Origin of the sequence: Paenibacillus sp. F4, assembly GCF_002894905.1 — a bacterium.
GTDB lineage: Bacteria > Bacillota > Bacilli > Paenibacillales > Paenibacillaceae > Paenibacillus > Paenibacillus polymyxa_B.
Map to the genome: position 1 here is coordinate 173,015 of NZ_POVS01000014.1, position 57,671 is coordinate 230,685.

Here is a 57,671-nt window from a genome sequence, read left to right on the forward strand (position 1 = left end):
AACTACGCCCGGCATAACCTCTCCTGTTGGGTCGAAGTCGTTTTCGTCCCGACGCTCAATATACTGCAATCCGTCTCCTGTGCTAGAAATGGTGTAGGTGGTGTTTGGCAAAACAGGAACTACCACCTTCAAAGGAGATACAGGGAAAGACCCTGAATAGCCACTTGTTGAAACACTCGCTTTGTTAGGACCTTGTAAAGTGACTATCCCCGAATTGCCAATGCTCCATTCGTAAAAGCTTGGCAGAAGATTTTCGCCGTACCGAATAGCGTACGAATTACGTACAGGCATTACACTATCAACATAAGGATACTTAGCTGCGGCCTGTGCTGGCGTAAGGCTTGCGGCTGCTGCATAATCTGCATCACTGATCTCGTATACGCGCACACTATCCATATTAAACGTATTACCCGTCACACCCGTGCCTGCGATAGTAACAATGTGGAAATATTCCTTCGCCGTGAATCGTACAACCAACGGCGCAAAAACAGAGCCAGAAGTTACCTCGTTACCCACAGCACTGGCAATACCATTTATTGATATAGCCACCTTGCTGGTATTACCACTTTTCACGTCTGCTATTGCGATATATTTTCGTCCAGGTGTGGTCAAAAAACTTGCAGACGCAGTTGCAGACGCACTGCCCAGCGTAATTTTAAACGAGCTACTACCATTGGTCTTGTTATTATTATCAATTGCAATAGCTACGTTCGAGGACCATTCGGACACGGTCTCGCAGCCTCCCATGCGCCCCAACAGATTCACCAACATACGCCCGCTCAGCCCCGTCAGCGAAAACGGCGATGCCTTTTCCGCATGAACAATCTGTACTCCGGGTTCCAAAGTCACCGCCTTACGCTCTGTTGTATCCAGACGCTTCTTGATCTCATTTACACCATCATTCACGTCACCAGCAAATTCATCAACAGCGCGCCAGTTTTGGTCCAAATACTTCTCCAGATCAAAATACGTTGTTTTGGGCGATGTGCGGTCAATTTGATTTAAACCAAGATTCGGTGTTTTTTCGCTTGCCATATTACGCGCCACCTCCTAAATATCTATCCTGTGTTGTATGTTCATTTTCATAGAGAGTCATAGACTCAACTTCAGCAATGGTCAGGTAGCGTAATTTGTACTCTACTGCCATGTGAGCGGGCTTGATCTCCTCAATGGCTGCTTTAAGATCCTCCACGTTAGGCGGAATCCCGATCGTATCGATAAATTTGACGGTGAATCCCCATTCGGCGGGGTGAAAGGTAACATCAACTGTACCACCGTCATACGCCTCTGCTACATTTTTTACAAGCCGGCCGGAAAAAGTTCCTGCCCCTCGCAGCTTCGATTCCACCACCGCACGCCGTTGGTCCAATGGCTTCGCCAGGTCGGTTTCGATCCCCAGCTCCATTTCCCAGCGTTCTAGTCCCCATGTGGCGGTACGTACAAAAAACTGTCCCACCGTCGCATCCATTGCCAGATACAAGGCGTCCAATTCGCTTCCTTTAGCATCCATATCGGAACGCATCACACGTGAGGTTTCATAATAGGCAGGCAAATAGGAAAGCAGCTCGCGTCCCCGCTCGCTGCTCATTTGGCCCACTGTATCTCCCGCTATAGTTACCCGATTAACAAAAGTGTCACTACGGTTTGCACGTTTTCCCTGGTCTGGGTTATTCAATAAATCTTCAAAGCTGTTCGTTCCATTGTTACTCACTGACGCTCACCGTCCCCAGCACTGCCACCTGACCTGATCCAATCTCAATATTCTGATTGCTCTGTCCATTGATTTTTAGCTCAGAGAAATCAATAATGATCGGAATGTCCAGCAAAACAGCAGAAATCCGGGTATACCGAACCAACGGGTCTTCCTTGTAAAAAGCAAGCTGCTTCAAATACGTCCGCACACCGCTTTCGATCAGCTTTTTGATTTCATCCAGTGTGGACGGCTTCTCTTTGGTACGCTGTACCTTGACTGAGATGTTAATCTCCACTTCTGCCGCTGGCATGATCGTCACCACAGGGCCCGCTGGTGCTAGCCCTTCTCCTTGCCCATCCTGGGTCGGATCAATATATTTTTGCACCGCAGCGACGATATCCGGGCTGGCCGCGCGTTTATCCGTGTCCAGCACATATAACCCCACTGTTCCCGGCCCTTTCCAGAGCGGAACAACTTCTACGCCTCCAACTCCAGCGATCTCATTCGCCCACTGGGTATACTGCGCCTTGTTGCCGCTTGTGCCTTGGTTCCGTACCTTGGCATAAAAACGCTCCAGCAACAGCTGGTCGCTCTCAACGTCTGTACCGCTTTTTGTTTCCTCCGTATTGATCACAGAGGCAACCCCGCTAACCGGGGTTGCCATCACCTGGATGACACCCGCAGGCACGTTACCGCTGCGCCCGGGGTTGACCGCCCGAATAGCCGCTTCCCCGGCACCTTGTTCATCCAGCGTGACCGAAGCCGTGGTCGCATACTCAATAGAAGCTTCCCCGGATACATCATCTGCCGGAGTCGCCACCAACGTTCCAGCTGGGACGGTCGTTCCCGCCGTGCCCGTGAACGTAACCATACCTGAGGCCGCAACCGCTTCTCGCCGTGTCACCCCATGCTCTGCTGTCCGCAAATCCAGCTCAGGTGAGCGAAAATCTGGATTATCGCTGGCTGCGGTGCTGGCAAAGCCCCGACGTAGCAGCTCCTGCGCCCAGATTGCCGCTTCGGATAGCATAAATGCTACTGGCGCCTGCGCATCCCAAATAAAAGAGCCCTCGGACTTATCCATGTCCGAAGGCACTTTTTCCAGCATCCGATTTAAAATTTCCTCTTCCGTCTGGTCTACCAAATATTCCGGCAAGTCTGCCATTAGATCACCACACTTTCCACAATTTCCGTTTCATCCCGCACGTTCGTAATCTGGCAGCTAAAATGGCATGCCTCACCTTCCCAGCTAAATGTAAACTGATCCACACTAGCCGTACGTGCATCTGCCAGTAACGCCTCCGTGACCATGCGTTTAATTTCACTTTCCTGCACACCGTGCCCATAGCTGCTGCCAATCAGCTCCTCCAGCTCGCTACCATAGTCAGGTGAATAGATCACATGCCGGTAGCGAGGAGTGCGAATCGCTTTTTCACACCACTGTACCCAGGCTTCTTTCTCGCCTGTAGTCACGATTTTACGGCTAGGGCTCATAACAAACTCACCGGCTTCAAAATCAAACCGCCAGCTTCGCCCAAATACTGCACGGTTATCCTCCAGTACATCCGGGTCGGTCATATCAGTATCTGTCCAGATCATATCATCTGTTTCGGGAAATAAATTAGCCACGTCCACTCACCACCTTGCACACGACCACCACATCATTGCCGCTATTCACCCGCACCGCAAGTACACGATCTCCGGGCTTGAGTCCTTCGTTCAAGCTAAGATTCACATCCTCCAGCTCGTCCTCCCCAATATAAAAGGAAGTTTTCAGCTCCTTGCCTTCCCAATTTTCCGATTCCACTGCGGTTGAGGTGCCTTTATACATATGACGTGGTACAGACAGCAGCCCCGGCAGCTCGGCGACCAGATAATCCTGAAGCTCATGTTTAAAATCGTCCAGCTTGAGTCCCGTGGAGGTGATCGTGCCTAGTACGGCGCCCACTCCACTCAGCGCTTGCTTAGTGTGCTTATGAAATGAAGATTGCAGCGCAGTAGCCAAATGCCCATAGGGGTCCTTATTCAAGGTAAAACCTCCTTTTTACATCGTCATACGTTCCGAGCTCCAGCGACATACTGCCAGGGTTGCCTAATTCCCTGCTCACTGAAATGACCAACAACTTTATGGAGCCTAACATTACCGCGTCTCCTGCTCGGATCGTGTTCATATCCGGTGCATTTACTGATATCGTTTGCTGTATGCCTCTCAACTTACTTTTGGCCAACTCACGTGCTGCTGCACCAGACTTGACCTCGTCATCCTGTACGATCACCTGAAGTGTCCCATATTTGGCAATGTCCTTCTCCTCAAGCGCCATCACCTTCGACGGTACCTCATTGCCTGATTCACTGGCAGCCGTAGCCAGTACCTTCACTCTTGTGGCCGCACCTTCCAGCGTACGGGACTGTGTCGTATCAGTCACTCTCTCCAAAACATACACATCTTTGTTCGTTCCCAGCTCGTACAGCTCCAACCCGGAAGAAATCATCCGTGGATGATACAGTTTCCCCCCCGCCTTTGCCGTTTCGCGCAGATCTCCCAGCATCATAGAATAGATAGACTGTGTGCGGTATACGGCGCGTCCCAGCGTTTTTTTCGTATCTGGCAATGAAGCAATTTTCAGCTTCCAGTCCCTAGCATACTTCTGAAAACGCTGAGTAGCCGTCTGCTTGGCAGGAAGTAAATATTCATCCTCGGACTTGTCCAAATACACTGTACGGTCATACAACGTCAGCGTCATACGTTTGAGCCCGTTGTTAGAGGTTTCTACTTCCCAGATCACTGCAGGGGACAACAAGGGAACATAATCTTTTTTACCATAAGGAATTCCGCTAACCCGAATAGACATCCCAGGGGAAATGGCGGGCATATCCGGCGTAACGACCAGATTGACCGTGCCCTGATAGGCGATTTGCTCCAGCGAATCCCTCAAATTAATGTTCTCCACAAGCGGAGACAAATCATATTTATCCTGTAAAATGACTTTATAGCTCATGACAGCACCAGCTTTTGCCCCGGTTTAATCGCATTCGGATTTTGTCCAATGACCTTTTTATTAAGCTGATAAATGCGACTCCATTGCGAACTGTCCCCCAACTCCAGCTTGGCAATTTTGGACAAGGAATCCCCGGACTTAACCGTATATGTTTTTTTCTTTTCTTTCATATCTGTGCGAGGCTTTTTGTTGACTGCAGCCGCCTTACTTCCCGTGACGCCAGCTTTTTTGGCAACTTTCATATCACTCCAGGTCCGTAGTGACAGATCAAAATTCACATCCCCATACTCGCCGCCGCGAAAGATCGAATTATGAGATGCCACAATTACTGGCACATTCACGGCTGTCTCCGTAATAATAAAACGTAGTGGGTTCTTGGATAACAAAAAGCCATTCAACGTGTTCATGGCCTCCTGAGGGTCAGGGATATCTTTGTATGTGCAATACGCTGGATTGTATTCTTTCGGAAAAAAAGAAGAGAAGGAGATTTCCTTCACCTTCTCCCCTTGTGGGAAGTCAAACTCCCCATAGGATAAAATTGTCGTTGTATCAAATCCCTTTTGCCGTGAGATCGTCACTTCCTCAGGGTTTACTGGAAACTGAAACTTTTTCCCCTTACCATCCGTCAAACTAAATTCCATATCTTTCCTCCTTCCCCATTGCTACCATCTACTCCATTACATAGCTCCAGCGCCTGCTGGCTTGGTATTCTGCGTTGCACGCAAAATTTCAGCTTTGAGACGGTAGCCAATTTGCGTAATAAGCCCATCCACATCCAGCTTGTTCTCATGTACAGTGACTTGTACAGCCCCCGCAGGAAGATTGAATTGGTTGGTGGTTTCCGTTTTAAAATCCTTCAAAAAGCCAGACAGTGTTCCCATTTGTTCAGGACTGATCTGTACTACTTGAGGTGTCGGATTACCATTACCTTTGCCTTTAGCTTTGGCTCCATTGTTCGCATGAGCTGCAGTATTCAGTAGTGGGTTTGGATTGACTCCCTGGTTAGCTATAGCCATCGGTCCATAAGGATTAGGGACGCCTTTTCCACCTGGTTGCTGAGGTACGTTTGCAACTGCACTAGCACTATAATTTATAGCCATAGGCGTTAAGGGCTCAAATGACTTACCTAAATTCGAATGAGGTGGGATTGCTGGTTTAGAGGTTGCTGGTTTAGGTACTTCAGGCGGCTTAGCTGGGGCTTTCTTAGGTTCATCTTTTTTACCAAAAGAGAAGAAATCAGAAAAGCCTTTACCGAAATCTCCAGCCTTATCCGAAAGCCAACCTGTGACCTGGGAAGCTTTTTCTCCAAGAAATTTACCAGCGGACTTCGCTTTGTCCATCATGGCTGGACCATAATCTGAGACTAATCCACCAATTTTCCCACCGACAAAGTCTCCCGCCATACCCCCAAGTGTAGAACCAACTACAGTACCAATACCCGGAAGCAAAAATGAACCTATAGCTCCGCCTAATGCAGAACCAGCAGTCCCACCAACTGTGGAGCCGATAGCTTCTGCACGTTCTTTACCAGAGGTAGCCTTTGCGATGTTCACAATATCCATTCCATAGCTTAAAGGTCCCAACAGTTTTTTCGCTCCACCTTTTAAAAAGTTCTTAAATAAGCCTGATCCAGCTTCCTCAGCTGCGCCAGCAGCACTACTTGGGTTTATAATGCTAGAAGCTGCGCTAGAAACTGTATCTACGACTGAACTGCCCCCACTGATAATGTTACCTATCACTCCTTTACCGCCTTTAAAAAAATCCATTCCGCCTTCCAACATATCTCCAGTACCGCCGAAACTTTCAAAAAGTTCACCAGTAGCCTTGCCTAATTCTGCTCTGTTCTCCCATATTTTTTTCGCACCATTAGCTATTTTTTGTCTCCTTGTAGTTCCTCCTGCTGATTTGACCTTACCCCATTCCGTTTTAAATGCTGCTCCTTTAGTTTTTAATTCAGAAAATCCCTTCATACCTTCGCCAAACTTTTTGACACCTCCGAGGGTATCTTTAAGATTTTCCAAAAAACCCTTAGGCTCTTCTTCTTTTGTCTCACCACCGAGTTTCAGAGAGCCTAACTTAGTGCTCAAATCTACAATAGCGGCCGTATTGGCCTCTATTGCAGTAGTATTTGCTTTTAAAACCGTACCCAGATTATTGTCAGACTTAACCGGGCCTGCTTTAGCAGTGCCGCTATTTACCTTCACATTTACATTACCCGAGGCGTTAATAATCTGGGATTTGACCCGATTAATCTTGTTCAACAGATTATCCAAGCCTTTGGAAGCCATATCGTTCAGTACAATTTCCGGGGCCATGCGAGTGCGGCCGATTTTCAAAACACGGCCTTGAATCCGCTCAAAATAGCGTTCCATTGCGCGCAATTCTCTGTTCGCCTTAATGACGTTTTTAGGATCAATCACAAGGTTCATGCGGTAATTTAATGCTTCTGCCATCTATCATATTCACCTCCTTGTTTATGCTTTTGAAGCTGCTATGCTATCCATTTCCTGCTCGGCAAACGCCAGCAGCAGCATACGCTCGCCGCGGGCAAGCCGCCAAAAGTCTCCGGGGCGGAGGTGGTGCCGAACCCACAAGTGGTACAGCATCGTCGTCATTCCCCCGGAGCCGATTAGTTTTTTAGGTCAGCAATCTCAACGCCAAAACCGGACAGTTCCAGCACCTTATCCCCTACTGCATCCAGCTCACCCGCCAGCAGCATACGGCGGACGGACTGTTCGCCACCGGACAGCTTCAAACGGCTTGTAATCCGAGGATCGCCCCAACCGTTAAGGGACAAGCCCTTCACTTCCAGCTTGCCGGTAGCTTCCGAAATCAACAAGGCGTTGAACGTTTCAGTATCTACTTTTTCATCTACAGCACCCTTCACGGTTCGGCGAATCGTGCAGCGTTCACGAATGCTGTCCACCTTACTGGAGGTCAGGCCGTGCAGCACAATTTTCATATCGAGGCGCTTGATACGAACCGTTTCCTCCGGCAGTTTTTCAGCAGCTTCAAACAGACTGTCCAAAATTTGTTCTTCTGTCATATTCTCATTCAAGCTCATAAGTCATTCTCCCTTATTGTTCATTTGTATTTGGGGAATGGAACGCCTGGCAGCATCCCATCCCCCGTTTTTCAATTTAGTTTGCTACAATCGGATCAAGAAGCTCATAGCCTTCAAAGGTGAAGGTCGTTTCTTCCTGTACTTCTTCACCTGCTGTCCAGTTGGCCAGTTGGATTTTGTCAGCAGTACAACGAATGAGACGAATACTTTCATGTCCGAAGGCTTCTGGATCATCCAATTTTGTAATAATCTCAAAACGGTTAAAACCGCGACGAATCATATCGGATGTGACCTTGTAGCCACTCATTGTTCCCGTCCCTTTTTTGATACCGCGCTTGTGCACCTTCCACTCGTTACCCACGAGATTCAGCTCGCGTTTTTCCATTTCTACGCTAGCTTCCAGCTTATTGATATTCGTCTGCCACACCCCGTCCACATGCGCCTGACCATACGTACCTAAAATGACTCTTGAAGCATCCAACATTTCTTTTTCCTCCTCAAAATAATCCATAATATAGTTCGGGATTTCATAAAATCCTCGTTGTTAACAAGCTACTTCATTTCTGCCGATTGCCTGCGAAATGCTTATGCACGTAAAATACCTATTTATTGCACGTAAAATGTGCCGAACAGCTGCTCCATCACGTCGGTGAGCTTCACGTTCCATTGCAGGAACACTTGATCCGGCTCCGGTTTGATGACTGGTGCATCGCCGTAGTAAGCCGGGTCGAGAATGACATCGTAGCCATCTGCTTCGATGACGTTGCTCAGCGACAGCTGTGCCAGGTATTCTTTGATTGCACCGATCAGCGCCAGACGACCTTCCACCGTGTTGTTGATTTTGCCGATGTAAGTCTCTTCGGCTGCACGCTGCAAGTCAGCGTTAATAGCGTCCATAACGCGGATGGAACGGATTTTCTTCCATGCGTTGTTTTGTCCGGCAGACGGGTTCACCAAGCTGTTGATGCCGCGCAGCGCTTTGACCTGACGGCCGTCGAAGAACAGCAGGAAGACACCGTTACGGACAGCCTGCTCCTGCTCGGAACGTGTCCAGCGGCGGGTTACATCCTCAAAAGGCGTAACGGCATACGTCGCCGATTGATTCAGACGTTGGCCTGCGATCAGCCCGGCTACATAAGCAGCCGTTTGGGCGGAACTGTAGTCCGTACCTGCCAGACGAACGCCTGTACCGACGTTCACGATACCTTCATGGTTCAGGGCCAGGGAACGTGCAGAGGCCAAGCTGACGGCTGTTTTGGACACATCATCTGCCGCAGAACCGCCGAATACAGCGATTACGCCTTTACCTTCGTCGCGGACACGCTTGATCCAGGCAGCAAAGCTTTGCAGCAATGCCAGATCAGCTGCATAATCCAGAGCCAAGACATTAAATTCCTGTCCTTCAAGTGCCTCCTGCATCGCGATGTAATCGGCATTAACCAGCTTGCTATTGCCGCTGTTGCCGCCAGTGAGGTGTACGCCGCTGACATCCACCGGAATGCCGCCGTCGCCGACAACCTCGGCCTTCACCCATACGTTTTCGCTGTTCTCATTCATGGCCTTGGCAATGGAGGCAGCCGTACCGTCACTGCCTTTGTACGTGCCGAGCAGCTTGCTTCCTTCATAGAGACGCACCTCACGAGCTTGCTCATCACCCAAAGAAGGCTGTACAGTTACAGCAAAACCATTACCGCGGCTACCTGTGTACAGAGCCTTCAGGCGCAGCACATCCGCCGGGGTCGCACCGCCGCTTTTCAGCGTCAAAGATGCTTCAGCAGCTGTATCATCTGCCAAACGGTAGGCTAACAGCTTTTTCGGACCACCCAGCAAAGCCAGATACAGCGTCGAATACGCGGTCGCACCGTCCAGACTGTCACCCGAAAAGATTTGGCTGATTGCCGTTTCACTGCCGATCTCTACAAACTCACGTACAGGGCCCCAATTCGCCTTAACGGGTACAACGACCGTACCACGCGACCCACCTTGAATCGCTGAAGCTGCTGCTGCCTGAAAATTCATATACAAACCCGGCAATACCGGTTTATTCGTGTTTTCCCATGTTCCGCCTGCCATAATTAGTCCACCTTCGCTTTCATAAATTGTTCGATTTTAGTGTGTGCTTCTGCTACTGTAAACAGCTTGTCCTGTGTGCCAAAAAAGGCGCCTGCCAGCACTTCTTCTTTCACGGAAAACAATTGTTCTGCGTGCTCCTTTAGCTCCTCCAGCGTATAGCGAGGGCCACTTGCTTCCTGCCCGGAATGTACCGGGGCCTTCTCATGGTTTTCCAAGGTCACTCGGACCACCTCATTTCAAAATAGGATGAATTTCCACTCTGCGAATCAACGCCGCTTCCTCAGCTGGGCGCATACGCCGCTGTACCAGCATCAGCCGAAGCTGACCATCTAAAATGGCATCCGCCTGCAAATCGGCTGAAGCTTCAGCTGTAGACATATAACGGCCTTTGTCCTGATCCAGAGGAAGCTGGATTTGAGCGGCAAAGCCCTCGATCAGTACGGAAGCTGCGCGGTTTTCCTCGGTGGTGTCCGGGGCGGTAATATGCCCGATGAACCGTTTGCGCAGCTCATACATGGAGGCTCCCGCCATCCTAGTTTCGCAGCCGCTCATCCGCCATAGTACCGCTTGCCGCCCCGGCTGTGCGGGCCATGCGTCGGCGTATACCGACCACGTTTCGCCCAGTTGCTTCTGCGTCCAGCGGACCAGCGCGGCCAGCCACTCTTCCGGCTGTGCAGCACCGCTTGCTGTAGTGGCCGAACCACCTTCCGTTTCAGGCACATACACGCCAAAACGCAGCGTTCTATAGGCCTTCCCCGTAACAGTGTCCAGCTTTTCTGCATCCCGCACGCCCAAATAGTGCGCGGTAAAAGCCGATGTGTCCTCACCTGCACCTGTCACTGGTTCCCGGTGCAGCCCGGCAATCAGGGCATTCGCCCATACATCAGCCTGCGCCAGTCCGGCTTGTCCTGCGTACAGCTTAATGCGAATAACCTGCCGATAGCCGGCCCAGGAAGACTTCCAGATCTCCTCGCCCAGCGCCATAACAGCATACGGCTCCTCTGCCGTCTGCGACGGTGGCTGAACATCGTATACACGCCCTTGCAGCGCTGGAATAATTTCAATGAGCTTTTGCTTAAAGGCTTGTCTCATCCTGCGGCATGCCACCTTTGCGTACCCTGCGTTCGCATGTTGTGGCTGTTCAGCCAGGCTTTTTTCCACTTCCGTGTTCTCAGCCGGCGTAACCTCGTACTCATGCATTGCAGCATCCCTTGCTTAGGCAACACGACTCCTCCTTTCTATTCAACGAATTCATCGGGAACCGACAGAGACAATCACCGCATGAAAAACCGGCCCTAATGGCCGGCTAACGTTTGACTGTGTGTGTCTTCGGTATGTCCTCTTGTCTTGATTCCCGATGATATAATCTTACACCCTAATAACGAATGCGTTGCCGGGGAAATGGACGATAAAAGCAGAGACTAGGGATGATGTTGGGAGGTTTTTAGAGAACACGTGTTCCCGTCATGAAAAAAGGCCTTGATCCCTGTTATTACAGGAAATCAAAGCCTTTTAGGAAACGATTTTAAAATAGAAACGAGAACAAGTGGATAATTATTACATTAACCTAACTTTCGATCCGTGCCCTTCTGCAAGCCTGCCAAATTTAAAACGCCTTGGTCCGCCAGCGCAAGCGCCATTTTGTAAAAAGCACGCGTGCGAAGCTTCGTATACGTATCCTTGCTGACTGGCGGATCTAACACGTAATTGTAAACCTTGTAATCAAACACATCGTCATCCTTTAAATAACGTTCACGGATGAGCAGCTGTTCGCGTTCATTCAAGCGACTCACTACGGCATCCACCATTTCGCAGTAGGCCAAGCGGGCGGCAGGAGCATCTACGTTATATACGGCTGTCCGGGCCGTTGGATCGCTTGTTACATTCGTTGGGCCGTTCGGGCGATCCGTATAGCCAGCAGTAATAAAGCTCTCCCGATCCATAAAAGTAATCGTTTTATAAATCCGGTATTTCTCAAACACACCCTCCAATGCATTCTGCGTTTTGCGACGGTCCAATTCGGGTAAGTTATTTCTCATGTAAAGCAACACTCCTTATCTTATGCCTTTTGACAATGATGTATTTTAAATGAGGATTTTGCACTTCGAAGCGACTGGAATCGAATTTTGCAAAATCCTGAAATAGAAAAACGCTTGTGTTTACAATTTGTTCCCCTTTTTGTTCGTATCTTGAGTATAACATAACATTATTTAGGATAGGTATCCATCGTCAAAAAAAGCAGTATACCTCCAAAAACAGGATATTCGCTTCATTTTCCTATGCCTTTTGGCATATTACGTGCTTTTACTATTTACCTAATGGTATAATAAAACTAATATCTATGATTCTCTTGCAGAAAGGAGCCCCCATTGTGGAACAGCCAGCATTCGGAACTTACTTAAAACAGCAGCGTGAGCACAAACAATGGAGCATCAACCAATTGGCAGATGCTGCAGGTATTAGCAACTCACAAATTTCCCGCATTGAAAATGGACTGCGCGGAATTCCCAAACCCTCTACTCTCCGCAAAATAGCGGACGCGCTTAGCGTATCCTATACCGAAATGATGAAGGCCGCCGGATATTGGGGAGACGATGATTCAATGGAGCAAAGTCCACATGAACTTTATCGTTCTACTGTGCCAGAATGGGCAACCCCTAAAGACCGCCGGGATTTTAAAAAAATGCTGGAGGAAGACGACGAATTAATGTTCGATGGCATTCCGCTGGATGAAAAAGACCGTCAACGGATCAAGGATGTGCTGACAGGTCTGTTCTGGGAAGCCAAGCAGATGAACAAACATAAAAAAACCAAAGAGCCCCGAACGGGCAAAGATCAGGGATAGCAGGTGAGCGTATGAACGAACTCATTCACAAACTTGTCCGAAAATACCGTACCAACTGCCCCTTCGACATTGCGAAAGCCCTGGGTATCCATATCCGATTCTGCGATCTAGGCCCCACAACCAAAGGGCTGTATTACCACAAGCTGCGTAGAAGATTTATCGTTATCCACAATGGCCTCACACCCGAATGGGAACGGTTCGTCTGTGCGCATGAATTGGGACATGACCGACTGCATAAAGGCATCAGCCGCTTTTTTATGGAGGAGCATTCCTACTTTTCCCCAGGAAAATTTGAACAGCAGGCCAATCGGTTTGCCGTACTTCTGCTGAGTGAAGGAAAACCGCCACTAGCTGACGAAACGTTGGATCACTATTTACCCCGGATCGGGCTGCCCAAAGAGACTGCCCTTTTTTTTGACTACAAAACGGAACATTAGTTCCCATCATATAAGCTACTGTTGATTACTTCCTCTATAATATAGGTAACTAGACGATGGATTTAACAACCGATATATCAAAAAATTTTAGTGCTTTGATATAAAATAGAAGTTATTTTTACAATCATCTGATAAAATGTGGTCGTAAGCGGTTTCTCTAATTCATTCATTTTATGGGAGGTTGAAGGAACAACATGAACTCATGGAAAAAACTCTCGTCGATCCTGACGACCGCCGCGCTTCTACTTGGTTGTCTCGGCACAGCAGCAGCAGACCCAGCAACCAATGCGGGAACAGCGGGAACGGCAACGGCTCCAGTCAGCGGTAAACACATCACCATCCTACATACGAACGATACCCATGCCCACGTGGTCGCGAACGACAAGGAAATGGGATTCGCCAAGCTGGCGGGTATCATTGATCAGTACCGGGCTTCTAATCCCAATACACTGCTGCTAGATGACGGGGATACCGTTCATGGAACGACCTTCGCTACTTTGGTTAACGGTGAGAGCATTGTGAAAGTGATTAACAAGCTGCGCTATGATGCTATGGTTCCGGGTAACCACGAGTTTAATTATGGTTGGAAGCATCTTGTGGAGCTAAGTAAGGAGATTCAGTTCCCTGTGCTCAGCGCCAATATTAAACAAACAGACGGAACACGTTTGTTCAAACCCTATGTTATTAAAGAAGTGGACGGCGTTAAAATCGGTATTATCGGCCTGACTACGCCAGAAACGGCATATAAGACTAATCCCAAAAATGTTGACGGTATTCAATTCACCGACCCTGCGGCTGAGGCCAAAGCGGCTGTTGATGAAATCCGCAGCAAAGTAGATGTCGTTGTTGTTCTTGGTCACCTGGGGCAGGATGCGTCTAGTAAGGACACCAGCCTCAAGGTTGTTAAGGAAGTGCCTGGCATTGATATTTTCATCGATGGACACAGCCACACCGTACTGGAAAAAGGCTTGGTTAGTGACAATGGTACATTGATCGCTAGCGCAGGTGAATATACCAAGTATCTGGGTGTTGTGGACTTATGGGTCGACGGCGGTAAGGTTACGCAAAAGCAAGCCAAGCTAATTGATTCGACTCAAGCAGTCGACGTTCAGCCCAACGCTGAGATTGCTGCATTGATCGCCTCCATTCAAAAGGACCAGGAACCTATTCTTAAAGAGGTTGTAACGCAAACAAGTGTGGATCTGGAAGGAGCACGCGAAAAGGTACGTGCAAGTGAAACCAATCTCGGCGACCTGCTCACCGATGCTATGCGTGATGTTTCAGGAGCAGACGTGGCTTTAACGAACGGTGGCGGCATCCGGGCCTCCATCAAGACGGGGACGGTAACCAAGGGAGACATCATCACTGTGCTGCCCTTCGGCAACCAGATCGTTACCCTGAAAGTGAAAGGCTCTGACATTCAGGCCGCACTGGAAAATGGTACAGCCTCCTATCCAGAGCCAAGCGGAGGTTTCCCACAGGTATCAGGTATCACGTTCAAAATAGACACATCAGCAGCCAAAGGCAGCCGTGTTCATTCCATTCTGATCGGCGGAAAGCCACTTGATCCTGAGGCAACATACACACTGGCCACTAATGATTTTACTGCTGTAGGTGGTGACCAATATACGATGTTCGCTAAATATCCACAGGCAGGTATGTTCGGCTCGCTTGATGAGGCGTTAATCCGCTACATGCAAAAGGTGGGCTCCGCCAGCCTGCAAGTGCAAGCGGACGGTCGTATTCAAGAAGCCAAGGCTGATGGTAAAACTTCTGTCCCTGCCACACAAGCTGCGCCATCTGCTTCAACCGCAACACCCGCACCTGTGCAGGAAAAACCGCAATCCGACCCTACACCGGCTGCGAAACCAGCACCCGCAAAACCGGCGCCGGCAAAGTCTCAAACAGCCAAGCCACAGCAGACATCGAATTCTGCACAAGTTACAAATAGCCATGTATATGTTGTAAAATCCGGGGATACGCTGTATGACATTTCCCGCAAACATGGTACCACCTGGCAACAGCTTCAGCAGTTGAATAAGTTGAAGAATCCTCACCGCATTTATCCGGGACAAAAGTTAGACCTCCCGGCCTAATTCAATAGCTAGCAAAAGCAGCGTCCGGAATCCTAGTGGTTTCGGATGCTGCTGTATGTCAGGCGTTTTTAGATATGCGATAGTCCAAGCTCATTTGGACATCGCATATTTTTTTAAAAAGCAAACCTTTTAACCGCTGACAAGTTGTGAACCGAGAGGTATGATGGAGAAGAGTCATTCGGGCAGAGAACATTCGTCCCGATACCCATCGGGATCAGTTATATGTGTGGAAGGAGTCCAGAAATGCAATACATTATTTACGATCTTGAATTTACTGTTAGCCGCAACGCCAGATATTCCTCCGAAATCATTGATATTGGTGCCGTCAAAGTTGTTCAGGGAGACGATGGCCTATACGTTGCGGATACGTTTCATAGTTTTGTAAGACCCTCGAATCGGCCTGTACTCTCTACAGATACCGTTCAGTTCACGGGTATTACTCAACGAGACATTGATGCCGCCCCACTATTCCCTGAAGCTGTGAAGCAATTCATAGCCTGGCTCGGTACGGATTCCCCTTATTATTTATGCGCATGGGGCCCGGATGACCGTCAGAAGCTGGTATCCCATTGTCGTACCCATCATGTAGATCTCGGATGGATTCATAATACAAATGATATACAGAAGCAGATTTCCCGTCTGTTTAGTTCCAATGGAAAGTACCGTCAGTTGAGCCTGTCTCAAGCGCTGGAATTGTGCAACATTGACTTTGATGGTCAACAACACCGGGCACTGGATGATGCCGTGAACACCGCTCAGGTTTTCATGTACCATTTTGATCGTATTACATTAGTTCATAATGCTGCTGACGATGAGGAAAGCCGTGGATCGAAGCTCGTCTACTCCTCACCAGAAGAAGAACAGGAGCAGTACAGTCCTTTTGGCAATCTCGCCAACCTGTTTAAGGACCGTTAAGCGGATAGCTCCCCGGCCCGTTCCGGGGGATCTCCCCCTGTTATTCTTGATTTCCTGCCTTTTTATCGAAATAGAATGTCCCCCAGGTCCGCAGCATTTCTTGCATTCGTTTGCGGTACCGTAAAGGCTCCAGGATCTCGGCCTCAGCTCCATAGGAAGTGAGCCAATCCAAAAATTCACGGTCATGATTGACCGTCACCTCAAACAACAAACTTCCATCCGGCAAATCCCTAAGAAAAGGCTTGATGAACAGCTCCTCTTCTTTGACCCGATATACAGACTCGGCAGAAAAACGTACCACAAACCGGATATTCTGATTTCCTTTGGTCACCGACCAGGTCCCTTTAAAAAACATTTCCATTTCAGTTGTATTTTTTTGAAACGTATACGGCAAAATTCTCATGTTCCGAAATCGACTGATCCGAAAGGTTCTCATCGCGGATTGCTTGTGACAAAAACCAAGCATATAGAATCGCCGATCCTGCGGAACCAAACAATAAGGATCCACCTGAACTAGTGATACATCTTCATTTTGAGGCGAGCTGTATTCCGCTTCAATCGTCTGCTGCGTAAGACTCGCTAAAACAATCAGCCTGAGCAGATAGGGCTGGTTTTCCCGATCAAGTGTCGAGCCGAGCCGGACAATATTTTTCATTTCCTGCGCGAAGCTCGTCTGGTCCATCTTTTTTTTCTGACTAGAGGCCATCACTTTCTCATAAGCACTTTCAAAAGCTGGCGGTAAAAGAGGCTTTACCGTGTCCATAATCTCTCCCAGCTTAGTAAAAGCCTCTGCCTCTTCTTCCGTCCAATTCAGAGGATACAAAGCAAAATTGCTAATAAAAATGTACCCCTTGCCATGCCCCATATTCGCAATCGGTATATGCATAGCGCTTAGCGCCTCCATATCTCGGTATATGGTACGTTCTGATGTTTCACAACGTTCGGCAAGCTCTCTTGCCAATATCCCTGGATTTGCCTGAACAATAGTAATAATCCGCATTAAACGTATCAACCGATCAGTCAAGGAAGTCTCTCCTTTACAAAAAGATAGTAAATTAGACTCACTATATTACACAAATAAACTAGCATAATTGCCTATCTCAAAGTATCATTTTCAGTAAAACGAACATCTTCTAGCGATATCGCCTTATTGAAAAAGACTTTAGAACTATACGCTGTAAATGATACAAAAGTACCACTCCATTTATTACGTATAGCCAGAAGCAACTCGGCTTCCTGCAGATAGTCCATATCATCGCTTCTTGCTGCACGTATAAGTAATTCATCTGCTTGTCTGGTAAGGATGAACGCCCCTTGCTCATATTCCCCTTTCTCGTACATACGCAATGCCTTTTTTACAATAGGGGACGTCTCATTCAGCTTTATGTATTTTTCCACCTTCGGGTTGGATGGAATGCTCAGCAGACCAAGATGATGCGTAAAATGGATGTAGAGCTGGTCTGTCCGGATCAGCGTTCGCTTTTCCTGCGATGGCTTGCGCCAGCTCCACTCCATCATTCCAATCGTATGTCTTCCGGACGAGTGAGCCGGTATAGAAAACGTCAAAATAGCCTGTCTATATTTTCCCCGCCGTACATCACCACAGTGAACAAACATGCTATCTCCGTTTTCCGAGCGTTTAAAACCGAGCCTTACCCCTTCAGCTTTTAATAGACTTACCCCGTTTTCTGGAATGAACTGGAGTTGAAGGTCACATCCCGCTGCTTTCGTTATTAGATTTCCTTTTCTTTTACGTATAGCTCCATAGCCCCATTCTATCAGTAGATTTACTTGTTTGGACCCATTCGCAGATATAGACTCTTTGTCCCATGTGTACGTTACATTGAGCATTGACTTCACCACTGGTAAATTCCCCCTAAAAGAACATGTAACTCTAAATTAACAGTGTTATCTGACACTATATTGTCAGGGAACGTATGTTTGATTGTGAAAATTATACATGGGAATCTTTATGAAGGGGGGCCTAGTTTGGTAAATAACATTTTAAACCATTTGAATTACATGAATGCGCAAAAAAAGCCCGGCGTATGCCGGGCCATATTATAGTCTACTTCTATATTTAAACTTATGAGATTGTAGTTTCTGTTAAAGAAGCATTCGTTTTTGTGCAAATATCAGATATTGGGGCAAAAGTAGTACTATCTACGACGAGATCCTTTGATAACGGCTTTCCATTTACAGTGATTTTTAAAGTTTTATAGTTTTGTTCTCTCTCATTCATCTTGCAAAATCTCCTTTTATATCAATTTTTAATATATTTCAGTTCATATATTCATATTTAAGACCTGATCAGGTGCGGATCGTTCTTTACTCGTATGCTGGAAAAAATGCCGGAATGTTGCCGCTTCCTTGATATACCCGTTTTAAGGTACACTTAAACTCATATATCGACTTTTTTTGAGAACATTTTCTTCATATTTGTCGTCCGTTTATTCTAAAATCTGCATCCGAATCGTTATATTATACGTAACCATGTCATATGGGTAATGATCTATATCATCTAACATCTTGGTTTATCAAAAGGGGGAACATCTCTTGGCACGAACAACGTATCGTTTTGCTTTGTACCGCCGCATTGTCTGCGCTGCTATAGCACTTTTGTTTATTTTTGGGATAACTCGTGTACCCGAAGTACATGCTGCTTACTGGGATGATGTGTACCAAGGCTTCGAGCAATTTTCGCGGTTGCCCGGTGATGTATATCAGCTCAAGGAAAGCTACCGACAAACACAGGAGGATCTGAAAAAGGCCCGTAACAGCTTAGAAGCCTATCAAGAGCAAAACGCCCAATTACTAGAGCAAAACCGCAAGCTGACTGACACTGTCACAGAATTAAAAAATCTTCAAACCCAGCGCGATCAGGCTTCACACCGAAATAAAATGCTCATCATCACAGCTATAATTCTGCTGGCCGGTTATTTTATCGGTATCCGACTGTTGCGTTACGGGATGCGTCGACGTTCGGGAAGATACTAACTGCCTGAAAGGATGAAAGGTCTGAATGGACATACAAGCAGGACAACACCATGATGAAAGCGTCGGTTCGGTCGTAACGCTCGATCTGGCAGAAGGAGAAAAGCTGCACGTTCTGCATCCGCAGCAAATCATCGCATACCGCGGACCCAGCTCAGGCCGCAGTGATAAACTGATGAATATTAAGGGCATGTATCGCAAACACAAACTGATTCAGGCCGATTTCACAGGAGCTTGTCGCCTAATTGCCGCACTTCCACCTGGCTTTAGTCTAAAAATGATTAAGCTTGAAGGAAGCGATGATCTGTTATACGATTTTCGCAACCTGTTCTGGTACAGCTCCGGTATTCAAATGCGGACTAAGCTGCTAAGCATGAAAAACATGTTGTTTAGCCGCGATGTTATAAAAATGAAATTTGATGGTGTGGGTCAAATCGGCCTTTTGACGCAGGGATTGGTATGTCAAGAACAGCTTCATCCAACAGAGCCGATCTATGTGGATGCGAGCAGCGTCATTGCCTATCCCGAAAACGCCAAACTGGAGTTGACCGTGTACGGCAACCATCTGGCCAGCCAACATATGAATTATCATTTTAAAATGACCGGACAGGGTACCGTACTATTTCATGCCGGGGAACATCATCGGCGGCTCCAACAGGATATGAACGACGATGGCGTGATCAAGCGATTTTTACGGGAAGTCATTCCATTTGGTGGAGTGTTTATCAAATAGCCCTGCCATGCTATAATGACAATGCTAACGTCGTCTGTCCTCGTGGCAGATACTAATGAAGAAAATCCATGTGTCATGCATGGGAGAGGTTCGCGAACTCCCTCTATAAAAAACTAACGATGCTTTGTCCTCCGCAAGAAAAATGAATTCGCGGGGCAAGGCCTGTTTTTTGTTGAAGTCGGTTCAAGAACTCTCCTTCTTCCAAGTGACAAGACTCCGTGTCTTGCACCATTCCAAGAAGATCGAGAGGTTTTTTTATGTTTGCAAACGAAAAAGCAGTCGTCGTATTCAGCGGCGGCCAAGACAGCACAACCTGTTTATTTTGGGCAAAAAAACATTTTGCTGAAGTAGAAACCGTGACGTTCGATTACGGTCAACGCCACAAGCAGGAAATCGAAGTAGCCGCTGGAATCGCCCGTGAACTAGGTGTTCCGCAAACGGTACTGGATATGAGCCTGCTTAATCAACTAGCCCCTAATGCCCTCACACGCACCGACATTGACATTACACAACAGGAAGGCGAACTGCCTAGCACCTTTGTAGACGGTCGCAACCTTCTGTTCCTGAGCTTCGCGGGAGTTCTCGCCAAGCAAAAAGGAGCGCGCCACATCATTACAGGCGTATGTGAGACGGATTTCAGCGGCTATCCCGATTGCCGGGATTCCTTTATCAAATCGCTGAACGTCACACTGAACCTTTCGATGGACTATCCCTTTGTGATTCATACCCCGCTCATGTGGTTGAACAAGGCCGAAACCTGGCATATGGCCGATGAGCTGAAAGCTTTTGAATTTGTAAGAACACGTACACTAACGTGCTATAACGGCGTCATTGGCGACGGCTGTGGCGAATGCCCTGCTTGCAAACTTCGCCGTGCCGGACTCGAGCAGTATCTCGCAGTGCGCGGAGCTTCATCCCAAGGAGTTGAAGGTCATGCGTGAGCCAGGTACCTTTCGTATTGTCGACAAGCTCCAGCAGTTCGGGACAGACATTGAGCACTCTCAGCTGCGTTATCACCGCAAACGTGTACTGGTCAGCAAACAATTTACGTTCGATGCCGCACATCATTTGCACTGCTACGAAGGCAAATGCAAAAATCTGCACGGTCATACCTATATCGTCGTGTTTGGCATAAGCGGTATACCGGGCGAAACGGGTCTAACGCTGGATTTTGGTGACATCAAAACGATCTGGAAAGAGCGGATTGAGCCTTTTCTGGATCACCGTTACTTGAATGAGACGCTTCCTCCAATGAATACAACGGCGGAAAATATGGTCGTCTGGATCTTTGAACAAATGGAGTCAGCCTTAACCTCGGATGCATACTGCAACCGTGTCGAAGGTGGACGTACCGAGTTTGTACGGTTGTTCGAGACACCTACCAGCTACGCCGAGTTCCGACGGGAGTGGATGCTCGATGAGTAATACTGTGACTTCTCACCAACCCATGACAGCCTCCCACGGGACCCAAATAGCCCCTATTCCCGTACTGGAGGTGTTTGGTCCCACCGTTCAGGGCGAAGGTATGGTCATTGGTCGTAAAACGATGTTTGTTCGTACCGCAGGCTGCGATTACCGTTGCTCGTGGTGTGACTCCGCCTTTACCTGGGACGGCAGCGCCAAGGATCAGATCCGTCGTCTGAGTGCCTCAGACATTTGGCAGGAGCTGAAGGCCATCGGTGGCGAACGGTTTTCGCATGTGACTCTTTCTGGAGGCAATCCTGCCCTGCTACCGCAGCTTGGGGAGCTAATCACCCTGCTGCGCAGTCAAGGCATTGCCACCGCTGTCGAAACACAAGGCTCCCGCTGGCAGGAATGGCTGTACGATATCGACGAGGTGACCCTATCTCCGAAGCCGCCCAGCTCGGGTATGACGACCAACTGGGGCGTGCTGGATGATATCGTCGCCCGTCTATCGAACCGGAAGATGGCTCGTGAACCCCGAGCTACGTCCAACGTCCCAACCGCAACAGGCTTGAAGGAACCCGCTAATGAATCTGCGCGGCTCTATACCGGAGCTTGCAGCTTGAAGGTCGTCATCTTCGATGACACCGATCTTGCCTACGCCCGCACCGTTCACGAGCGCTATCCACACGTACCGCTGTTCCTCCAGACGGGTAATCCAGATGTGAACACGGAGAACAACGGACAGATTGCGGAGTCCCTACTCCATCGTTATGAATGGCTTATCGACCGTGTCATGGACGATTCCCAACTAAACGACGTAAGAGTACTCCCACAGCTCCACACCCTCGTATGGGGCAACAAACGCGGCGTATAACACTTATATGTAATATATGCCGTATGAGCTGTATGTGATACACAAGATAGTCGAAGTACACCTTCGACATCCAAGTTACAAAACAAGAGAAACCCTCGTCCGAGGACGGGGTTTCTCACAACGCTCCTTTTATATAGGAGCGAGTATTATTCACTTCTATCCCAACCTATATGTAAAAGAATAGGGACTTTAAGGTGGTGACGGCGGTCGGCAGCGGAGCGGAGGATTTGAAGCTGGAGAAGCGTTAGCGTTCGCCTTTGAAATGGGATTCTAACCTATACATCTTTCAACTATCAGAAAGAATCCCATTTCAACAGCGATCGGAAGCTCAAATCCTTCGCGGAGCGACCTCCCCACCACCATAACTCTCTATCTCTTTTACCAAACCAAACTAAACTTAAGGAGCCCCATCCAATGACCGGAAGAACACCCGAAGAAATGACCGACGTTACCCTACTTGGCAATCAAGGCACACAATACACGTTTGCCTATGATCCCGCCATTCTCGAAAGCTTTGATAATAAACATCCGTATCGGGATTATTTTGTAAAGTTCAATTGCCCGGAGTTCACCAGCCTGTGCCCGATTACAGGACAGCCTGATTTTGCAACCATCTACATCAGCTACATTCCTGATATTAAAATGGTAGAAAGCAAATCCCTTAAGCTGTACCTGTTCAGCTTCCGTAACCACGGCGATTTCCATGAAGACTGCGTCAATATCATCATGAATGACTTGATTAAGCTGATGGACCCTCGCTACATTGAAGTATGGGGCAAATTCACGCCACGCGGCGGCATCTCTATCGATCCGTATACCAACTACGGCAAGCCAGGAACGAAGTATGAACAGATAGCGGAGCACCGTATGATGAACCATGATATGTACCCAGAAAAGATCGATAACCGTTAAGCTAATAACTCTCCTAACATAGCGTAAATACCAAGGGGTTGTCCTAAAGTCATCAAATGACTCAGGGACAGCCCCTTGGTTGTACTGAAAGGATGCTGTGCATACTCGTGGCGTTACACATCCAGATCAAATCTTGATTTTTTATATTCATAAGGTGTTTTACCCATAACTTCTCTAAAAGCTTTTCTGAATGACTTCTCGTTTGGAAACCCGACCTCGTAAGAAATTTCTGTAAGTGACTTATTGGTTGAATCCAGTAAATCAATCGCCTTCTCCAAACAAAGAATTTGCTTATATTCAGTAAACGTCTGGCCTGTATATTCATGAAACATTCGCGACAAATAAGCCTCCGAATAACCACAGATACGGGCCGTTTTGGCTAGGCTAATATTTTCAGTATAATGCTCTTTAATAAAGTCCATGATTGTCTTTATCTTTCGTTGCTTTTCACTAAATACTTCCGGTGGAATGTCTGTTGCCTGGCTAAAATGATTGACAAGCAAATATTTCAGTTCAATAATTCGGCTTTGCTCTAAAATGTAGTCGTATTTGCCTTTGGAAATATGTAGATCATATATATCCATAAACAATCCTCTTAATTTAGAGATTATAGTATCTTCAACTTGTTTCTCTTGCGTGTTTAACTGTATGATTACTTGTTCATTGGCAAAGAAAGTGTCTGGAAATTGCAGCACAATGACTTGGTTCTCCGTAATGCTCTGCGTGGAATGCGGAACATTGCTGTTAATGAATAGCGCATCCTTTTCCATCAAAATAGTTATTTTTCCTTCATGCCACACCTTTAGACTTCCACTTGTACAGTAGATCAACTCCATATTGCTGTGAAAATGCATAGGAATGACTCTTTCTGTATCTCTGGATTGGAACATAAAAAGGTTAATCATTTTTTTTCTGTCTATTTCGATATGTTCATATATTTTTTTCATCACCACACCTCATCAGCCAGCCATGAGTGATCCATCTGTATTCTATATTAAGCGATAAAATCTTATACTAATACTCATACTATACCGATAGTAAAATGCGCGGACAAGCAGAATCTATTCAACGGACAAAATAAAAAAGAAGGCAGTTCTTCCCGCAAACGGGATAATGAACAGCCTTCCTTTACCTGCTTGCAACTCTGCAAGCAAAAAATGTTACCCTACGCATTCCTGCAACTGATACATTCTAACTTCACCTACATTGTCTCCTGCCTCAAGCAATACGTTGCGTTGCTCTGCATCTTCTATGAAATAACGCAGGGAAAACACTTCTTCACCCTCGTTCACAAAGATCTCCAGGCTTGAGCTTTCAATGAATATTTGCATTTCTGCAAGCTTATTACTTAACGTTGCTTTTCTGTACTCTCTCTCGCCAGTCAACCAGTTTGTTCTCCAAACTGTCAGACTGTTTTGTTCCTGATCATAGTCAATTTGCACAGCATCCCTTATGATCATTTTAAAGTTTTCTGTGAGTAAGGAAAAATGAACAATTAACTCCGCTTGTGCAGAAGGCAGTAGCCACTCACCACTTTTTTGAATTTTCCCTTTGTAATGCATGCCATCCAGTCTTAACAATTGTAATTCCGGCAATGGTTTCTGGTACAACACACCGTTCATTAATACCACTTCTCTAGGAAGTGTCAATGCATGAATCCAGCCCTCCTGAATGGTCGGGACAGCCCTCTCCGCTTCTTCATTCATGGCGCTCATCCATCCGAACATAATGGTTCTGTCATTAACTTTGAATGATTGTGGCGCGTAAAAATCAAATCCTCGATCAAGCTCTTTAAAATCGGAAAGGTCCCCGTTGAATTTGCCTGTATTCGATAATTTTCCAACAATATACCCAGATTGATTAGGATTTTTATAATATTCGCCTCTCTCCGGTAAACCCTGAGGAGAGAAAACAAAAACATCATTTTCCGCAAAATGAAGTACATCTGGACATTCCCACATATATCCAAATTGATGATCGTGATCAACAAATGATCCTTGGCATTCCCAATCGGACAAATTTTTAGATTTATAGATAAGTGTATCTCCAGTCAAATCTTCTCTCTGTGCACCAACAATCAACCACCAGTTTCCGTGTTGGTCTCTCCATACTTTCGGATCTCGAACATGCCTGGTATAACCTTGGGGATGCTCAAACAAAGGACCGATTTTTTGGAAATACTCGCCATCCTCCGAAATCGCGGCGCATTGATAGCTTTCTTTTACTCCATCATCTCGGATTACATTTCCTGTATAAAACAGATACAGCTTTTCATTATGAACAATGCCCCCGCCCGAATAGATGCCATCCTTGTCATACCATTCCGAAGGCTCCAGCGCGACACTTTTCCTTTGCCAGTGCACCAGATCGCTGGAAACAACATGGCCCCAGCATTTATTTTTATGCTCAGTTCCTTTTGGATTCCACTGATAGAACACATGATATTGATGATTGAAATAGGCAAGTCCATTAGGGTCATTGAGCAAACCGTAAGGAGGAGTAATATGATATTTCAGGTTATACGCGTCGCTTTTATTCATGCTCATCCTCCGGTAAAAAAACAAAACTAAAACTCAGCAAAATTTCCTGCGAGCTTGACCCGATATAAATATCAAATTCGCCGGGTTCACTTTTGTATTGCATTTCACGATCATAAAATTTAAGCATCTCTTCATGAATTGAGAATTCGACATTTTGGGTCTCGCCACTTTGAAAAAAAACTTTTTTAAAGTCTTTTAATTCTTTCACTGGTCTTGCAACACTTGCAAATTTATCGCGAATGTATAATTGGATCGTTTCCTTTCCATCATAAATTCCAGTGTTGGTGACAGAAATACAGATATCAACTGACTCATTTTTTTTCATTTCTTTTTGGCTAATTGTTAATAGGCTGTATTCAAATGAGGTATAGGATTTACCATAGCCAAACGGATACAAGGGTTCATTCACTTCATCAATATATCGAGACGCAAACCGATAAGAACCATTTTCCTTTAAATTCGGTCTTCCTGTATTCAACTCATTGTAGGATATCGGAATTTGTCCAACGCTTCGTGGAAAGGTCATGGCTAATTTCCCCGATGGATTGACTTCCCCATACAGTATATTGGCCAGTGCTTCTCCGCCCATCGTTCCTGGATACCAGGCTTGAACAATAGCGTCAACTTTTCCGGCTACTTCGGTAAGAATCAAAGGTCTTCCGCTATAAACGATCAGAACCATCTTTTTGCCCAGTAAACTTAATTCATGGAGCAGTTTCAATTGCGGCTTAGGAAGCGTCGGGTTCGTTCGCGATCCCCCTTCTCCGCTCTGATAAATACTTTCTCCCAAGGCGAGGACAATGACATCCGCTTCGTTAGCATTCCGAATCGCTTCGCGCAGCAGGGCCTCCTCATCGACTGTTTCAGCAGACAGCTTGTCCGCATATTTGCCAAGGGCTTCTCTCGCATTGGCGGGGAGCATGTGCGCCCCTTTGCAAACCGAGAGATTGTCGGGATCAACATGCATTAATAATCCCATTTTCAAATTGACGGTATCCGCCTCATCCCCCTTAATGGCCCACATGCCCAGAGTGGAGTTTTCATCTGCGTAAGGACCGATTAAAGCTACTTTGGTATGTTTAGACAATGGCAGCAGTTGATTTTCATTTTTCAGTAAGACTACGGATTCTTCAGCCAAGGACAGCGCGGCTTTTTTATGTTCATCTGACAGAACGCTGTTTCTCGACCGCTGAACGGTTTCCTGTAATCCACGGAACGGGTCCTCAAACAGCCCCAAATCATTTTTCAGCTTTAAAATACGGTATACCGCTTCATTCAACAGCTCCAGCATATGCTCGTTATCAGATACTACTTTCTCCAATTGATTGGCGTATACTGCTGTCTTCATATCCACATCAACACCAGCCAACAATGCCAGCCTTGCGGCGGAAGCCTCATCTTCGGCGTAACCGTGCATGATCAGTTCTTCTATAGCGGCGTAATCCGAGATCAACACACCATTAAAATTCATTTCTCGTCTTAGCACGTCGCGGTTAAGCCACTCGTTTCCTGTCGCAGGGACGCCATTCAGGGTATTAAAGGCCGTCATAACAAGCTTTGCCCCCGCTTCGATTGCAGCTTGATAACCTGGCAAATAATATTCTCGCAGCGTGTGCTCCGACATATCCACGGCGTTATACTCACGTCCAGCGACAGGTGCCCCATAAGCGGCAAAATGCTTGACGCAAGCGGCAATTTTATTCGCTGGTATGATTCCTTCCAAGTTTCTCCCCTGGATCCCCTGAACCATGCTTTCAGCATATTTCTTCGCTAGCAAAGTATCCTCTCCAGGTGATTCCATCACCCGCCCCCAACGGGGATCTCTAACGATATCTACCATGGGGGAAAAGGTCACGTGAACACCTTCGTCGTAACATTCCTGGGCAGCAATCGAACCTGCATGTTCTATACCCTCATAATTCCAACTACATGCTTGTGCAATCGGAATCGGGAAGATGGTTCGATACCCATAGATAATATCTGCCATGAACAACAGCGGAATTTTATGAATCGATTTTTCCAAATAATCCGTTTGCAGTTGGATAATTTTTTCTGGATTAGTGATGTTCAATATGGAGCCTGTGTTATATATATTGTAGCCGGCGTTTAACCCTAATTTTTTTAAAGGCCCTGTCACAACAGTGTCTATATCCCCTTCAAAGAAATCACCGGTCAGTTGGATGAGCTGGCCTATTTTCTCTTCTATTGAAAGGCTGTCCAATTTCTTAAGCAGTGTGTTGTTGTCCATGATTCTCCCCACATCATTTTATTTGTGATCTGTTTTTTCTTTAAACCCAAAGATCCACGTTAGTGCAAATGCCACAGCAAAGCCGATTACACAAACTAAGATATATATGAATATCTGATTGTTCAGATACAATAACATTCCCGGTAGGGCTGTGATTGACATGCCCGTTGCTTGAACATTAAATATACGTGCGAAGAAACCGCCAACCGCTCCGCCAATCAAGCCCATCAAGAACGGTTTGCCATATCGAATGTTCACCCCAAAGATAGCGGGTTCTGTAATACCCAATAACGCAGACAAGGTAGAAGGATAAGCAATGGATTTGGTTTTTACATTTTTGGATTTTAGACCGACAGCCAGCGCAGCACCCGCTTGTGCGCAAATCGATGCTGAACTGATCGGGTTTACCATATTCCAACCACTGCCCACTAGCATCTGTATTTCAATCAGGTTTAAGGCATGGTGCAGTCCGGTAACTACAATAATCTGATTGATGCCACCGTAAATAAATCCGCCGATGCCGTATGGTAATTTCAAAATGGCGGTAACAGCCATTAATATTAAAGCTTCCACCTCGTGAAAAATAGGACCGATCACGAACAATCCCAGTACCAGTGTGATTAATAATGTCAAAAACGGTGTTAGAATTAAGTCCAATGCATCGGGGACTGACTTCCTGATTTTCTTCTCCAGCATCGCCCCCACGACACCTATTATAAAGGCAGGCAGAACCGAGCCCTGATAGCCTGCAATTTTAATGAATCCGAAAAACACTAGTGGTTCCTGAACTTTTTGGGCGACATCCCAGGATGTAGGCAACGAAGGACTCACTAACATTAGTCCAATCAAAATCCCCAATAGTGGCGATCCACCAAACACCCGGAATGCCGACCAACATACCAACACGGGTAAAAATGCAAAAGCCGTATCGGTCAATATTTGCGTAAACAATATGAAATTCGCAGAAATATGATCAGGTGTAAGTCCAAATAACTGGAGCAGTGCAGGCTGAGTTACCAAGCCTCTAACTCCCATAAATAATCCTGTAGCTACCAATGCGGGCATAATCGGAACGAATACGTCCCCGAAAACTCGGATCATTCTTTTGAACCGATTATCATCTTGGGTGGAGGCCATTTCTTTCAAGTCGGCCTTTGATGTAGCAGATATGCTTTGGCCAACCATGGCATCGTATACTTTATTTACAGTACCGGTTCCAAAAATGATTTGATATTGCCCAGAGGTAAAGAAAACGCCCTTGGCCTTATCAATATTCTCAATAAATTCATCATCAATAATTTCTCTATCTTTTACAATCAGCCTCAGCCGTGTGGCACAATGTGCCATGGAAATAATATTGTCTTCTCCGCCAAGCCCTTTAATGACATCTTGGGCTATTTTAACGTATTCTTTTTCAAGACTCATCAGTCTCTTCCTTTCCTCTGTTCCTCTTAGTTAGTCTGAATCCTTTAAAACTTTGATCAAATATGCTTCTTAAGAATATCATGACTGCGCTTTCAAACAGCGGGATTATTTTACTACATTAAGGTCAAATTTTGACCTTTTTATATCCTTGATTAATTATGATGAAACAATAAAGTGCACCCCTAGAATACACACTGGAATAACCTTCTGGTTTATCCCCATGTATTTTAAAGGTGCACTTCAATTGTTGTATAGCGAGCTAATTATGTTTTACTTAGTGACTTTCAACTGAGCACTGTCAGCTGTATAGATAACCTTCACTTTATAATTGATTGGTAAACCTACTGTTTCAATCGAAGAAAATGCTCCATTCCGTTTACCATAAGTTAAGATCGTAGCACCATTAGCCGGTACATATTTGTTAGAAAAATTCAGACGTAATTTTCCGTTAAGTATGGCTGTTCCCTTCATTTTGAGCACATCATTTTTACTGCGCAGGTTAAGCTCAAGTGTTCCCTTGGCAGATTGTCTGTAATTTCCGCCAATAATCAGCTTTCCAGAAGTATTTTTAAGAAGAGTTCCCCCGTTATTCGTAATTCCACCACTTCCGAAAGCCGTTTCCGAAGTTCCCTCCAAAGTACCTTTTTCGATCTGTGTACCGCCGGAATACGTATTGTTGCCCATTAGCTTCAACGTACCTGTTCCCTTTTTAGTCAGCTTTCCAACACCAGAGATATTGTTGCGCCAGCGATCCAATGCATTGAAACCGCCTTTGGAAGCGTCCATATTCACCGTCACATTATTGGCGAAAGCACCGTAGCCATCCGCGGCGGAAAACAGGTTCAATCGTCCCCATCCCTCAGCATCATCAAGTACGGGATAGCCGGAAGGAATCCCTGTAGTAGCCAAAACCCAACGACGTTGTGTGCTATCCAGGTAAGGCAAGCGTGTCTCCAATAGTACCTCAGCTCCCTTAGGCACTGTCATTGGCATCGTAGTTGGATTAACCTGACTGAATCCGTATGTTAATCGTTGATTATAATTTTTTTTGTTTGTGGCATAATTGCTGAACCGATCTGGAGTTGAACCTTTTTGGGACAGCAGTTGTTTGCGAGCATCCTGATAAGCTGCTTTCTTCAAACTGCTATTGGCTGGATCAGACAGGATAGCAGCAGCCATGGCCGTTGCCATGACACGTCCTCCCATAACATCAAGCGGTGAGTGCATACCGGCAACAACACGGTTATTGCCCAGCTCCGAAGCTCGTGTCAGCAGTTCCTGATAACGCTCCGGCACGGCATAGGCCATAGCAATAGAACTGAGATACGCAGCATTGGTATGACCGCTAGGAAAGCCGCCATCGCTAGTAGCATCAGCTTTGAGAGCGGGAATAAGGCTCGGAACAACCACTGAGTTATCGCTCCAGCGAAACGGGCGAGGATAGCTAAAGTAAGACTTAGCCGGGTTCGTCGTAGAGTATTCCCCGCGCAAGGTATTTACCAGATTTACGATGTTGCCGAGATTGGAGCTTGTACTCCCAGCATTCGTTCCCTCATCTTCGTATTTCTTAGTCAGGGCATCTGCCGGAATGTCGTTGATCGTTGTCGTGGCACCTGCATTCTTTCGATATACATCAGTGAGCGAACCCAGACCGTCGATCACACTGTAGCTCTGGTTTCTGCGATCATCCAAATAAGCCGCATCGGCCTCACTGGAAGTGCGCCGGGCAGCTATATCAATCACTTTTTGAATATTAGCGTCCAGCACGCTGCTGTTTAGCTTGGTACCTGTATCCCAGGTAGCGCCGGGAGTCCAAAGCTTATTAAATTCGGAGAGCAACCCGAGGGTCGGATTAGAGCTTTCCGTCTTATTTACAGAACTATTATTTTTATAATGATCTACGAAATATCCCCACGACGATTCTGTTGGAGTTACCGTTGTTGGTAGGGTTGCCGCACTCGCATAACTTCCACCTAGGGAACCTAGAAGTAATGGTATAGATAGTAATGCAACTGATAGTGGTTTCCTTAGCGATTTCATTCTCAAATCAGATCCTCTCTTCTCTTGTGCTCTTCGTACTTTCACTACGAAGCTATTATCTATATAACAAGATGTATGACATAAAGAATCATATCTTAAGTTTGTTAAATCAAGAGCTTAGTTTTGTTAAATTCTTCTTGCTTATTTATATGTAAAAGAATATCAACAACACTTAATATAGAAAAAGTTTTATTGTGTTTGTAATACTTTTGCCATGTTGATATGTGCTTATGATCAATATAGTTGGAGTAGTGGACCATAAAATTTAATTAAGGTAGGTCGTCTTATGAGCGAGGAAACTATTGCTTTCAAGTGTGGATCGTGTAAACAGGTACCAGATAAACCCCTATTAAAAGACAAAAATTTTGAGATTGTGGCCATCGAAGATGCTATGGACTGGGCAGATTTCAAGCATGATACTCCAGATCTAAATACTGAAATATGGGAAAGAGCATTGAAACCCCCGGCAAAAGGTGACTCAAAAAAAGTACAAGTATATTTTCCTTTTCATATGTCTGTTGGAGAAACCTTTTGGACTTTATTCAGACCTGCTTATTCAAATTTTAATGGTTGGGATGAGCATCCTGATGAGATCAACTTCTCTGCGTTTATTAAATGTAGATTTGAAGACATCATATCCAAAAATGAGAAAGAGCTTGGATCAATGTTAGAGTGGAGGAAGTTCTATTATTAAAAGATGTATGTAATGAAATTCCACCGCGTGATGGAGCAGGCTATTTGGATTCATTTCATATGTTTGGAGAGCCTCAACTATTTCAATACAAGGATTGGATTTTCCTGGATGCAAACGCACAAAGTAATCTTGGTATTTGGGCATTAATTAAAAGAGTTAAGGATTATAACCATTTGGTGGCATATGGATCGTGGGAATTTCACTCCAACATGGTCTACTGTGGAAATCTAATAATTCCTGAAGATGAGTTGAACTCATTCATGCATATTAGCGAGTAAAATGAGAAGTAAAGGATACCTTATAATAGATATAATGCACTCAGAGCAAGATAATCTATCGTGAATTAAAGTATCGTGCAATAAAGAGTATCCAGCAGAATGGGCAAGCAGCAATGAGTAAAGTGGGGCTTTATCCCACTTTCAGCCATTTGCTGCAAACGGATCGCTTCCTATATCTTAAAATATACATACATATTCGGAGGTTGCCATGACTAGTAAATCTGCTACAAAAAATGAAACGGGCCAATCGCTCCCCCTCCCGGGGCCGCAAGTGAAAGGCACCGTTTTTGCGATTCTGATTGCGATCAGTTTCGTCCATCTGTTCAATGACTCGATTCAATCGGTCATTCCAGCGATCTTTCCAATCTTAAAGGAATCTATGAGCCTGAGCTACACGCAGATCGGCTGGATTTCATTCGCAATCAATTTTACAGCTTCAATCATGCAGCCCGTGATTGGCTTGTTTTCGGACAAACGACCTACGCCAGCTATCCTTCCCATTGGAATGGGCTTTACGCTAACTGGCATGCTGCTGCTCGCCTATGCTGCCGATTATAAAGCGGTGCTGATCGCAGTCATCTTTGTGGGTCTGGGCTCAGCTGCCTTTCACCCTGAAGGCTCGCGCGTATCCCATATGGCGGCAGGATCACGTCGGGGCTTAGCACAATCCATTTTTCAAGTTGGCGGCAATGCGGGCCAATCGCTGGCACCGATGCTCACGAGCTGGATTTTTATCCCGTTGGGACAATTCGGTGCGATCTGGTTCACAGGTATTGCGGCAGCGGGAATTGTGGTGCAATCGTTCATCGCCCGCTGGTACGGTAACGTCCTGCGTACAGAAGGCATTGCACGCAAAAAAGCGGTGGCACGCCGCATGAAGCCCGAAGTGCGTAACCGCGTTATGTTTGCCATGATTGTCCTCATTCTACTGGTATTCGTCCGTTCGTGGTACTCGACCTCGGTCGGAAGCTACTATTCGTTTTACCTGATGGAAGTATTTAAAATGCCATTGGCTGATGCACAGCTTTACATCTTCCTGTTCCTCGGGGCTGGAGCGCTGGGCACCTTCTTTGGTGGTCCGCTCGCGGACCGTTTTGGTAAACGCAACATGATTTTTCTGTCCATGGTATTAGCTGCACCACTCGCGCTGGCACTACCTTATGCCAACCAATTCTGGACGGCGATCCTGCTGGCAATTATCGGATTTATTATGCTGTCTAGCTTTTCGGTTACAGTCGTATATGCACAGATGCTCGTGCCCGGCAAAATCGGGACCGTGTCCGGTCTCATTACGGGCCTCGCTTTCGGACTTGGTGGTGTGGGCGCACTCGTGCTCGGCAACTGGATCGACAAAGTAGGCATCACTCACATCATGTTCCTGTGCGGCTTTTTGCCACTGCTCGGCATCTTAACCTTCCTGCTTCCTCCAGATAAAACCCTGAACCGCTGGGCGGAAGAAAATGGAGCCGAAGTGTAATAGGCAAACGTGTGGCGGCCATCTTGGCCGCTGCACACCTTTATAGCCAACTAACGTGATTCCTCACTCTCTACTTCTGCCAAACGCATTAAAATCCGACGCTTCCGATACAGCATTTTCCCTGCTTCAGCTACGTCACTAATAGCGCTTCGATTCGCAATGGAGCCAAACAAAATACCCGCAATCGGGACCATTTGAAGCAGCTTTTTCCATCCAAACTGATCACGATAGGTGTTAATGACCTCTCTCCATCCCTGCATCTGGGAAAAAACCTGTGCCTGACGTGAAGGATCATCAAACAAAGCCAGCTCCTCTAAAACAGCCTTTTTACCCACAATATCAGATGAAGCGAATTGCATACATTTAATAATAAAAATGCGTTCTTGCTTATCATGGGGATTAAAGCCATAGCACAAGGCTATTTCCTGAAGCACTTTGAGTGACAAGCCGAGCAAAAGAGGAATATCCGCCGCAATCGTAAACACACCGCCAATCCCCGTTGTTGCTCCCTGAGCAGTAGCAAAGGTAATGCGACCCGACGTCATATCGTCAGCAGTCCGATCCATGACTGTTAGCGGGAGCTCAGCCGCCTGCTTCAACTCCCACGTAGGTGCGGCACTATGTTCCGAATCAGCGCTTTCCCCGGCACGAGGCAGGTCCTGCGTATCCGAAGCGAAATCTGCACCATTTTGCTGAATGACATGTTCATGGGCCGTCTTTTTCAGCCTGTTCAGAACCGTTTCTTCCTTCACCAAATATTTGCCGCCGTTCTGAATGAAGCTACCCATCTCGTTAAGCAGCTGCTCCAGCTTGTCTTTAATGACTTTGGGCGTCAGCCGATCCAGCAACATAAAAGGCCATCTGCCGATTTTTTCCCAGAAAAAAATGTCCTTCTGTTCCTTTTCCCATTTTTCAATATTCTTCAGCTCATGACGCAATACGTCCTGGCTTTCCCGATATTCTGTAAGCTGCTTCATAACCGTAGACGTCTCCTTTTGACTATGCTAGTTTATGTATGGGTAATACGTAAGCAAGGCGAGTTCAGGTTTCTTTTTTTAGCAAACTAGATGATATAGTAAGTTAACAATTCGTACAGATCGGAGTGTAATGATGAATAATGTAGAGCTTGTCCCTTACCATTGTGGGCATGATGCCATTTTACATACCTTCTACTTGCCTGAGGAGCAGAAGCAGTTTACTGGAATGCCGGATGAATTGCTGACACTGGCCAAGGAAGATCCGCACCGCCATCCTGTCGTGATTACGGCTACTAGAAGACCCGTTGGATTTTTCATTTTATACGATGGGGATGAATTAGCGGACTATACGAATACTTCTGAGGCACTGCTGCTGCGCGCGTTCTCTATTCATTACGCAGATCAGGGACAAGGATTCGCTAAGAAAGGGCTGCTTCTACTACCACAGTTCATCGCCAGACACTTCCCACATATTCGCGAGATTGTACTGGGCGTCAATGCCCGTAATCTGCCTGCCCAAAGTCTGTATCGCAAATGCGGCTTTATCGATGAAGGCAACACTAAAATGGGACAACACGGATTGCAGCATATTTTTAAAATGAGCCTATAACGTTGACCTCATAGCCCTCGCCCAAATAAAAAAGCTTTCGGCACAAACGCCGAAAGCTTTTATCGTTAAATCTCACCAATGGAAAAACTCAATTTGTAATTACCAAACTTCGTAAGCTCATCCAGCATGGTATTTAACTCTGCCTGTGATGACATGCGCAAGCGCATCCAATAACAGCCTTCCCCACTCACTCGATGGATTTCGACAATATAGGGATGCTCCCGTGCAAAAGCCTGGAAAGCACTGTGAGTTGTTCCTGAATTCAAAAAAACCGTAATAAAGGCATGAATCGTCTGTCCAATTTTCTCAGGGTTCCAGCGCAGCGTATAGCCCTCGATAATGCCCGCATCCTGCATTTTTCGAACACGCGCTCCTACTGCTTGGCCCGTCAAGTGAACAAGCTGACCGATCTCCTTGTGCGATAAAGAGCTGTCTTCAATTAAATGATGAAGAATGCGCAGATCGGTGTCATCAGGTACGAATAGTTCCATAGTTATTTTTCCTTTCATGATGAAACGATAATGCTGGTTTTCCTTTCAGCAGGCCGTAGCCTGTAGCTCCTTGCGTCAGATATGATTGTAACAGAAACAAAGAACCACCGAAAATACACTCGGTCCAAAAACATTCACTACCAAAGGAGCTTCCATAGATGAAAATCACACTAATCCGCAACGCAACCTTATGGATCAAATACGCTGGAGTAAAATTTCTGATTGATCCGATGTTGAGTGATGCTGGCGCAAATCCGCCGGTTCCCAATACGGAAAATGCCCGCCGTAATCCGCTGGTTCCCTTGCCGCCGCAATGGCAGGCACTCGGACAGCCTGATGTTGTGATCGTCACACATTTGCATCCCGATCATTGGGACCCGGCAGCAGTACGCTGGTTGGACAAACAAATTCCCGTCTTCTGTCAGCCCGGAAATGAAGAACAAATCACTGCTGATGGTTTTACACAGGTTACTCCGATTTCGGTGGCTGGCTCCGTGGGAGAAATTGAGATCATCCGTACTACCGGACATCACGGAACCGGAGAAATCGGGGAACAGATGGGACCCGTATCCGGCTTTGTGTTTCAGGCACCAGGTGAACCTGTCGTCTATTTGGCCGGGGATACGATCTGGTGCAGTGAAGTCGCGGAAGCACTGGATAAATACCGTCCTGACTGGACGATCGTGAACGCTGGAGGAGCGCGGTTTACAGTAGGTGATCCCATTATTATGACTGCCCAGGATGTAACGACGGTAGCACTACACGCCCCTTATACACAAATCGTGGCTGTCCGGCAGATGGAGCGAGGGTTTCGGGATAAGGCTATAATCCTGAGTCACCGCTTGCGCCCATTTTGAATATATTGGATTTCAAAACGCCTAAAGAAGGGATTATCAATGAATTGGCAATATCCTTATTATGGTACAGAAACCCAATGTAAAGAAGTTCCGATTACCTTTCCTCCCCAGCATCAATATAGACAACCGGGGTTGGAATACCTGATGGTTCCACGCCCTATTTATGATAATCCAAAGTATATCGGCACTGGAAAGCTTCAGGATCGGGTGGCTATTATTAGCGGCGGGGACAGTGGCATCGGTCGTGCAGTTGCAGTGGCTTTTGCCAAGGAAGGGGCCGATGTGGTCATTGCCTATCTCGATGAGCATCGAGATGCTATGGAAACCCGTGATGTCATTCATAAGCTCGGCAGACGTTGTTTGTTAATTCCGGGCGATCTAAGGCTAAAAAGCAACTGCTGTCTGGTTGTTCAAAAAACGATGGAAACCTTCGGTCGGATTGACATTCTGATTAACAACCTGGGTGTTCAGTTTGTGCGCGAATCGTATCTGGATATCAGCGAACAGCAGCTTCGTGATACGTTTGATACGAATATTATTTCCTTCTTCCATATGACTACAGAAGCCTTGCCGTATATGCGGGCTGGGGCCAGCATCGTCAATACGGCATCGGTTACAGCCTATGTTGGTCAAAAAAATCTGATCGACTATTCAGCTACCAAAGGAGCCATTGTCAGCTTCACCCGCGCTCTGGCTAATAATCTGGTCGATCAGTGCATCCGCGTGAACGCCATTGCTCCCGGCCCGATCTGGACTCCGCTGAATGCCGCGACACAGTCGCCCGAAGCGATCCGCACCTTTGGCACCAATACGCCGATGAAGCGTGCCGGGCAGCCTTATGAATTGGCCCCCGCCTATGTGCTGCTGGCTTCGGATGATGGTTCCTACATTACAGGGCAAACGCTGCATGTCAATGGCGGACAAATGGTGACGGATTAGTTGCGTTGGCTGACAAGACCTAATAAATAAGACACCTCCGGCACCCACATTTTAAGTGGGACTGGAGGTGTCTTGTTTTACGATATCAAATCTGAGCTTAAGCTGATCTTTTGTTTTTGTTGTAAATATCGAAGGCAACTGCCAGCAGAAGTACTAAGCCCTTGATGCCTTGCTGCCAGTCAATACCCAGACCAATCAGAGACATGCCGTTATTCAGTACGCCCATGACCAAACCACCGATAATGGCTCCAAAAACGGTTCCGATCCCGCCGGATGCCGAAGCACCGCCGATAAAGCAAGCTGCGATGGCATCCAGCTCAAAGTTCGTACCTGCTCTCGGCGTAGCCGCGTTCAGACGTGCAGCAAATATCAGACCGGAAATGGCGGCCAGCACGCCCATATTGACGAATACCCAGAACGTTACTTTTTTCGTTTTGACACCGGACAGACCCGCTGCCTTTTCATTTCCACCCAACGCATACACATGACGGCCCATAATCGTGCGGTTCATGACGAAGGAGTATACAACGATCAGTATGAACAGCAGCACGAGAATGTTAGGTATCCCCGCGTAGCTCGCGAGCATGAAGGTGAACAAATTGATGACAGCAGCTACCACAATCAACTTGAGTACAAATAAAGTCTGTGACGGAACCTCGAATCCATATTTAAGCTGAGAACGGCGTTCACGAATTTCGTTCACGATAAACCATACCGTGAGTGCAATGCCGACAATGATGGATACCAGGTTATACCCGGTAGATGAAAAATCCGGCAGGAAGCCTGAACTGATTTTCTGGAATCCCCCTGGAAATGGAGAGATAGATTGGCCTTCCAGCACGATCATTGTCAATCCGCGAAAGAGCAGCATTCCCGCCAATGTAACGATAAATGCCGGAATTCGTACATAAGCGACCCAGAACCCTTGCCATGCACCGATTAACGCCCCGACCAGCAAAGATGCAATCACAGCGATCCATGCTGGAAGCTGCCAATCGACCATCATTATGGCGGCAACCGCACCGACAAAAGCGGCTATGGAGCCGACGGACAAATCAATATGTCCAGTGATGATAACCAGCACCATCCCGATGGCCAGCACGAGAATATAGCTGTTTTGCAGAATCAGATTGGTAATATTAATCGGCTTCAACAGCAGGCCGCCCGTCAGCACCTCGAACAAAATCATAATGACGACCAGCGCAATCATCATGCCATATTGGCGAATGTTATTTTTAAATAGTTTAGTTATGGTTTCCATGCTTCACGCCTCCTGACTTGGTCATATATCTCATCAACGTTTCCTGCGACGCGTCTTCACGGCTAACCTCTCCAGTGATCCGCCCAGCATTCATGACATAAATCCGGTCACACAAGCCTAGTACCTCTGGCAGCTCGGACGAAATGACCAGCACTCCCTTGCCTTCAGCGGCAAGTCGATGAATAATCGTATAAATTTCATATTTGGCGCCCACATCAATGCCGCGTGTCGGCTCATCCAGAATCAGAATATCCGGCCCGGCGAAAATCCATTTGCTCAGCACCACCTTCTGCTGATTGCCGCCACTCAGATTACCTGTTTTCTGTAAAATACTCGGCGCTTTGATGTTCATGCTTTTTTTCATTTCCTCTGCAATGACGACTTCCTCCTGCTCATTGACGACAGCGCCCTTCGTCAGCTTGTTCAGGCCAGTCAGCGAAATATTACGCTTGATATCATCCATTAGGATGAGGCCATACTCCTTGCGATCCTCTGTTACATAGGCAAAGCCGTTGTTGATCGCGTCCGTAACCGTGTTGTTCTGGATCGGCTTGCCGTCTTTAATCAGCTGACCGGAAATGTTGCGTCCATACGACTTGCCAAAAATGCTCATCGCCAGCTCGGTCCGTCCCGCCCCCATCAGCCCGGCAATACCGACAATTTCACCACGCCGGATGTTCAAATTCACCTGATCCAGTACCTTGCGGTCTGCATGGTGCTCGTGATACACCGTCCAATCCTTCACTTCCAAAACGACTTTGCCAATCTCGGCATGACGCTCTGGATAACGGCTGGTCAGATCACGTCCAACCATCCCGCTAATGATCCGATCCTCCGTGACCTCATCCTTTTTCATATCCAGTGTCTCAATCGTCTTCCCGTCCCGCAAAATCGTGATCGAATCTGACACCTTTGCGACCTCATTCAGCTTATGGGAGATGAGAATGCAGGAAATGCCCTGTCTTTTAAATTCCAGCATCAAATTAAGCAGATTTTCACTATCATCCTCATTTAACGCCGCTGTCGGTTCATCGAGAATAAGCAGCTTTACCTTTTTAGAGAGCGCTTTCGCAATTTCGACTAGTTGTTGCTTTCCGACCCCGATGTTCGTAACTAATGTATTGGGATTTTCACTCAAACCGACTTTGGACAGTAGCTCGCGTGTCCCTACAAAAGTCTCTTTCCAATCAATCACGCCGCCACTGGCGCGTTCGTTGCCTAGATAAATATTTTCCGCAATCGAGAGATACGGGATCAGCGCCAGCTCCTGATGGATAATGACAATGCCCAATTCCTCGCTCTGCTTGATATCCTTGAACTCACACGTTTTGCCCTGGAAAACAATATCCCCTTCATAGGTTCCATGCGGATATACACCACTTAGTACCTTCATCAGCGTCGATTTGCCTGCACCGTTCTCACCGCACAGGGAATGGATTTCGCCTTCCTTGACCTTGAGATTTACATTTTCCAATGCCTTCACGCCGGGAAAGGTTTTGGTAATTCCCTTCATTTCTAGAATGATTCCAGTCATGGGATACGCTCCTTTCGGTTGGATTCTTACTCTTATTTCAATCCGATTTGCTCTTTGGTGTAATAGTGACTGCCGACAATATCCTTTTCCACATTCGTCCGATCCACCGAGATTGGATCAAGTAAGTAAGCAGGAATGACCTTTTTACCGTTGTTATAGGATTCGGTGTCATTCACTTCCGCTTGCTTGCCCTGTAAAATGCTGTTGGCCATCACGACCGTTTGCTCAGCCAGCTTGCGGGTATCCTTAAATATAGTTTGCGTCTGCTCCCCGGCCACAATGGACTTGATCGAAGCCAGCTCCGCATCCTGCCCTGTAATGATCGGCAGCGGCTTGTTCGCTGATCCATATCCGACCCCTTTCAGGGATGAAATGATACCGATGCTAATGCCGTCATACGGGGATAGTACCGCGTCCAGATTGGCCCCCGAATAGTACGCACTCAGCAGGTTATCCATTCGCGACTGGGCCAATGCTCCATCCCACCGCAGTGTAGCGATCTGCGCCATCGTCATCTGCTTGCTGCGCACGACCAGTTTGCCGGAATCCACGTACGGTTTAAGTATAGACATCGCACCATTAAAGAAGAAATAAGCGTTATTATCATCCGGTGAACCACCGAACAGCTCGATATTGAATGGGCCTTTGCCTTCCTTGAGTCCCAACTTTTTCTCAATATATGCCGCCTGTAGCACGCCCACCTTAAAGTTATCGAAGGTCGCATAATACGTCAGATACGGTGTGTTGCGAATCAGACGGTCGTAAGAAATGACCTGAATGCCTCGGTCGTGTGCCTTCTGAATCACATCCGTCAGCGTGTTTCCATCGATCGAAGCGATCACCATAACATTGACACCCTTGGTGATCATATTTTCGATTTGGGAGATTTGGTTTTCCACCACGTCCTCGGCGTACTGTAAATCCGTTTTATAGCCTTGCTCCTGAAACAACCGGACCATATTCTCCCCGTCCCCTACCCAACGCTCAGACGATTTGGTCGGCATGGAAATGCCCACATAGCCTTTTTCCTTGCTGCCCGTTCCACTCTCCGCCAAATTACAGGCCGAAAGCATCAGGGCCAAAACCAGAAGCCATACGACAACAGCTCCTTTTTTCATATGAAGTTCCCCTTTCCTCATGTGATGCGGGTCAATTTGAAGGTAAGTGCTGATTAGAGTTGAAACGAGATAGCGCTTACATAAGTGAGGCAACGAGCGCCTCTCCTTTTTTTATGTGCAAACACATGGTATCATTCCAGGCCGGGAAAGGTCTTTGCTGGTTTTGAACTTTTTTTATAAAATTTTAACCTTTGTGTGGGGAGGTAGAAGTTGGAGGAGATAACATGAAACTCGTAACTAAATAGTCATATGGCTTGTAAATAAATTAAAATAACTTCCACTTTATAATTTTTCGCTATACTGGGTGCTTAAAAAGAGACAAAAAAAGGTAGCTCCAGTTATCAAGCTCCCCTTTTGAATGTGCTTATCTTTGAAATATTTTAGTTAACTCTTACCTTCATCTACATCAATTAAAAACACCCGCTCCTGAAAGCCACCTCGTGCCTCGGCTTTGTCCGCCCGCAGCTTGTCCAGCTCTGCTGCATTCGCTCCATGTACTTCTGCCAGCGCCCGGATGACTTCCAGCATATCCGCCAGCTCTTCCAGCGCATCCTGATCTTTTTGCGCTTCAAAATATTCCTCGACTTCTTCACGAAGCTTGGTTCGCAGTTCCTGCTTGTATTCCTCTGGGTCCAAAATGCGTGTCCGACACTCCTTGCCTTGAGACATAATGATATGCGGAATCCGATCTCGTACCAGCTTGTTGTATGTAGGCATATGGAATACACCCTTTCTGTTATAGAACTTTAAGTCGTAATCCAACATCTTCCTTTTCGTCATTATTTCGTTGGCTCAAAAAGAACCGGGTATTATTGATAAAAGATCTAACGATTCATTAAATGGATTTTCTTTATAAATCGATGGATATCGCTTAGACGGGTCAGCTACGATCCGTTGTGACAGAGACTCTAGAATAGAATCCGTTTTATAAAGCAACTTGTCTACTTCCCCCAGCTTCATTGGCTCTTTAGTTACATCATCTTCTCCCGAAACCAGATAATGTACCGTACCGATAAACAGCACCATATCTAAATTGGGCTCAGCCTCTGTGTGAATTAAAGGAAACAGGTCAGTCACGGATAAACGAATATTCAATGGAATGATTTGGTTTCGATGAACATAAATGGCCTTAGCCATCGAAAACATCGCTTGATCACAAAGAATGAGGCAGTTGTGAAACTGATTATGGTCGCGCATCATCTGTGCGAGCTTGATCTGGTATTCGGCAAGCTTTTGAAAATCCATCATGCAATTGAATATGTAGGTGTCGCTGTACTTAGGCAATTTGAAATCAGAATCACTATGTAGTTGGGGACTTAAGGAGTAATGTTTCAAGGGGAATCAACTCCTGAATTAAAATTTCATAAACGAGAATTTTGCAAAATCCTGAAACAATGTGAGCAACATAGCACAAATATGTAACCATCAAGATGTATAATTTTCTAGCTACCGGACAAGCTTCCTAATAAATATTACTATATAGTAGTTTTTAATTCAATTTACTTACTAACACTTATTAATTAGATGTAACTCTTTCTCTACACTTCTAACTAGAGGATTTTGCAAAATCCAACAAGCGACTTCCAATAATAATATATAGGTCGAGATGATCTAGTTCCTCTATATATTGCACTTTGGAGCGATTGGAATCGATTTTGTAGAACCCTTACTATAGAGAGGTGTATTCATGTCAGAACTTTTGGAATTAGTTGGTACACGTATTCGAGATATTCGAAAGTCTAAAGGGCTTTCCCAAGAAGCTTTAGCCGAAAAAGCAGGATTCAATTCGAGTTATATTGGTTTCATTGAGCGTGCGGAGAGAAATATATCTTTGAAAAATCTGGAGAAAATAGCGAAGGCATTGAACGTGGGCGTCTATCAGTTGCTTACATATGTGAAGGACAATGATGAGCTTACCGAAGAAGATTCGAGTATAAAAACCATTTTGACTCTCCTAAGAACTCGTGAATCCAAAGATACTGAGCTGGCATTAAAGATTCTTACGGACATCTTTATAAGAATCGATGAACGATGAAACAAAAAAAGGAACTGCGCTTTGCAGTTCCCCACCAACCTCTTACGACAACGCCAACATCGCTTTCATATCTTCCTCTGCGGTAGTAATTAGCTTCAAGCCAAACATCTCCACCAGTACATCCAGTACGCCAGAAGAAATGAACTCAGGCGGCTTCGGTCCAATGCGAATATCCTGGATGCCAAGGCTGAACAAGCCTAGCAGGATGGCGACCGCTTTTTGCTCAAACCAGGACAGTACAATGCTGACAGGTAGCTCGTTCACCGTACAACCGAAAGCATCCGCTAATGCCAGAGCGATTTTCACAGTAGAACCCGAATTGTTGCATTGCCCCAAATCAATATAACGCGGAATGCCGGTATCTCCAACGGTGCCATAATCCACGTCATTAAAGCGGAATTTACCACAGGACGTGGTCAGAATGACCGTATCATTCGGTAAGGATGTAGCTAGCTCGCGGTAATAGTTGCCACCTTTGCCCGGTGCGTCGCAGCCTGCAATGACGAAGAAACGGCGGATATGCCCGTCTTTAACCGCCTGAATAATCTCAGGAGCCAGCCCGATAACCGTTTCGTGATGATATCCTGTCGTAAGCACCTGCTCCGAATCTACATCTGCGGCTGGCAGGGCTAATGCACGCTCGATCAATGGTGAAAAGTCGTCGTCCATGATCTTGGCTACTCCCTCTAGCCCAGCTACTTCATAAGAGAAGAAACGGTCTGCATACGTGCCTTTAATCGGCATAACACAGTTCGTCGTTGCAAGAATTGCGCCTGGGAACTCCTCGAACAGTCTACGCTGATCGTACCAGGCTTTACCGATATTCCCTTTGAGATGTGCATATTTCTTCAATGCCGGATAGCCGTGGGCAGGCAGCATTTCTGAGTGGGTATAGATGTTGATGCCTTTACCCTCCGTCTGCCGCAGCAATTCCTCCAGCGCATACAAATTATGTCCGGTCACGACGATGCATTGGCCTTCGATTTTATTTTGGCTGACAGTAATCGGCTGCGGAATGCCAAAACGATCCGTATGCGCACGATCCAGCACATCCATGATCCGTACAGCCGCATTTCCGACCTTCATTGCCATTTCCAAATGCTCTTGTACATTAAAGTTAGAATTGGTTAAGGTCATATATAACGCTTCATGCGTGATGCGATCTACCTCAGGATCGGTATAGCCCAACTGGCGAGCATGTGTCGCATAGGCAGCGATCCCTTTTAATGCAAAAATCATCGTATCCTGCAAGCTCGCTATCGTCTCATCCTTCCCGCACACCCCAACTACTTTACACCCGCCACTCGGCGTCTGTTCACACTGATAACAAAACATATCGTTTTCCTCCAAATATTGATAGATATTTGTTCGTTATCCCCAGCGTAACAAACCCCTGAATGCGTAGGTGTGATTACACACACATTTTTTCTTACAGTTTATTATTAGACAGTGTGGGACTCATCCCTCATTTCAATTCTTCCTACTCCACCGTGTTTTCTTGAATTCCCCCGCCTTTACGGTACTGCACAGGGGACACGCCCATAGTCTTTTTAAAAGCAGTGCTAAAATAGTGCTGACTGTCGTATCCCGTACGTTCTGCTATTTCAAGCACAGACAACGTCGTGGAATCCAACAGCTGCACTGCTTTACGGATACGGGCACGCGTGACGAGGGTCACGAAGCTGTCGTTGAGCTCCTTTTTGAGCACGCGGCTGAGATATACAGCGGATACTTGTAGCCGCGAAGCAAGGGCTTCCAACGTCAGTTCCCGATCGGCGTAACCTTCCTGAATGAGCTGCCGTGCCCGACGTACAATGGGAGACAGCTGCGATTCGCCATACACTCGATCCCGACTCACCCGGTACGCGTCAATTGCACCTTCTAGTCCACCCGCGTTGGACTGCACATGCGTATGAACCGCTATATTCAGGTAGCGTCCAATCGCCTGTTCCATGGAAGCGCCTATCGTCTCGGGTGCCTCCTGCCACAGGCATATGCCGATCAGCCCGTTCGCATCGCGGAACAACACATGCGGTCGGTCCTCCAGCAGTTCGCCAATAATATTTTCAGCGGCAAAAAGAAACAACTGGCGGTCATTCTCACGCATAATCGTCTGCCGGGCCTCTGCCGCAGGCCACCGTACCACACCGATCTGAGCAGGCGGCCGCGATGGAAGCCGTAAAAACGCCAACTGCTCCATGATGTCTTTTCCTGTGTGTTGCCCTTCCAGCCATTCCAGGCAAAACCGCTGGCGCAGCAGCGGAATATTCCGTTCAATCTGTCCGGCGGCTTGTTCTACATAGGCGGCACGCTTGTGCTCTTCGTCCATTCGCTGACGAAGCCGCAACAACGCAGCATGTAGGTGATCCGCATCTACCGGCTTCAAGATATAATCCTCTACGCCAAGTCGGACAGCCTCCTGCGCATAAGCAAATTCATCATGCCCGGAAATGATCAGGCAACGGCATTCCGGATGTTCTTCCCGCAGCCGCCGAATCAGTTCAATCCCGTTCATGAACGGCATATTCATATCGACCAGCACGATATCGATATGAAGCTGACCCACCAGCTCCAGCGCTTCTTCTCCGTCCTCCGCTTCTGCTGCCACCTCCATGCCCAGTGCCGTCCAATCTATGCAATCTCGTATCCCCTCACGGATGATCGGCTCATCATCTGCGATCAATACTTGGTAACGTTTTGCCGTTCCTATGGTCACTTCTGTTATGGCCTGGTCAATCAGACTCGCCGTTGTCGAGTTGTGTGTGGCCTTTGATTTCGTCATCCTGACCCTCTCCTTTTTCATAAGGCTTCTTCAGTTGCGCCATATCCAGCAGCAACGGATGAGTGATCGTCACGCAGGTACCTGTCCCTTCTTTGCTCTCCAGTACAATTCCATATTCCTCGCCAAAAGACAACCGGATACGTGCTTGTACATTCAGCATTCCATAGCTTCTGCCATGGGTACTAACTCCCTTTTGCTTCTGTTTTACTTCCATCGCCTCCAGGGGTATTTCCAGCCATTCACACAATTCACGCAGACGGTCCGCCGTCATCCCTGCGCCATCGTCACGTACCGTCAGCAGCAGCTTGTCGCCCTCGGCTTTAGCTTCTATCCAAATCGTGCCTGGGCCTCGTCTGGCCTTGATGCCGTGATAAATCGCATTTTCCACTACAGGCTGAAGCATTAACTTCAACACGAACAGATCCTTTAGCTCGTCGGGTACATTCAATTCCCAGCGAAGTCGGTCACGATAGCGGGTTTGCTGGATTTGCATATAGCTCGATATATGCTCAATCTCGGAGCGCAGCGGAATAAAGTCATCCCCCTTGCTCAGCCCGAGACGGAACAATCTCGATAGGGCCCCCACCATGTCGGACACGTCGTCTGCTCCATTTTTTCGAGCCATCCAATGAATCGTATCTAGCGTATTGTATAAAAAATGCGGCTTAATATGCTCCTGAAGGCTGCGCAGCTCAGCATCCCGTTTTTGCCGTTCCCTCAGTTCGCTAAGTGACATGAGACGGCGAATTTGCTCCAGCATCCGGTTAAAACTCCGCCCCAGCATTCCAACTTCATCCCCACGGTCACTCCATTGGCGAACTTTAAGATCCCCTGTCTCTGCCGTCCGCATATAGGACATCAGCCGGAAAATTGGCTGCGCAATGGAACTCGACAATCGCAAGGATGCCGTTAAGCCAAATAGACATACAATGAAAACAAAACAGACGACATAGAACTTAATTTGCCGCACTTCCAGTGTAGATTCGCGTGCCGGGAATACCCCCACTGTTCTCCAGCCCGTGAATTCGGAAGCCCTGAACATGAACAGCAATTCTCTGCCCCCAGCTTCACGGGTAAACTTCCCGCTGTCACTTGCCCCGAACCATTGCGGCGGAATACGCTCAATCAAAGGCATATCTGGTCTGTACACGCTACGTCCCTCAGCATCTGTCACCATTAAATACCCGCTTTTGCCCAAGGTTACGTCCCTGGCGGCCTGCGACACAGCCCGCAGCTTGAGGTCAATCATAATCGCGCCTAGCACGCGTCCGGTTTCCGGATCTGTAACCGAACGAACGACGGAGACAATTTCACTGTCCTTGTACCGGACATGAGTGGTCACATTACGGTGGCTCGGCTGTCCTAGCACAGTGAATATGCCTGCATGCTGCGCCGCCTGTTGGTACCAGCCTTCTTCCGTCAGGCTACGTGTGCTTCTAGCGTACATTTCGTTGCTGATATAGTCGCCTTTTTCGTTTACGATCAGAATCCCTGCAATTTCAGGATATAACGTGGTATAGCCCTGCAAAAATTGCTTCATTTTATACAGCGTATCCTGCTCCTGTACAGAACTTAATGACTGCTTGGAAGTGAGAGTCTGGTTTTCCGGCGTTACGATACTTGCATGACCCGCGTGGCCGTCAGCCAGCGTCTTCCCTTTCCAGAACTCCCCGATATCGGGGTTAAAAGCAATCAGATACGTCATGTTTTGCAAATTTTCCATTTTGGTATCCAGCGCTTCGTTCACCTTGCCAATCAACTGCATCGTATGATCTTCCACCTGCCGCTCAATAATCCGTTCCACCGTCCAATTGACCAGCAGACCTAATCCCAGCGAAGGCACAATGCCAAACAACAGGAACAGCAGCATGAGCTGATAACGTAAAGGCATATTGCGCAAGCGTAACCGTGGTATCGTTTGGCGCACCCCTAATTGGATACGCTCCCAAAATTTATTTCGCATAATAATCATCTACATTCGCCCGGGTGACCACGGAAATCCCAGTATCTACTCGCACGGGCAGCGGAGTGTTGTCTCCAGAGGAAGAAGGTGCAGGAATCGTCAAATGATGATGCAGATGGAACAAATATTGAAGCGACCAATAACCCATATTCCATGTTCCCTGGGCAATCGTTGCCGAGATCGTCCCACCACGAATCATATCCAATGTCGCTTTATTCGTATCAAAAGAAATGATTTTCAGCGCATGGCTGTTTTTTTGGCTCAGTACCGCTTCACCCACACCTGCCCCTCCCGTTGCATCGGTCACAAAAATGCCCGCCAGTTTCGGATAAGCTTTCATCAGCCTTTGCGACTCATCCCGGGAGACCATCGCGTCTGCGCGGCCATCTGCGACTTCCACCACCTTCATCGCAGGATACTGTCGTTGAATGGTATCGCGAAAGCCACGCGAGCGTTCCTCATGATTTTGCTGTCCAGGCAGCGTCAGAACAGCGACCTGACCTTCTCGTCCCAACAGCTCTGCCATTTTATCCGCAGCGGTCACGCCCGCCTTATAATTATCCGTGCCCAAAAAGGAATACGCCCGGCTCCCCGGCGCTTCGGCATCAAACAGCACCACAGGAATGCCCGCATCCAGCGCCTTATTAATCACCGGAATCAAAGAGTGAGGATCAATCGCGGAAATCGCAATCCCTGCGGGTTTACGAGCAATTGCTTGCTCAATAACAGTTGTCTGCTCCTGCGCATCATAACGGGTAGCTCCCCGATACTCCACAGTCACCCCCAAAGCATCCCCGGCATCCTCGAAGCCCTTAAGCCCGCTTTTCCAATACTCCAAACCAGACTGGAAGGTAATCATCATATAAGTTTCTCCGATGCTGCCTCGCAGCCCCTTATCCTCCCAAGTGCCATTCAACGGGCCCGTTTGTTCATACCTGAACACATAGAGAGCAAAGGCCGCAATCAACAGCATATATACCAGCAGCGTTTTTTTCATCCTCCCTCTCCTCTTCCTGTGTGTATCCTTAAGTTATAAATTCACTTTAATTTATTCTGGTTTTACTTAGATTGTAAACGCAATCATATTAAATTGGAACTACTTCACTCTTCTTACTTTCAGGTGGCGTTAATCCTGCACTAATGTTTCTACGTTACAATACCTACAATTGTGCTAGGAAAAACATGTGCGTATCTTGCGGAAAAGGAGTGATATGGATGAGTAAGCCGCGTATCGCGGAGTGGACAGAACTACGGGGCCTTGCCTACCTCGCTGTCGTGCTTCAGCATTGCATTGGCGAATATATTTATCGCAGCGACATCCAACAGCCAGATTCTGTTATGCTCGCGATGCTGTATCATTTGACACGTTTTGGCACACCGACGTTCGTTTTCCTGTCTGCGGCGCTGCTTTTTTATAACGGCAACAAACCGATTGGCTATCCTCGCTATATTGGCAGGCGGTTTCGAGATATTTATGTTCCTTTCCTTTGCTGGACTGTTATTTATTGGGTATGTACTCAAAACTGGTCAACGGCGCAGTGGGGAAATATTTACTTTTACAAAGGTATGTTCGAGGAAATGATCATCCCCGTTAGCGGATATCATCTATGGTTTGTAGTGATGATCTTTCAGTTTTATATTTTGTTTCCTTTATTTGCAAAAGCAGCCGGGCAGGTTCAAGCGTTTCTACGTCGTTACAGCACGAAAAGACGCAAACAGCTTGTTTTAGCTATTATGCTGATTGCCGCTACGGCTTATGCTTTGCTGTTACAATGGTCCTACTATGACATGTCTGCATGGAGCACTGGGTTGCCGTCCTTTTGGCAGACTCTGCTGGATTATCGCACCTATAACTTTGTCATGTACTTTTTCTATTTTATGCTGGGCGCAGTATGTGCTTACATGACAAACACGTGGCGTGGACTGGCCAAACAGACGTTGCCGTGGAATGTATTTGTGTTTATTGGTTTGTTCATGCTTATGGGTCACACAATGCTGATCCAGTCGGGTGATACGATCAATCTCAATATTTCTACTTATCTGAAACCAAGCACCTTCGTGCTGATTGTCTCGCAGTTGCTTTTATTGTACGGACTGCTACTCCATTTGCAAAAAGATACGCGATCTGAGCCGTTTCGCCGTATGCTGAACTGGATCGGACGTTATTCTTTTGGAGGATATCTGGCCCATGCGCTCGTGCTGTCCTTCATATCCTACTACACCCGCCCACTTGCACTGGGCGATCATCATTTTACAGCTACGCTCATTACGTTTGTCGTCGTGGCAAGTGTTTCTCTGGGCATCAGCTGGCTCTTGGCCCATCTGCCCGGCGGCAACTGGATTGTTGGCTCTAAAGGCAGACAGCGATTGAACTGGCACTCGTTTCGTTTCCAGTTCTTTTCTTCCAAACGTGCTTCCAAAAGCACGCAGGAACTTGGCTAATCTTGTGTGTCTGTGTTTCAGCATGGGGTTATAATTCCAATGGACTTTGGCAGGGCTCACTTATTGAGCTCTGCTTTTTTTGTTGCCTTAGTATGCCGTTCCCTCAAAAAAGTGATTAACATTTTATGACATGAATATGTATTTTATTTTAAAATAAGTCATTATATAGAATAATAATAAACATTACGCGGGAGAAGTCATAGTTTTGCATAAAAAGAAGGGGGAATGAACCGAACATAACATCGTCGTTGTTAATGATCTAGCTCTAAACATAGTGAGGCAGCTTCTTGGTCTGAAACATACGGTTGTACTGATTAATCAGTTCATCCAAAAGCATAGACTGCTCAAGTACACAAGCATGTCCGAAACCATACTCTTCGTAAAGATCATGCAATTGTTGTCTGGCGTTTTCCACCTGTTGAATTAACGTAACTGTTTCATACCTGTTCATCCTGCATACCTCCTAATGAATCTCATTTTAAGGAGGGATGTACAAATACGTCATATCTTTTTTGAGCCGAAAAATTACAAAATAATACAAAAAAAGACCAGCAATAAGCTGGTCCATGGTAATGAATTAGTGTTTGGTCAAGATCCACCAACGTGTCCTTGTGTTTGGATCGTGCCATGGCTTAGATTTCCAGCTTGGACTGGTACTGTGAATACCAGTAAAAAGCTAGTTACCGCCAAGAAGAAAGCCATCCTTTTGATCATTTTTCTCCCACACCTCCTCATAAATAGATTGGAACTGTGTCTGTGTTTCGGGAGCCGCATGTGTTTTGAAGTGAAAAAATAATCCAAAACAATTGGCAATAAGTAGTACATGATTAATTGTAACAGCTTTTTCAAACGCGTTTATTAAACATTTGAAACCATATAGGTATCTGCCTTTATTTAGGCTGTACTTAGCCATTTTGTACCAGAAGCGTACGTACTCTTCCGGTAAAACCTGCTGTGTATACATGTCTGAAGATGACGGTTCTTGATAAGCCTCAATTTGGGATTCAAAACGCTGAAGGATATGGTCTACATCTACATTGTACCGATTAGCAACTTCAAGAACGTTTAGTAGCTCGGCAAAAATCTCATTTTCGGCAGCCATATGTTCTACGTAATCGGGGAGAACACTAATATCCCCGGACATAAGCCTATTGACGTAAGTATTAATTTTCGCCCATTGCTGATATTGTTTCTTCCAATAAAGTGAATCAGGGTCCTTCTCCTTTACCCAACTTAGATCGGCATAACCTCGGATATGTTCTAATGCCTGTTCATGATCTCCTTTTGCATCGCAAGCATTAGCACACAGCAATTCGGAGTAAACTATGTATACAAACAGTGGCCTGCTTAGCTTTTTTCGTGGCTCTGTTCCTTTTCGCTTAGAGTTATGAACCAAATTATATTGGATCTTTCCCATTTGACCCATTTGATGTGCAAATTCATACACCTTGTCCCACATACTTAAGGATCTGTACACGTTCGCCAAATCTTTTAATGCATCTAATTGCTCTATCTCGTCTAAACGATCAACAAAAGGGGCAAATTCAATGGCAGCTTGAAGATTTATAGCTCTATCTTGTCCAATATTGATTTGGAACAAACGATACTGGCAGATCGCCAATCGCTCTGAATGCTGCTGCTTCTCACTTTCAGCCACCTTTTTGTAAAGGTATGCCGCTGCTTCATTGTAACCGTCTTTGTATACATTTTCGGCAACTTCAAAGAGCGATGGCGGATAATTAGGGTTATCCAATAGCAAAATTACAACTCGCTGCAAGCAGTCCAGTCGTCCTAGCTCAATACATCGGTATAAGAAAGGGCTGATTTTTTTCCAGTTGAGCGGAGATTCTTCAATGCATTCTTCAATATAACGTTCGTAAAAATAATCCGGTGGTAAATTCATTCCCGCAGTAATGCTATCCAGTTGGTGAACAGAAATAGATCGGTTACCAGTCACAATGCTACTAACTGTACCTACATTCAAATCAATCGTGTGACCAAACTTGGTCATCGTTAAGCCTTTTCGTTTCAAATAGGTTTGAATTTCTGCCTGTATCGTAGGTGTGATTTCCATGGATAAACCACCCTTTCAGCATTTTCATAGAATTTCAATTTCAATTTCAATAAACAATATAGTTTGGAAACTAATAGTATAATTATTGATTTTCCTTCACGATAATACCATCTTTTGGAACAAACATAAATGCTTTTACTTTATTGATTTTTATATTTTTATTAGGAGATCATTGGATGTTGGACAATGGAAGGAGAAGATCATTTGAAAAATACAGGCATGACACGCCCCTTGGATACGTTAGGCCGGATTGTTATCCCTAAGGAGTTGCGAACCTCTATGGGTATTCAAGCTGGTGAGTCTTTAGAATTTTATTTAGATGTTGAAACAGGATTATTGAGTATGCGGAAGTATATTGGAGTCTGCTGTCACTTATGCTATTCGATTCAGGACTTAAGCTATTTCAGGGATTCATTTTTATGTAAAAAATGCATAAACGATCTGAAGGGAAATATAGGTGTGAGTCCATTACCTGTTCCTGTTGTAAAGAAACCTGCGTACAAAGAAAAAAGTAACCATCGGTCGTCTTCACAACATTTAGTTGAAAATCTAAGAAAACTCATGCGCGAGCATCCAACAGCCAAGCAAGGCGAATATGCTGAATGGCTCGGCGTATCCCAAGGCCGTATTTCCCAGCTTAAAAAGCTGTTATAGGTATCGCTCAACTCATATTCTAGCCATGCTAAATAACCAGTCGCTGGTTGATTTCGCGCGACTGGTTATTTCAACTTTTCATTAGTAGGAAGGACTACAGGGGATAAATCATGATAGACCGACAGAACTGACTGCTGTGACAAATATCGCTTACAAAACCTACCACTTTTGAGATGGTGTAGATACACGAAACAGTACACGAATGGAGAACTTATGAAAACGACAGGAAAGAATAAGAAATCTTCGCAGGAGCGATCAGCCTCAGTCTGTACCTGCATCAATCTGCGCCGTTCCTCGATGGCTATTACAGGACTGTATGACCGGTATCTGGCCCCGAGCGGACTCAATATTAGCCAATTCTCGCTGCTCAAACACTTAACTGCGCTGGGACCGGCAAGTGTAAGCGAATTGGCGCTGGAGATGCGGCTCGACCGGACAACGATTGTGCGCAATTTGAAGGCGCTGGAGCATAGCGGATATGTGGAGGATACATCTGCTGAGGGCAGTCGCAACCGCTGCCTTACTCTGACGGAGAGTGGAAGAACGGTATACAACGACGCAGCAGAGCTTTGGGAGGAGGCGCAACGTTTTTTGCAGGAGTCATTGGGAAACGGGAATCTGCAGATACTGACCTCACTCTTATCCAAGATTGAAAATTTGGATGGATATTAGACGGCTCCTCATCCAGGTGGAGTTGTGTTCAATTCGTGTATATACACGAAAAAGATCGAAATGTTTATTGCGGTATCAAGGCTAGAGATGTCTTTAAAATGCTATTATAGCGATCGCATTGCATTTGATCACCACTGCGGGTCATCGGAGAAGTACTTCCAGCTGTAGTAAGAGGTCAGTGATATACATTAGCCCGCCACAAGACTTCTGAAGGGAAGCTTTACTGTGAACAATAACCACGGAGAGGAATGTGGATAGGATGGTTGAATCCGTACCGGATATGAGAGAAAACATCGCAGCCGAGATGAAAACCTATGTGAGCGAAGACAAAGGCAATGTTTGTGAAGAACTGCAGAGTCCTTATTACGAGGAGCCGATTATCCAATTTGCCGCGGCTAACGATCCTTTGTTTGAGGAGTACAAAAGAGTAGTGGGGCCCGATCACGCCACGCCGCAGGAAGCATTTGAACGCTCCTTTGGAACGGGGAGTTTTGATGGAGGCACCGTTATCAGCGTTGTGCTGCCGATTAGCGAGACGATCCGTAAGGCTAATCGTGCGCAAAAAGAAAGAGCCTCAAGGGAATGGGCGCTGCTGCGGACCTTTGGCGATGAATATTTTGTACAGTCTGCAAGGCGGCATTTGGCGGGATACTTAACAGGCCTTGGTTACCGTGCGTTTGCACCGCTGGATACGGATTGGTACAGCATCCATGGCGCCGAGGGGGGGCCGATCTCCAACTGGTCGGAGCGCCACATTGCATATGCTGCGGGTCTCGGCACCTTCAGTATCAATGACGGCTTCATCACCGAAAAAGGAATTGCCATCCGCCTGCTGTCCGTGGTGACCGATCTCAAGGTGCCGCCTGATGCCAGAATATCAGCCACAGGACATACTGGTAACTGCCTGCTATGCAGCAAGGGCATCTGCGGTGTGTGCATTACCCGCTGCCCTGTGCAGGCCATCAGCAAGGACGGCGGACATGACAAAATCGCCTGCATGAATTTTGTGTACGGACAGGCATCACGGGACTTTGCGGTTCTAAACGGCGGCGAGGCCAAATCGGGTGCTGGCTGCGGACTGTGCCAAACCAAGGTACCCTGCGAGAGCAGGAATCCGATGCGTACTGCCCGGTGAATATGGAAACCTTGAGGACCGCCATTCTCAAGGTTTTTTAGTGCAAAAAGATACATTTAGTTTTCGTTAGCCGAGGTTGAGGGCGTCCCTGCCTCATGTTTTAATTGAGCTTCATTCGAAGCCCCGGACTTACGATCGAATGTAATCGGGCCTTTACGGTTCACAAGCCGTTTCAGATCCACGGTCATTTCATTCTTCAATTTATCAATGAGCTGGTCTTCTTGGATGCCTTTGCTTTTAGCAACCTCGGCCAATGACTTCCCTTGTCCCAGTTCTTTCTCTAATTGGACAGGAGTGATGCCCAGCAGCTTGGCTACTTTCTCGTTGAGATGGTGATTCAAGCCGCCAGGCCGTTTGCCGTGTCTATGTCTGTGAACATGCCCATGCCCGTGGTCGTCCTGTGGTTCAGCATTCCATTGGCGGGCTGCCCCTTGGATAAAGTCGTTGGGAGTGAGAGTTTGCAACGAATTACTCGGTTCCGTCCCGGAAGCTCCAGCTGCACCCGCAGTGCCATACATCATCACTCCTCCATACAGAATAGCAGCGGTCAATTTCCATTGTTTTTTCATGTTGCAGACCCTTCTTTCATCCTTTTTAAAATAATATTTTCTTTTCCCGCTATTTTTATTCATATTTTCGCCTGTTAAGTAACCATAAGACGGGAAAAAAGAAATTATGAACATTGCTATCACAATTACACCCAACCTTCGATCTACACGCGCTCCTTGGGAACCCTATCCTGTAGAGTGAGCAAGAATGAATAACTATACTTTCTACAATATAACTTGAAATTTTTCAAGTTATATATTAAGGAAAATATGATAAAATCAAATTGTAAACGTTTACAATTTGATTTTTGGAAAGACATGTTGCATCAAGCTACTACAGAATGCACTGCATCATAGTGAGGCTACAGGAGAAAAGTCCAATGAAACAAAAAAATAAGGTTATTTTTATGGACATCCAAACGCACGAGCAAAACCATATCGGTCAGCGAGCACTTCAAAAAGTGGGAAGACATGGACAAGATGTATGAAGCTTCACTTACTGTATAGGGATACCAAAGCAGTCGGAGTGCCAATGTAACTAGTAATACAATTACGATTGGCGGCAATAATGGCACCAGAAACCAAGAGATCGAGCTCGTTGTAACAGTATGACGGGACATGGGATGCTTATATTGACTATTTGGAGATCGACTAAAATTTCAAATCTAGTAAAGAGTTGAATCGGTTCGGAGTATCGGAACATCCATACTATATTAAAATAGCTAGGAGGTAGACCCATGTTTATAGCTAAAGCAGGAAAATGGACGGCGATTATGTCAATCACCTTGTCTTTATTCACAGGCTCGCTGGTGATCTCGAGCAACCAGGCGCTTGCGGCTGATTGCTCGAGCGGTTATGTAGCGTTAACCTTCGACGATGGTCCCAATCCCTCTAACACCAAAGCGCTGCTTAGTGCTCTGAAGCAAAACGGTTTACGCGCGACGCTCTTTAATCTTGGACAAAACGCGCAGAATAATCCTTCGCTTGTACGTGACCAGCAAGCAGCAGGCATGTGGATCGGTAATCATTCATGGTCACATCCGCATATGACACAACTGAGCACATCGCAGATGTCATCGGAAATTACACGCACGCAGCAAACGATACAGTCCATTACTGGCACGGCACCAAAGTTGTTCCGTCCTCCGTATGGCGAGACCAACGCAACCCTCAAATCCATTGAGACCCAAAACGGTCTTACCGAAGTATTGTGGAACGTTGACTCCCAAGACTGGAACGGCGCCTCCACCGCACAGATCGTAGCTGCTGCGGGCAAACTTAAAAACGGCGATGTGATCCTGATGCATGATCAGTACCAGACTACACTCCAAGCTATTCCACAAATTGCACAGAACCTCAAAAACCGTAACCTTTGCTCTGGTATGATCTCACCAAGCAATGGCCGGGCGGTAGCGCCTGATGGCGGAAACGGCGAAACGCCGCCAAACAAAGGCACAAAAGTGGAAGCAGAGAATATGACCAAAGGCGGTCAGTATACTTCAAATATCAGCTCGCCGTTCAACGGAGTGGCTTTATACTCCAACAATGATTCAGTGAAATTCACACAGAATTTTACCAGCGGCACCCATAGTTTTTCACTCCGTGGTGCTTCAAATAATTCCAACATGGCCAAAGTTGACTTGAAAATTGGTGGACAAACGAAGGGTACCTTCTACTTCGGCGGGAGCAGTCCTGCGGTCTATACTTTAAACAATGTCAGCCATGGAACCGGAAATCAAGAGATTGAGCTTGTTGTAACAGCCGATGATGGGACATGGGATGCTTATATTGACTATTTAGAGATCATCTAATTTTAAAAAAACAAAATCCCGGCGGGA

58 protein-coding genes, 1 pseudogene and 1 riboswitch (1 of these 60 cut by a window edge) are annotated in these 57,671 nt (G+C 46.5%); of the genes and pseudogenes, 22 read left to right on the plus strand and 37 right to left on the minus strand.

Features of this window, described 5'->3' with window-relative positions; genetic code table 11:
* From C1T21_RS16005 to C1T21_RS16070, 15 genes are all read right to left on the minus strand, one after another.
* A protein-coding gene (locus tag C1T21_RS16005) for a hypothetical protein (protein WP_103048947.1) crosses the window boundary here: on the minus strand, positions 1 to 1,035 show its 5' end (the start). The gene continues 1,539 nt to the left of window position 1, outside the view; only the first 1,035 of its 2,574 coding nucleotides appear in the window; its start codon is at positions 1,033 to 1,035; its stop codon lies beyond the left edge, outside the window.
* A gap of 1 nt (position 1,036) precedes the next feature.
* On the minus strand, positions 1,037 to 1,711 hold the full coding sequence (locus C1T21_RS16010; RefSeq protein ID WP_103048948.1) for a YmfQ family protein: 675 nt from the start codon (positions 1,709 to 1,711) through the stop codon (positions 1,037 to 1,039).
* A complete protein-coding gene (locus tag C1T21_RS16015) occupies positions 1,704 to 2,855 on the minus strand; it encodes a baseplate J/gp47 family protein (protein ID WP_103048949.1) in 1,152 nt (383 codons plus the stop codon). The genes C1T21_RS16010 and C1T21_RS16015 overlap by 8 nt, the downstream gene beginning before the upstream one ends.
* Positions 2,855 to 3,319: a DUF2634 domain-containing protein gene (locus tag C1T21_RS16020; RefSeq protein WP_103048950.1), complete on the minus strand. Its 465-nt coding sequence runs from the start codon at positions 3,317 to 3,319 to the stop codon at positions 2,855 to 2,857. The genes C1T21_RS16015 and C1T21_RS16020 overlap by 1 nt, the downstream gene beginning before the upstream one ends.
* Positions 3,312 to 3,719 carry a hypothetical protein gene (locus C1T21_RS16025; protein ID WP_014280222.1) on the minus strand — a complete coding sequence of 136 codons (408 nt, stop codon included), beginning with the start codon at positions 3,717 to 3,719 and terminating at the stop codon, positions 3,312 to 3,314. The genes C1T21_RS16020 and C1T21_RS16025 overlap by 8 nt, the downstream gene beginning before the upstream one ends.
* Positions 3,712 to 4,689: an XkdQ/YqbQ family protein gene (locus tag C1T21_RS16030; RefSeq protein WP_053324821.1), complete on the minus strand. Its 978-nt coding sequence runs from the start codon at positions 4,687 to 4,689 to the stop codon at positions 3,712 to 3,714. The genes C1T21_RS16025 and C1T21_RS16030 overlap by 8 nt, the downstream gene beginning before the upstream one ends.
* Positions 4,686 to 5,330 (minus strand): LysM peptidoglycan-binding domain-containing protein, encoded by a 645-nt coding sequence (locus C1T21_RS16035; RefSeq protein ID WP_061830304.1) that lies wholly within the window; start codon positions 5,328 to 5,330, stop codon positions 4,686 to 4,688. The genes C1T21_RS16030 and C1T21_RS16035 overlap by 4 nt, the downstream gene beginning before the upstream one ends.
* Before the next feature lie 36 nt (positions 5,331 to 5,366).
* On the minus strand, positions 5,367 to 7,142 hold the full coding sequence (locus C1T21_RS16040; RefSeq protein WP_103048951.1) for a hypothetical protein: 1,776 nt from the start codon (positions 7,140 to 7,142) through the stop codon (positions 5,367 to 5,369).
* A gap of 21 nt (positions 7,143 to 7,163) precedes the next feature.
* Complete coding sequence (locus C1T21_RS28035; RefSeq protein ID WP_258012487.1) at positions 7,164 to 7,295, minus strand: hypothetical protein; 132 nt, start codon at positions 7,293 to 7,295, stop codon at positions 7,164 to 7,166.
* Positions 7,296 to 7,318: 23 nt separating this feature from the next.
* On the minus strand, positions 7,319 to 7,753 hold the full coding sequence (locus C1T21_RS16045; protein WP_007429164.1) for a phage tail assembly chaperone: 435 nt from the start codon (positions 7,751 to 7,753) through the stop codon (positions 7,319 to 7,321).
* Positions 7,754 to 7,829: 76 nt separating this feature from the next.
* Positions 7,830 to 8,237 carry a phage tail tube protein gene (locus C1T21_RS16050; protein WP_013309122.1) on the minus strand — a complete coding sequence of 136 codons (408 nt, stop codon included), beginning with the start codon at positions 8,235 to 8,237 and terminating at the stop codon, positions 7,830 to 7,832.
* Between the two features lie 122 nt (positions 8,238 to 8,359).
* Complete coding sequence (locus C1T21_RS16055; protein WP_103048952.1) at positions 8,360 to 9,826, minus strand: phage tail sheath family protein; 1,467 nt, start codon at positions 9,824 to 9,826, stop codon at positions 8,360 to 8,362.
* Between the two features lie 2 nt (positions 9,827 to 9,828).
* Entirely contained in the window at positions 9,829 to 10,047 is a 219-nt protein-coding gene (locus C1T21_RS16060) for a YqzN/YkzM domain-containing protein (protein ID WP_028543149.1), read from the minus strand.
* Positions 10,048 to 10,057: 10 nt separating this feature from the next.
* Positions 10,058 to 11,026, minus strand: a complete 969-nt coding sequence (locus tag C1T21_RS16065) for a hypothetical protein (RefSeq protein ID WP_103048953.1) — start codon at positions 11,024 to 11,026, stop codon at positions 10,058 to 10,060.
* 362 nt (positions 11,027 to 11,388) lie between these two features.
* Positions 11,389 to 11,865: an ArpU family phage packaging/lysis transcriptional regulator gene (locus C1T21_RS16070; protein ID WP_103048954.1), complete on the minus strand. Its 477-nt coding sequence runs from the start codon at positions 11,863 to 11,865 to the stop codon at positions 11,389 to 11,391.
* Positions 11,866 to 12,197: 332 nt separating this feature from the next.
* Between C1T21_RS16070 and C1T21_RS16075 the strand changes: the two genes are divergently transcribed.
* The 4 genes from C1T21_RS16075 (at position 12,198) to C1T21_RS16090 (ending at position 16,119) form a co-directional block, all read left to right on the plus strand.
* A complete protein-coding gene (locus tag C1T21_RS16075; protein ID WP_103048955.1) occupies positions 12,198 to 12,671 on the plus strand; it encodes a helix-turn-helix domain-containing protein in 474 nt (157 codons plus the stop codon).
* A gap of 11 nt (positions 12,672 to 12,682) precedes the next feature.
* Positions 12,683 to 13,108 (plus strand): ImmA/IrrE family metallo-endopeptidase, encoded by a 426-nt coding sequence (locus tag C1T21_RS16080; protein WP_103048956.1) that lies wholly within the window; start codon positions 12,683 to 12,685, stop codon positions 13,106 to 13,108.
* 194 nt (positions 13,109 to 13,302) lie between these two features.
* Positions 13,303 to 15,204 (plus strand): 5'-nucleotidase C-terminal domain-containing protein, encoded by a 1,902-nt coding sequence (locus C1T21_RS16085; protein WP_103048957.1) that lies wholly within the window; start codon positions 13,303 to 13,305, stop codon positions 15,202 to 15,204.
* A gap of 243 nt (positions 15,205 to 15,447) precedes the next feature.
* Positions 15,448 to 16,119: a 3'-5' exonuclease gene (locus C1T21_RS16090; RefSeq protein ID WP_023987369.1), complete on the plus strand. Its 672-nt coding sequence runs from the start codon at positions 15,448 to 15,450 to the stop codon at positions 16,117 to 16,119.
* A gap of 40 nt (positions 16,120 to 16,159) precedes the next feature.
* Here the strand turns inward: C1T21_RS16090 and C1T21_RS16095 are convergent, their stop codons facing one another.
* The 3 genes from C1T21_RS16095 to C1T21_RS27365 form a co-directional block, all read right to left on the minus strand.
* On the minus strand, positions 16,160 to 17,143 hold the full coding sequence (locus tag C1T21_RS16095; protein WP_103048958.1) for a helix-turn-helix transcriptional regulator: 984 nt from the start codon (positions 17,141 to 17,143) through the stop codon (positions 16,160 to 16,162).
* 71 nt (positions 17,144 to 17,214) lie between these two features.
* Positions 17,215 to 17,982, minus strand: coding sequence for a hypothetical protein (locus C1T21_RS16100; RefSeq protein WP_103048959.1), 768 nt, complete (start codon positions 17,980 to 17,982; stop codon positions 17,215 to 17,217).
* A gap of 223 nt (positions 17,983 to 18,205) precedes the next feature.
* Positions 18,206 to 18,361, minus strand: coding sequence for a hypothetical protein (locus tag C1T21_RS27365; RefSeq protein ID WP_180984599.1), 156 nt, complete (start codon positions 18,359 to 18,361; stop codon positions 18,206 to 18,208).
* 314 nt (positions 18,362 to 18,675) lie between these two features.
* Between C1T21_RS27365 and C1T21_RS16105 the strand changes: the two genes are divergently transcribed.
* The 6 genes from C1T21_RS16105 to queF all read left to right on the plus strand — a co-directional run bounded on the left by C1T21_RS16105 (position 18,676) and on the right by queF (position 23,039).
* Entirely contained in the window at positions 18,676 to 19,116 is a 441-nt protein-coding gene (locus C1T21_RS16105; RefSeq protein WP_103048960.1) for an SH3 domain-containing protein, read from the plus strand.
* 25 nt (positions 19,117 to 19,141) lie between these two features.
* On the plus strand, positions 19,142 to 19,846 hold the full coding sequence (locus C1T21_RS16110) for an AIM24 family protein (protein ID WP_013309110.1): 705 nt from the start codon (positions 19,142 to 19,144) through the stop codon (positions 19,844 to 19,846).
* Between the two features lie 79 nt (positions 19,847 to 19,925).
* A riboswitch (PreQ1 riboswitch) is annotated at positions 19,926 to 19,969 on the plus strand.
* 134 nt (positions 19,970 to 20,103) lie between these two features.
* On the plus strand, positions 20,104 to 20,787 hold the full coding sequence (gene queC / locus C1T21_RS16115) for a 7-cyano-7-deazaguanine synthase QueC (RefSeq protein ID WP_025720578.1): 684 nt from the start codon (positions 20,104 to 20,106) through the stop codon (positions 20,785 to 20,787).
* Complete coding sequence (gene queD, locus C1T21_RS16120) at positions 20,780 to 21,271, plus strand: 6-carboxytetrahydropterin synthase QueD (protein WP_025720580.1); 492 nt, start codon at positions 20,780 to 20,782, stop codon at positions 21,269 to 21,271. Before queC ends, queD begins: the two co-directional genes overlap by 8 nt.
* A complete protein-coding gene (gene queE, locus C1T21_RS16125) occupies positions 21,264 to 22,127 on the plus strand; it encodes a 7-carboxy-7-deazaguanine synthase QueE (RefSeq protein WP_103048961.1) in 864 nt (287 codons plus the stop codon). Before queD ends, queE begins: the two co-directional genes overlap by 8 nt.
* 414 nt (positions 22,128 to 22,541) lie before the next feature.
* On the plus strand, positions 22,542 to 23,039 hold the full coding sequence (gene queF / locus C1T21_RS16130; protein ID WP_013309106.1) for a preQ(1) synthase: 498 nt from the start codon (positions 22,542 to 22,544) through the stop codon (positions 23,037 to 23,039).
* A 113-nt stretch (positions 23,040 to 23,152) separates the two neighbouring features.
* Here the strand turns inward: queF and C1T21_RS16135 are convergent, their stop codons facing one another.
* The 5 genes from C1T21_RS16135 to C1T21_RS16155 all read right to left on the minus strand — a co-directional run bounded on the left by C1T21_RS16135 (position 23,153) and on the right by C1T21_RS16155 (position 31,292).
* A complete protein-coding gene (locus C1T21_RS16135; RefSeq protein WP_103048962.1) occupies positions 23,153 to 23,986 on the minus strand; it encodes an AraC family transcriptional regulator in 834 nt (277 codons plus the stop codon).
* A 213-nt stretch (positions 23,987 to 24,199) separates the two neighbouring features.
* Positions 24,200 to 25,579 (minus strand): glycoside hydrolase family 32 protein, encoded by a 1,380-nt coding sequence (locus tag C1T21_RS16140; protein ID WP_103048963.1) that lies wholly within the window; start codon positions 25,577 to 25,579, stop codon positions 24,200 to 24,202.
* On the minus strand, positions 25,572 to 27,827 hold the full coding sequence (gene bglX / locus C1T21_RS16145; RefSeq protein ID WP_103048964.1) for a beta-glucosidase BglX: 2,256 nt from the start codon (positions 27,825 to 27,827) through the stop codon (positions 25,572 to 25,574). Before bglX ends, C1T21_RS16140 begins: the two co-directional genes overlap by 8 nt.
* A gap of 18 nt (positions 27,828 to 27,845) precedes the next feature.
* Positions 27,846 to 29,252, minus strand: a complete 1,407-nt coding sequence (locus C1T21_RS16150) for a sucrose-specific PTS transporter subunit IIBC (RefSeq protein WP_103048965.1) — start codon at positions 29,250 to 29,252, stop codon at positions 27,846 to 27,848.
* A 270-nt stretch (positions 29,253 to 29,522) separates the two neighbouring features.
* A complete protein-coding gene (locus tag C1T21_RS16155; RefSeq protein ID WP_103048966.1) occupies positions 29,523 to 31,292 on the minus strand; it encodes an acid phosphatase in 1,770 nt (589 codons plus the stop codon).
* A 286-nt stretch (positions 31,293 to 31,578) separates the two neighbouring features.
* Between C1T21_RS16155 and C1T21_RS28040 the strand changes: the two genes are divergently transcribed.
* Both C1T21_RS28040 and C1T21_RS16165 read left to right on the plus strand, forming a co-directional pair.
* Positions 31,579 to 31,986 (plus strand): hypothetical protein, encoded by a 408-nt coding sequence (locus C1T21_RS28040; RefSeq protein ID WP_258012488.1) that lies wholly within the window; start codon positions 31,579 to 31,581, stop codon positions 31,984 to 31,986.
* A 486-nt stretch (positions 31,987 to 32,472) separates the two neighbouring features.
* Entirely contained in the window at positions 32,473 to 33,741 is a 1,269-nt protein-coding gene (locus C1T21_RS16165; RefSeq protein ID WP_103048967.1) for an MFS transporter, read from the plus strand.
* Between the two features lie 50 nt (positions 33,742 to 33,791).
* On the opposite strand, the gene C1T21_RS16170 is transcribed toward C1T21_RS16165, so the two are convergent.
* Complete coding sequence (locus C1T21_RS16170; protein WP_103048968.1) at positions 33,792 to 34,718, minus strand: EcsC family protein; 927 nt, start codon at positions 34,716 to 34,718, stop codon at positions 33,792 to 33,794.
* Between the two features lie 133 nt (positions 34,719 to 34,851).
* Between C1T21_RS16170 and C1T21_RS16175 the strand changes: the two genes are divergently transcribed.
* Complete coding sequence (locus C1T21_RS16175) at positions 34,852 to 35,328, plus strand: GNAT family N-acetyltransferase (protein WP_103048969.1); 477 nt, start codon at positions 34,852 to 34,854, stop codon at positions 35,326 to 35,328.
* A 65-nt stretch (positions 35,329 to 35,393) separates the two neighbouring features.
* Here the strand turns inward: C1T21_RS16175 and C1T21_RS16180 are convergent, their stop codons facing one another.
* Positions 35,394 to 35,819, minus strand: coding sequence for an Lrp/AsnC family transcriptional regulator (locus C1T21_RS16180; RefSeq protein WP_025720601.1), 426 nt, complete (start codon positions 35,817 to 35,819; stop codon positions 35,394 to 35,396).
* Positions 35,820 to 35,977: 158 nt separating this feature from the next.
* Here C1T21_RS16180 and C1T21_RS16185 point away from each other — a divergent pair, with 158 nt between their 5' ends.
* Together C1T21_RS16185 and C1T21_RS16190 are read left to right on the plus strand one after the other, a co-directional pair.
* Positions 35,978 to 36,676 (plus strand): MBL fold metallo-hydrolase, encoded by a 699-nt coding sequence (locus tag C1T21_RS16185; protein WP_258012489.1) that lies wholly within the window; start codon positions 35,978 to 35,980, stop codon positions 36,674 to 36,676.
* A 39-nt stretch (positions 36,677 to 36,715) separates the two neighbouring features.
* The gene (locus C1T21_RS16190; protein ID WP_103048970.1) at positions 36,716 to 37,615 is read left to right on the plus strand and encodes a glucose 1-dehydrogenase; all 900 of its coding nucleotides are present in this window, start codon (positions 36,716 to 36,718) and stop codon (positions 37,613 to 37,615) included.
* 97 nt (positions 37,616 to 37,712) lie between these two features.
* Here the strand turns inward: C1T21_RS16190 and mmsB are convergent, their stop codons facing one another.
* The 5 genes from mmsB to C1T21_RS16215 form a co-directional block, all read right to left on the minus strand.
* A complete protein-coding gene (gene mmsB / locus C1T21_RS16195) occupies positions 37,713 to 38,876 on the minus strand; it encodes a multiple monosaccharide ABC transporter permease (RefSeq protein WP_068938496.1) in 1,164 nt (387 codons plus the stop codon).
* The gene (mmsA, locus tag C1T21_RS16200; protein WP_103048971.1) at positions 38,860 to 40,410 is read right to left on the minus strand and encodes a multiple monosaccharide ABC transporter ATP-binding protein; all 1,551 of its coding nucleotides are present in this window, start codon (positions 40,408 to 40,410) and stop codon (positions 38,860 to 38,862) included. The genes mmsB and mmsA overlap by 17 nt, the downstream gene beginning before the upstream one ends.
* Before the next feature lie 32 nt (positions 40,411 to 40,442).
* Entirely contained in the window at positions 40,443 to 41,528 is a 1,086-nt protein-coding gene (chvE, locus tag C1T21_RS16205; protein ID WP_103048972.1) for a multiple monosaccharide ABC transporter substrate-binding protein, read from the minus strand.
* Positions 41,529 to 41,912: 384 nt separating this feature from the next.
* Positions 41,913 to 42,245, minus strand: a complete 333-nt coding sequence (locus C1T21_RS16210) for a nucleoside triphosphate pyrophosphohydrolase (RefSeq protein WP_103048973.1) — start codon at positions 42,243 to 42,245, stop codon at positions 41,913 to 41,915.
* A gap of 75 nt (positions 42,246 to 42,320) precedes the next feature.
* Positions 42,321 to 42,863 (minus strand): hypothetical protein, encoded by a 543-nt coding sequence (locus C1T21_RS16215; RefSeq protein WP_103048974.1) that lies wholly within the window; start codon positions 42,861 to 42,863, stop codon positions 42,321 to 42,323.
* A 352-nt stretch (positions 42,864 to 43,215) separates the two neighbouring features.
* Here C1T21_RS16215 and C1T21_RS16220 point away from each other — a divergent pair, with 352 nt between their 5' ends.
* A complete protein-coding gene (locus tag C1T21_RS16220; RefSeq protein WP_023987345.1) occupies positions 43,216 to 43,563 on the plus strand; it encodes a helix-turn-helix domain-containing protein in 348 nt (115 codons plus the stop codon).
* Between the two features lie 42 nt (positions 43,564 to 43,605).
* Here the strand turns inward: C1T21_RS16220 and hcp are convergent, their stop codons facing one another.
* From hcp to C1T21_RS16240, 4 genes are all read right to left on the minus strand, one after another.
* Complete coding sequence (gene hcp / locus C1T21_RS16225; RefSeq protein WP_028543172.1) at positions 43,606 to 44,898, minus strand: hydroxylamine reductase; 1,293 nt, start codon at positions 44,896 to 44,898, stop codon at positions 43,606 to 43,608.
* A gap of 145 nt (positions 44,899 to 45,043) precedes the next feature.
* Positions 45,044 to 46,345 (minus strand): response regulator, encoded by a 1,302-nt coding sequence (locus tag C1T21_RS16230; protein WP_103048975.1) that lies wholly within the window; start codon positions 46,343 to 46,345, stop codon positions 45,044 to 45,046.
* Positions 46,296 to 48,317: a cache domain-containing sensor histidine kinase gene (locus C1T21_RS16235; protein ID WP_103048976.1), complete on the minus strand. Its 2,022-nt coding sequence runs from the start codon at positions 48,315 to 48,317 to the stop codon at positions 46,296 to 46,298. The genes C1T21_RS16230 and C1T21_RS16235 overlap by 50 nt, the downstream gene beginning before the upstream one ends.
* Positions 48,298 to 49,305, minus strand: a complete 1,008-nt coding sequence (locus C1T21_RS16240; protein WP_103048977.1) for a substrate-binding domain-containing protein — start codon at positions 49,303 to 49,305, stop codon at positions 48,298 to 48,300. The genes C1T21_RS16235 and C1T21_RS16240 overlap by 20 nt, the downstream gene beginning before the upstream one ends.
* Before the next feature lie 218 nt (positions 49,306 to 49,523).
* On the opposite strand from C1T21_RS16240, the gene C1T21_RS16245 reads away from it, so the two are divergent.
* Positions 49,524 to 50,750 (plus strand): acyltransferase, encoded by a 1,227-nt coding sequence (locus C1T21_RS16245; protein WP_103048978.1) that lies wholly within the window; start codon positions 49,524 to 49,526, stop codon positions 50,748 to 50,750.
* A 265-nt stretch (positions 50,751 to 51,015) separates the two neighbouring features.
* Here the strand turns inward: C1T21_RS16245 and C1T21_RS16250 are convergent, their stop codons facing one another.
* Positions 51,016 to 51,201 carry an aspartyl-phosphate phosphatase Spo0E family protein gene (locus C1T21_RS16250; RefSeq protein WP_103048979.1) on the minus strand — a complete coding sequence of 62 codons (186 nt, stop codon included), beginning with the start codon at positions 51,199 to 51,201 and terminating at the stop codon, positions 51,016 to 51,018.
* Positions 51,202 to 51,426: 225 nt separating this feature from the next.
* The gene (locus C1T21_RS16255) at positions 51,427 to 52,824 is read right to left on the minus strand and encodes a helix-turn-helix domain-containing protein (RefSeq protein ID WP_103048980.1); all 1,398 of its coding nucleotides are present in this window, start codon (positions 52,822 to 52,824) and stop codon (positions 51,427 to 51,429) included.
* A gap of 186 nt (positions 52,825 to 53,010) precedes the next feature.
* Here C1T21_RS16255 and C1T21_RS16260 point away from each other — a divergent pair, with 186 nt between their 5' ends.
* From C1T21_RS16260 to C1T21_RS16270, 3 genes are all read left to right on the plus strand, one after another.
* Positions 53,011 to 53,478: an AbrB/MazE/SpoVT family DNA-binding domain-containing protein gene (locus C1T21_RS16260; protein ID WP_103048981.1), complete on the plus strand. Its 468-nt coding sequence runs from the start codon at positions 53,011 to 53,013 to the stop codon at positions 53,476 to 53,478.
* A 213-nt stretch (positions 53,479 to 53,691) separates the two neighbouring features.
* A complete protein-coding gene (locus tag C1T21_RS16265) occupies positions 53,692 to 54,150 on the plus strand; it encodes a MarR family winged helix-turn-helix transcriptional regulator (RefSeq protein WP_103048982.1) in 459 nt (152 codons plus the stop codon).
* A gap of 259 nt (positions 54,151 to 54,409) precedes the next feature.
* Positions 54,410 to 55,285 carry a (Fe-S)-binding protein gene (locus C1T21_RS16270; protein ID WP_103048983.1) on the plus strand — a complete coding sequence of 292 codons (876 nt, stop codon included), beginning with the start codon at positions 54,410 to 54,412 and terminating at the stop codon, positions 55,283 to 55,285.
* 56 nt (positions 55,286 to 55,341) lie between these two features.
* Here C1T21_RS16270 and C1T21_RS16275 read toward each other — a convergent pair whose 3' ends face one another.
* Positions 55,342 to 55,854 (minus strand): hypothetical protein, encoded by a 513-nt coding sequence (locus C1T21_RS16275; protein ID WP_103048984.1) that lies wholly within the window; start codon positions 55,852 to 55,854, stop codon positions 55,342 to 55,344.
* A 393-nt stretch (positions 55,855 to 56,247) separates the two neighbouring features.
* Between C1T21_RS16275 and C1T21_RS28045 the strand changes: the two are divergent.
* Together C1T21_RS28045 and C1T21_RS16285 are read left to right on the plus strand one after the other, a co-directional pair.
* Positions 56,248 to 56,445, plus strand: a pseudogene (locus C1T21_RS28045) (hypothetical protein); the annotation flags it as partial.
* Between the two features lie 125 nt (positions 56,446 to 56,570).
* A complete protein-coding gene (locus C1T21_RS16285; RefSeq protein ID WP_103048985.1) occupies positions 56,571 to 57,644 on the plus strand; it encodes a polysaccharide deacetylase family protein in 1,074 nt (357 codons plus the stop codon).
* Positions 57,645 to 57,671: the final 27 nt, after the last annotated feature.

Coding starts and splice junctions, on each gene's coding strand:
- C1T21_RS16015 (WP_103048949.1), bottom strand. CDS start 2,855: ATGGCAGACTTGCCGGAATATTTGGTAGACCAGACGGAAGAGGAAATT.
- C1T21_RS16030 (WP_053324821.1), bottom strand. CDS start 4,689: ATGAGCTATAAAGTCATTTTACAGGATAAATATGATTTGTCTCCGCTT.
- C1T21_RS16035 (WP_061830304.1), bottom strand. CDS start 5,330: ATGGAATTTAGTTTGACGGATGGTAAGGGGAAAAAGTTTCAGTTTCCA.
- C1T21_RS16040 (WP_103048951.1), bottom strand. CDS start 7,142: ATGGCAGAAGCATTAAATTACCGCATGAACCTTGTGATTGATCCTAAA.
- C1T21_RS28035 (WP_258012487.1), bottom strand. CDS start 7,295: ATGCTGTACCACTTGTGGGTTCGGCACCACCTCCGCCCCGGAGACTTT.
- C1T21_RS16045 (WP_007429164.1), bottom strand. CDS start 7,753: ATGAGCTTGAATGAGAATATGACAGAAGAACAAATTTTGGACAGTCTG.
- C1T21_RS16050 (WP_013309122.1), bottom strand. CDS start 8,237: ATGTTGGATGCTTCAAGAGTCATTTTAGGTACGTATGGTCAGGCGCAT.
- C1T21_RS16055 (WP_103048952.1), bottom strand. CDS start 9,826: ATGGCAGGCGGAACATGGGAAAACACGAATAAACCGGTATTGCCGGGT.
- C1T21_RS16065 (WP_103048953.1), bottom strand. CDS start 11,026: ATGCATGAGTACGAGGTTACGCCGGCTGAGAACACGGAAGTGGAAAAA.
- C1T21_RS16070 (WP_103048954.1), bottom strand. CDS start 11,865: ATGAGAAATAACTTACCCGAATTGGACCGTCGCAAAACGCAGAATGCA.
- C1T21_RS16080 (WP_103048956.1), top strand. CDS start 12,683: ATGAACGAACTCATTCACAAACTTGTCCGAAAATACCGTACCAACTGC.
- C1T21_RS16085 (WP_103048957.1), top strand. CDS start 13,303: ATGAACTCATGGAAAAAACTCTCGTCGATCCTGACGACCGCCGCGCTT.
- C1T21_RS16090 (WP_023987369.1), top strand. CDS start 15,448: ATGCAATACATTATTTACGATCTTGAATTTACTGTTAGCCGCAACGCC.
- C1T21_RS27365 (WP_180984599.1), bottom strand. CDS start 18,361: ATGAATGAGAGAGAACAAAACTATAAAACTTTAAAAATCACTGTAAAT.
- C1T21_RS16110 (WP_013309110.1), top strand. CDS start 19,142: ATGGACATACAAGCAGGACAACACCATGATGAAAGCGTCGGTTCGGTC.
- queC (WP_025720578.1), top strand. CDS start 20,104: ATGTTTGCAAACGAAAAAGCAGTCGTCGTATTCAGCGGCGGCCAAGAC.
- queD (WP_025720580.1), top strand. CDS start 20,780: ATGCGTGAGCCAGGTACCTTTCGTATTGTCGACAAGCTCCAGCAGTTC.
- queE (WP_103048961.1), top strand. CDS start 21,264: ATGAGTAATACTGTGACTTCTCACCAACCCATGACAGCCTCCCACGGG.
- queF (WP_013309106.1), top strand. CDS start 22,542: ATGACCGGAAGAACACCCGAAGAAATGACCGACGTTACCCTACTTGGC.
- C1T21_RS16135 (WP_103048962.1), bottom strand. CDS start 23,986: ATGAAAAAAATATATGAACATATCGAAATAGACAGAAAAAAAATGATT.
- C1T21_RS16140 (WP_103048963.1), bottom strand. CDS start 25,579: ATGAATAAAAGCGACGCGTATAACCTGAAATATCATATTACTCCTCCT.
- bglX (WP_103048964.1), bottom strand. CDS start 27,827: ATGGACAACAACACACTGCTTAAGAAATTGGACAGCCTTTCAATAGAA.
- C1T21_RS16150 (WP_103048965.1), bottom strand. CDS start 29,252: ATGAGTCTTGAAAAAGAATACGTTAAAATAGCCCAAGATGTCATTAAA.
- C1T21_RS16155 (WP_103048966.1), bottom strand. CDS start 31,292: ATGAAATCGCTAAGGAAACCACTATCAGTTGCATTACTATCTATACCA.
- C1T21_RS28040 (WP_258012488.1), top strand. CDS start 31,579: ATGAGCGAGGAAACTATTGCTTTCAAGTGTGGATCGTGTAAACAGGTA.
- C1T21_RS16165 (WP_103048967.1), top strand. CDS start 32,473: ATGACTAGTAAATCTGCTACAAAAAATGAAACGGGCCAATCGCTCCCC.
- C1T21_RS16170 (WP_103048968.1), bottom strand. CDS start 34,718: ATGAAGCAGCTTACAGAATATCGGGAAAGCCAGGACGTATTGCGTCAT.
- C1T21_RS16175 (WP_103048969.1), top strand. CDS start 34,852: ATGAATAATGTAGAGCTTGTCCCTTACCATTGTGGGCATGATGCCATT.
- C1T21_RS16180 (WP_025720601.1), bottom strand. CDS start 35,819: ATGGAACTATTCGTACCTGATGACACCGATCTGCGCATTCTTCATCAT.
- C1T21_RS16185 (WP_258012489.1), top strand. CDS start 35,978: ATGAAAATCACACTAATCCGCAACGCAACCTTATGGATCAAATACGCT.
- C1T21_RS16190 (WP_103048970.1), top strand. CDS start 36,716: ATGAATTGGCAATATCCTTATTATGGTACAGAAACCCAATGTAAAGAA.
- mmsB (WP_068938496.1), bottom strand. CDS start 38,876: ATGGAAACCATAACTAAACTATTTAAAAATAACATTCGCCAATATGGC.
- mmsA (WP_103048971.1), bottom strand. CDS start 40,410: ATGACTGGAATCATTCTAGAAATGAAGGGAATTACCAAAACCTTTCCC.
- chvE (WP_103048972.1), bottom strand. CDS start 41,528: ATGAAAAAAGGAGCTGTTGTCGTATGGCTTCTGGTTTTGGCCCTGATG.
- C1T21_RS16210 (WP_103048973.1), bottom strand. CDS start 42,245: ATGCCTACATACAACAAGCTGGTACGAGATCGGATTCCGCATATCATT.
- C1T21_RS16220 (WP_023987345.1), top strand. CDS start 43,216: ATGTCAGAACTTTTGGAATTAGTTGGTACACGTATTCGAGATATTCGA.
- hcp (WP_028543172.1), bottom strand. CDS start 44,898: ATGTTTTGTTATCAGTGTGAACAGACGCCGAGTGGCGGGTGTAAAGTA.
- C1T21_RS16230 (WP_103048975.1), bottom strand. CDS start 46,345: ATGACGAAATCAAAGGCCACACACAACTCGACAACGGCGAGTCTGATT.
- C1T21_RS16235 (WP_103048976.1), bottom strand. CDS start 48,317: ATGATTATTATGCGAAATAAATTTTGGGAGCGTATCCAATTAGGGGTG.
- C1T21_RS16240 (WP_103048977.1), bottom strand. CDS start 49,305: ATGAAAAAAACGCTGCTGGTATATATGCTGTTGATTGCGGCCTTTGCT.
- C1T21_RS16245 (WP_103048978.1), top strand. CDS start 49,524: ATGAGTAAGCCGCGTATCGCGGAGTGGACAGAACTACGGGGCCTTGCC.
- C1T21_RS16250 (WP_103048979.1), bottom strand. CDS start 51,201: ATGAACAGGTATGAAACAGTTACGTTAATTCAACAGGTGGAAAACGCC.
- C1T21_RS16255 (WP_103048980.1), bottom strand. CDS start 52,824: ATGGAAATCACACCTACGATACAGGCAGAAATTCAAACCTATTTGAAA.
- C1T21_RS16260 (WP_103048981.1), top strand. CDS start 53,011: ATGGAAGGAGAAGATCATTTGAAAAATACAGGCATGACACGCCCCTTG.
- C1T21_RS16265 (WP_103048982.1), top strand. CDS start 53,692: ATGAAAACGACAGGAAAGAATAAGAAATCTTCGCAGGAGCGATCAGCC.
- C1T21_RS16270 (WP_103048983.1), top strand. CDS start 54,410: ATGGTTGAATCCGTACCGGATATGAGAGAAAACATCGCAGCCGAGATG.
- C1T21_RS16275 (WP_103048984.1), bottom strand. CDS start 55,854: ATGAAAAAACAATGGAAATTGACCGCTGCTATTCTGTATGGAGGAGTG.
- C1T21_RS16285 (WP_103048985.1), top strand. CDS start 56,571: ATGTTTATAGCTAAAGCAGGAAAATGGACGGCGATTATGTCAATCACC.